This is a genomic window from Xanthomonas sp. NCPPB 2250, from assembly GCF_056725265.1.
On the sequence record NZ_CM161520.1, the window covers coordinates 347978 to 403221 of the forward strand.

52 protein-coding genes (1 of these 52 cut by a window edge) are annotated in these 55244 nt (G+C 68.9%); 31 read left to right on the top strand and 21 right to left on the bottom strand.

All coding sequences use genetic code 11. The features are described 5' to 3' along the window. The 3 genes from AC1PMG_RS01520 to pcaC form a co-directional block, all read left to right on the top strand. Positions 1 to 216, top strand: partial view of a 3-carboxy-cis,cis-muconate cycloisomerase gene (locus AC1PMG_RS01520; RefSeq protein ID WP_481110399.1) — the 3' end only. It extends 1137 nt beyond the left edge of the window; 216 of the gene's 1353 nt are visible here — the last part of the coding sequence; its start codon lies beyond the left edge, outside the window; the stop codon is at positions 214 to 216. A 113-nt stretch (positions 217 to 329) separates the two neighbouring features. Further along, the gene (gene pcaD / locus AC1PMG_RS01525) at positions 330 to 1109 is read left to right on the top strand and encodes a 3-oxoadipate enol-lactonase (protein ID WP_481110400.1); all 780 of its coding nucleotides are present in this window, start codon (positions 330 to 332) and stop codon (positions 1107 to 1109) included. A gap of 38 nt (positions 1110 to 1147) precedes the next feature. Further along, a complete protein-coding gene (gene pcaC, locus AC1PMG_RS01530) occupies positions 1148 to 1540 on the top strand; it encodes a 4-carboxymuconolactone decarboxylase (RefSeq protein WP_048490650.1) in 393 nt (130 codons plus the stop codon). A 17-nt stretch (positions 1541 to 1557) separates the two neighbouring features. Here pcaC and AC1PMG_RS01535 read toward each other — a convergent pair whose 3' ends face one another. Then, entirely contained in the window at positions 1558 to 2004 is a 447-nt protein-coding gene (locus AC1PMG_RS01535) for a winged helix-turn-helix transcriptional regulator (protein WP_481110401.1), read from the bottom strand. A gap of 105 nt (positions 2005 to 2109) precedes the next feature. Here AC1PMG_RS01535 and AC1PMG_RS01540 point away from each other — a divergent pair, with 105 nt between their 5' ends. Further along, positions 2110 to 3414, top strand: a complete 1305-nt coding sequence (locus AC1PMG_RS01540; protein WP_481110402.1) for an MFS transporter — start codon at positions 2110 to 2112, stop codon at positions 3412 to 3414. Here AC1PMG_RS01540 and AC1PMG_RS01545 read toward each other — a convergent pair. The 3 genes from AC1PMG_RS01545 to AC1PMG_RS01555 all read right to left on the bottom strand — a co-directional run bounded on the left by AC1PMG_RS01545 (position 3308) and on the right by AC1PMG_RS01555 (position 6731). Continuing rightward, the gene (locus AC1PMG_RS01545; protein WP_017908152.1) at positions 3308 to 4177 is read right to left on the bottom strand and encodes an IclR family transcriptional regulator domain-containing protein; all 870 of its coding nucleotides are present in this window, start codon (positions 4175 to 4177) and stop codon (positions 3308 to 3310) included. The genes AC1PMG_RS01540 and AC1PMG_RS01545 overlap by 107 nt on opposite strands. A 560-nt stretch (positions 4178 to 4737) precedes the next feature. After that, complete coding sequence (locus AC1PMG_RS01550; protein ID WP_481110403.1) at positions 4738 to 5775, bottom strand: NADP-dependent oxidoreductase; 1038 nt, start codon at positions 5773 to 5775, stop codon at positions 4738 to 4740. Next, entirely contained in the window at positions 5772 to 6731 is a 960-nt protein-coding gene (locus AC1PMG_RS01555) for an aldo/keto reductase (RefSeq protein WP_481110404.1), read from the bottom strand. The genes AC1PMG_RS01550 and AC1PMG_RS01555 overlap by 4 nt, the downstream gene beginning before the upstream one ends. A gap of 175 nt (positions 6732 to 6906) precedes the next feature. On the opposite strand from AC1PMG_RS01555, the gene AC1PMG_RS01560 reads away from it, so the two are divergent. Beyond that, positions 6907 to 7764: a class I SAM-dependent methyltransferase gene (locus tag AC1PMG_RS01560; protein ID WP_481110405.1), complete on the top strand. Its 858-nt coding sequence runs from the start codon at positions 6907 to 6909 to the stop codon at positions 7762 to 7764. A gap of 85 nt (positions 7765 to 7849) precedes the next feature. Continuing rightward, a complete protein-coding gene (locus AC1PMG_RS01565) occupies positions 7850 to 8386 on the top strand; it encodes a pseudouridine synthase (protein WP_481110406.1) in 537 nt (178 codons plus the stop codon). Positions 8387 to 8676: 290 nt separating this feature from the next. Here AC1PMG_RS01565 and AC1PMG_RS01570 read toward each other — a convergent pair whose 3' ends face one another. The 3 genes from AC1PMG_RS01570 to hrpB form a co-directional block, all read right to left on the bottom strand. After that, positions 8677 to 9087 carry a hypothetical protein gene (locus AC1PMG_RS01570; RefSeq protein WP_017908157.1) on the bottom strand — a complete coding sequence of 137 codons (411 nt, stop codon included), beginning with the start codon at positions 9085 to 9087 and terminating at the stop codon, positions 8677 to 8679. 118 nt (positions 9088 to 9205) lie between these two features. Continuing rightward, entirely contained in the window at positions 9206 to 10105 is a 900-nt protein-coding gene (locus AC1PMG_RS01575) for a hypothetical protein (protein WP_481110407.1), read from the bottom strand. Positions 10106 to 10330: 225 nt separating this feature from the next. Further along, positions 10331 to 12940, bottom strand: a complete 2610-nt coding sequence (hrpB, locus tag AC1PMG_RS01580) for an ATP-dependent helicase HrpB (RefSeq protein ID WP_481110408.1) — start codon at positions 12938 to 12940, stop codon at positions 10331 to 10333. A gap of 97 nt (positions 12941 to 13037) precedes the next feature. Here hrpB and AC1PMG_RS01585 point away from each other — a divergent pair, with 97 nt between their 5' ends. Both AC1PMG_RS01585 and AC1PMG_RS01590 read left to right on the top strand, forming a co-directional pair. Then, positions 13038 to 13835, top strand: coding sequence for a TatD family hydrolase (locus AC1PMG_RS01585; RefSeq protein ID WP_481110409.1), 798 nt, complete (start codon positions 13038 to 13040; stop codon positions 13833 to 13835). Positions 13836 to 14379: 544 nt separating this feature from the next. Further along, positions 14380 to 15351 (top strand): IS110 family RNA-guided transposase, encoded by a 972-nt coding sequence (locus AC1PMG_RS01590; protein WP_481109034.1) that lies wholly within the window; start codon positions 14380 to 14382, stop codon positions 15349 to 15351. Between the two features lie 62 nt (positions 15352 to 15413). Here AC1PMG_RS01590 and AC1PMG_RS01595 read toward each other — a convergent pair whose 3' ends face one another. The 7 genes from AC1PMG_RS01595 to AC1PMG_RS01625 form a co-directional block, all read right to left on the bottom strand. Further along, the gene (locus AC1PMG_RS01595; RefSeq protein ID WP_481110410.1) at positions 15414 to 15917 is read right to left on the bottom strand and encodes a hypothetical protein; all 504 of its coding nucleotides are present in this window, start codon (positions 15915 to 15917) and stop codon (positions 15414 to 15416) included. Positions 15918 to 16100: 183 nt separating this feature from the next. After that, positions 16101 to 17045, bottom strand: a complete 945-nt coding sequence (gene panE / locus AC1PMG_RS01600; RefSeq protein WP_481110411.1) for a 2-dehydropantoate 2-reductase — start codon at positions 17043 to 17045, stop codon at positions 16101 to 16103. A 169-nt stretch (positions 17046 to 17214) separates the two neighbouring features. Beyond that, entirely contained in the window at positions 17215 to 18246 is a 1032-nt protein-coding gene (locus tag AC1PMG_RS01605; RefSeq protein WP_481110412.1) for an OmpA family protein, read from the bottom strand. Between the two features lie 705 nt (positions 18247 to 18951). Further along, positions 18952 to 19950 (bottom strand): hypothetical protein, encoded by a 999-nt coding sequence (locus AC1PMG_RS01610; protein ID WP_481110413.1) that lies wholly within the window; start codon positions 19948 to 19950, stop codon positions 18952 to 18954. A gap of 11 nt (positions 19951 to 19961) precedes the next feature. Further along, entirely contained in the window at positions 19962 to 20555 is a 594-nt protein-coding gene (locus AC1PMG_RS01615; protein ID WP_481110414.1) for a hypothetical protein, read from the bottom strand. 735 nt (positions 20556 to 21290) lie between these two features. Further along, positions 21291 to 22106: an ABC transporter permease gene (locus AC1PMG_RS01620; protein ID WP_017907701.1), complete on the bottom strand. Its 816-nt coding sequence runs from the start codon at positions 22104 to 22106 to the stop codon at positions 21291 to 21293. Between the two features lie 19 nt (positions 22107 to 22125). Next, entirely contained in the window at positions 22126 to 23124 is a 999-nt protein-coding gene (locus AC1PMG_RS01625) for an ABC transporter ATP-binding protein (protein ID WP_481110415.1), read from the bottom strand. A gap of 137 nt (positions 23125 to 23261) precedes the next feature. On the opposite strand from AC1PMG_RS01625, the gene AC1PMG_RS01630 reads away from it, so the two are divergent. The 7 genes from AC1PMG_RS01630 to AC1PMG_RS01660 all read left to right on the top strand — a co-directional run bounded on the left by AC1PMG_RS01630 (position 23262) and on the right by AC1PMG_RS01660 (position 29721). Beyond that, entirely contained in the window at positions 23262 to 23972 is a 711-nt protein-coding gene (locus AC1PMG_RS01630; RefSeq protein WP_342074597.1) for an FAD-binding oxidoreductase, read from the top strand. Positions 23973 to 24302: 330 nt separating this feature from the next. Further along, entirely contained in the window at positions 24303 to 24881 is a 579-nt protein-coding gene (locus tag AC1PMG_RS01635; RefSeq protein WP_342074572.1) for a hypothetical protein, read from the top strand. Further along, entirely contained in the window at positions 24878 to 25078 is a 201-nt protein-coding gene (locus tag AC1PMG_RS01640) for a helix-turn-helix transcriptional regulator (RefSeq protein ID WP_017908434.1), read from the top strand. Before AC1PMG_RS01635 ends, AC1PMG_RS01640 begins: the two co-directional genes overlap by 4 nt. A gap of 90 nt (positions 25079 to 25168) precedes the next feature. After that, positions 25169 to 26683 carry an alpha/beta hydrolase gene (locus AC1PMG_RS01645; RefSeq protein WP_481110416.1) on the top strand — a complete coding sequence of 505 codons (1515 nt, stop codon included), beginning with the start codon at positions 25169 to 25171 and terminating at the stop codon, positions 26681 to 26683. Between the two features lie 31 nt (positions 26684 to 26714). After that, positions 26715 to 27461 carry an ABC transporter ATP-binding protein gene (locus tag AC1PMG_RS01650; protein ID WP_017912098.1) on the top strand — a complete coding sequence of 249 codons (747 nt, stop codon included), beginning with the start codon at positions 26715 to 26717 and terminating at the stop codon, positions 27459 to 27461. Then, on the top strand, positions 27458 to 28639 hold the full coding sequence (locus tag AC1PMG_RS01655; protein ID WP_481110417.1) for an ABC transporter permease: 1182 nt from the start codon (positions 27458 to 27460) through the stop codon (positions 28637 to 28639). The genes AC1PMG_RS01650 and AC1PMG_RS01655 overlap by 4 nt, the downstream gene beginning before the upstream one ends. A gap of 173 nt (positions 28640 to 28812) precedes the next feature. Continuing rightward, a complete protein-coding gene (locus AC1PMG_RS01660) occupies positions 28813 to 29721 on the top strand; it encodes a CPBP family intramembrane glutamic endopeptidase (protein WP_481110418.1) in 909 nt (302 codons plus the stop codon). Between the two features lie 96 nt (positions 29722 to 29817). Here AC1PMG_RS01660 and AC1PMG_RS01665 read toward each other — a convergent pair whose 3' ends face one another. Together AC1PMG_RS01665 and AC1PMG_RS01670 are read right to left on the bottom strand one after the other, a co-directional pair. Next, entirely contained in the window at positions 29818 to 30828 is a 1011-nt protein-coding gene (locus tag AC1PMG_RS01665) for an energy transducer TonB (RefSeq protein WP_481110419.1), read from the bottom strand. Positions 30829 to 30999: 171 nt separating this feature from the next. Then, positions 31000 to 31608 (bottom strand): TIGR00645 family protein, encoded by a 609-nt coding sequence (locus AC1PMG_RS01670; RefSeq protein WP_017908501.1) that lies wholly within the window; start codon positions 31606 to 31608, stop codon positions 31000 to 31002. A gap of 112 nt (positions 31609 to 31720) precedes the next feature. On the opposite strand from AC1PMG_RS01670, the gene AC1PMG_RS01675 reads away from it, so the two are divergent. The 4 genes from AC1PMG_RS01675 to AC1PMG_RS01690 all read left to right on the top strand — a co-directional run bounded on the left by AC1PMG_RS01675 (position 31721) and on the right by AC1PMG_RS01690 (position 37403). Continuing rightward, a complete protein-coding gene (locus AC1PMG_RS01675) occupies positions 31721 to 32410 on the top strand; it encodes a glutathione binding-like protein (protein WP_017908502.1) in 690 nt (229 codons plus the stop codon). Between the two features lie 70 nt (positions 32411 to 32480). Beyond that, positions 32481 to 34712 (top strand): S9 family peptidase, encoded by a 2232-nt coding sequence (locus tag AC1PMG_RS01680; protein ID WP_481110420.1) that lies wholly within the window; start codon positions 32481 to 32483, stop codon positions 34710 to 34712. A gap of 52 nt (positions 34713 to 34764) precedes the next feature. Next, positions 34765 to 35349, top strand: coding sequence for a cytochrome c oxidase assembly factor Coa1 family protein (locus AC1PMG_RS01685; protein ID WP_481110421.1), 585 nt, complete (start codon positions 34765 to 34767; stop codon positions 35347 to 35349). A 248-nt stretch (positions 35350 to 35597) separates the two neighbouring features. Continuing rightward, positions 35598 to 37403, top strand: a complete 1806-nt coding sequence (locus AC1PMG_RS01690; RefSeq protein WP_481110422.1) for a DUF885 domain-containing protein — start codon at positions 35598 to 35600, stop codon at positions 37401 to 37403. A gap of 41 nt (positions 37404 to 37444) precedes the next feature. Here the strand turns inward: AC1PMG_RS01690 and AC1PMG_RS01695 are convergent, their stop codons facing one another. Together AC1PMG_RS01695 and AC1PMG_RS01700 are read right to left on the bottom strand one after the other, a co-directional pair. Then, positions 37445 to 37810 carry a hypothetical protein gene (locus AC1PMG_RS01695; protein WP_342074563.1) on the bottom strand — a complete coding sequence of 122 codons (366 nt, stop codon included), beginning with the start codon at positions 37808 to 37810 and terminating at the stop codon, positions 37445 to 37447. A gap of 225 nt (positions 37811 to 38035) precedes the next feature. Further along, on the bottom strand, positions 38036 to 38479 hold the full coding sequence (locus AC1PMG_RS01700; RefSeq protein WP_152181558.1) for a hypothetical protein: 444 nt from the start codon (positions 38477 to 38479) through the stop codon (positions 38036 to 38038). 172 nt (positions 38480 to 38651) lie between these two features. On the opposite strand from AC1PMG_RS01700, the gene AC1PMG_RS01705 reads away from it, so the two are divergent. Beyond that, entirely contained in the window at positions 38652 to 38900 is a 249-nt protein-coding gene (locus AC1PMG_RS01705) for a hypothetical protein (protein WP_481110423.1), read from the top strand. A 206-nt stretch (positions 38901 to 39106) separates the two neighbouring features. Next, a complete protein-coding gene (gene hemB / locus AC1PMG_RS01710; protein ID WP_481110424.1) occupies positions 39107 to 40099 on the top strand; it encodes a porphobilinogen synthase in 993 nt (330 codons plus the stop codon). Between the two features lie 351 nt (positions 40100 to 40450). Here hemB and AC1PMG_RS01715 read toward each other — a convergent pair whose 3' ends face one another. Beyond that, complete coding sequence (locus tag AC1PMG_RS01715; protein ID WP_481110425.1) at positions 40451 to 41440, bottom strand: NAD-dependent epimerase/dehydratase family protein; 990 nt, start codon at positions 41438 to 41440, stop codon at positions 40451 to 40453. 91 nt (positions 41441 to 41531) lie between these two features. On the opposite strand from AC1PMG_RS01715, the gene AC1PMG_RS01720 reads away from it, so the two are divergent. After that, positions 41532 to 42419 carry a LysR family transcriptional regulator gene (locus AC1PMG_RS01720; protein WP_481110426.1) on the top strand — a complete coding sequence of 296 codons (888 nt, stop codon included), beginning with the start codon at positions 41532 to 41534 and terminating at the stop codon, positions 42417 to 42419. A gap of 117 nt (positions 42420 to 42536) precedes the next feature. Here AC1PMG_RS01720 and AC1PMG_RS01725 read toward each other — a convergent pair whose 3' ends face one another. Continuing rightward, positions 42537 to 43292, bottom strand: coding sequence for a DNA/RNA non-specific endonuclease (locus tag AC1PMG_RS01725; RefSeq protein ID WP_481110427.1), 756 nt, complete (start codon positions 43290 to 43292; stop codon positions 42537 to 42539). Positions 43293 to 43492: 200 nt separating this feature from the next. On the opposite strand from AC1PMG_RS01725, the gene AC1PMG_RS01730 reads away from it, so the two are divergent. Then, positions 43493 to 46000: a PepSY domain-containing protein gene (locus AC1PMG_RS01730; RefSeq protein WP_481111589.1), complete on the top strand. Its 2508-nt coding sequence runs from the start codon at positions 43493 to 43495 to the stop codon at positions 45998 to 46000. Between the two features lie 523 nt (positions 46001 to 46523). Here AC1PMG_RS01730 and AC1PMG_RS01735 read toward each other — a convergent pair. Beyond that, on the bottom strand, positions 46524 to 47414 hold the full coding sequence (locus tag AC1PMG_RS01735; protein ID WP_481110428.1) for a TolB family protein: 891 nt from the start codon (positions 47412 to 47414) through the stop codon (positions 46524 to 46526). Between the two features lie 52 nt (positions 47415 to 47466). Between AC1PMG_RS01735 and aroE the strand changes: the two genes are divergently transcribed. The 8 genes from aroE to AC1PMG_RS01775 all read left to right on the top strand — a co-directional run bounded on the left by aroE (position 47467) and on the right by AC1PMG_RS01775 (position 55102). Further along, a complete protein-coding gene (aroE, locus tag AC1PMG_RS01740) occupies positions 47467 to 48315 on the top strand; it encodes a shikimate dehydrogenase (protein WP_481110429.1) in 849 nt (282 codons plus the stop codon). Between the two features lie 37 nt (positions 48316 to 48352). Next, complete coding sequence (locus AC1PMG_RS01745; RefSeq protein ID WP_342074558.1) at positions 48353 to 48697, top strand: hypothetical protein; 345 nt, start codon at positions 48353 to 48355, stop codon at positions 48695 to 48697. Positions 48698 to 48827: 130 nt separating this feature from the next. Further along, positions 48828 to 49172 carry a hypothetical protein gene (locus tag AC1PMG_RS01750; RefSeq protein WP_342074557.1) on the top strand — a complete coding sequence of 115 codons (345 nt, stop codon included), beginning with the start codon at positions 48828 to 48830 and terminating at the stop codon, positions 49170 to 49172. Positions 49173 to 49215: 43 nt separating this feature from the next. After that, entirely contained in the window at positions 49216 to 49572 is a 357-nt protein-coding gene (locus tag AC1PMG_RS01755; RefSeq protein ID WP_481110430.1) for a hypothetical protein, read from the top strand. Between the two features lie 67 nt (positions 49573 to 49639). Next, on the top strand, positions 49640 to 51769 hold the full coding sequence (dinG, locus tag AC1PMG_RS01760) for an ATP-dependent DNA helicase DinG (RefSeq protein ID WP_481110431.1): 2130 nt from the start codon (positions 49640 to 49642) through the stop codon (positions 51767 to 51769). Positions 51770 to 51912: 143 nt separating this feature from the next. Next, positions 51913 to 52410, top strand: a complete 498-nt coding sequence (locus tag AC1PMG_RS01765; RefSeq protein ID WP_481110432.1) for a hypothetical protein — start codon at positions 51913 to 51915, stop codon at positions 52408 to 52410. A 544-nt stretch (positions 52411 to 52954) separates the two neighbouring features. Continuing rightward, a complete protein-coding gene (katB, locus tag AC1PMG_RS01770; RefSeq protein WP_481110433.1) occupies positions 52955 to 54478 on the top strand; it encodes a catalase KatB in 1524 nt (507 codons plus the stop codon). Positions 54479 to 54544: 66 nt separating this feature from the next. Continuing rightward, positions 54545 to 55102 (top strand): ankyrin repeat domain-containing protein, encoded by a 558-nt coding sequence (locus AC1PMG_RS01775; protein WP_481110434.1) that lies wholly within the window; start codon positions 54545 to 54547, stop codon positions 55100 to 55102. Positions 55103 to 55244 lie beyond the last annotated feature (142 nt).

Here is a 55244-nt window from a genome sequence, read left to right on the forward strand (position 1 = left end):
CACCTGGGCAAGGCCGCCGCGCACGCGCTGGTGGAAACCGCGGTGCGCCGCGCGCTGGCCACGCAGCAGCACCTGCGCGCGGTGCTGGCCGAGGAGCCGCAGGTGAGCGCGGTGCTGGCGCCGGCGGATCTGGAGGCGCTGTTCGCCAGCGACAGCTGGCGCGGCATGGCCACGGTGTGGATCGAGCGCGTGCTCGCCGCGCAGGCGCGCGCGTGAGCCGTCGCGCCGTGCCTGTCTGCCGCAGCGTCGGCGCCACGTTCTAGACTTGCGGTGCCGCGCGGTTGCGTGCCGCGACGGCCCCTTCCATCTTTTCCCAGCGAGCGCCGCCCATGCCGATCCTCGACCTGCCCACGCATCGTCTGCATTACCGCATCGACGGCAGCGAAGGCCGTCCGTGGCTGACCCTGTGTAATTCGCTCGGCACCGATCTGCACATGTGGGACGCGCAGATCGCCGCGCTGGCGCCGCATTTCCGCGTGCTGCGCTACGACCGCCGCGGCCATGGCGCCTCCACCGCCGCGCCCACACCGTACGCCATGGCCCACCTCGGCGGCGACGTGCTGGCGCTCTGGGATGCGTTGTCGATCGAGCGCAGTCATTTCTGCGGCCTGTCGATCGGCGGGTTGACCGGGCAGTGGCTGGGCCTGCACGCGGGCGAGCGCCTGCTCAGCCTCACCCTGTGCGCCACCGCGGCCAAAATCGGCAGCGCCGAGAGCTGGCAGACGCGCATCGAGCAAGTGCGCGCCGAGGGCCTGGCGCCGCTGTGCGAGGGCACCCGCACCCGCTGGTTCACCCCGGCCTTCGCCGAGGCGCAGCCGGCCACGGTCGAGGCGATCCTGGACAGCTTCCGCGCCACCGATGCGCAGGCCTACATCGGCTGCTGCCAGGCGCTGGCCGAGGCCGACTTCCGTGAGCGCCTGGGCGAGATCGGCGTGCCGGTGCTGGCTGTGGCCGGGCACGACGATCCGGTGTGTCCGCCGGCCGAGTTGCAGGCCATCGCCGCGCAGGTGGCGAAGGGTGGCTATGCCGAGGTGCACGGCCGTCACCTGTGCAACGTCGAGTCGCCGCACGCCTTCAACGACGCGCTGCTGCGCTTCCTGCTGCAGTAACGCGCCTGCCTTTTCCCCACGTTTCAGGAGTCGACCCGATGGACGAGAACGAACGCTACGCCGCCGGCCTGCAGGTGCGCCGCGCGGTGCTCGGCGATGCCCACGTCGACCGCTCGCTGGCCGCGCGCACGCCGTTCACCGAGGAATTCCAGGACTTCATCACCCGCACCGCCTGGGGCACGGTGTGGACCCGCGAGGGCCTGCCGCGGCACACGCGCTCGCTGCTGACCCTGGCGATGATGGTCGCGCGCGGCCACGACGAGGAGTTCAAGCTGCACGTGCGCGCCGCGCGCAACAACGGCGTCAGCGCCGACGAGATCAAGGAAGTGCTGCTGCAGGCGGCGATCTATTGCGGCGTTCCCGCGGCCAACCACGCCTTCGCCCTGGCCGCGCCGATCCTGGCCGAGCAGGCCGCCGAGGGCGCCGCCTAGCGCGCTTGGCGCTCCGCTCAGCGCACCTTGCGCACTTCGGTGACCGCCGGGCTCAGCCGCGTGCCATCGGCGGCGCGCGGCAGCATGCGTGCGACTGGCTTGCCGTTGCGCGTGTCGATCAGTACCGAATGGCGCTCGCCGTGGTCGAACAGATGCCGTTCGCCCCATTGCCGCAGCGCCAGTACCACCGCGAACAGGTCCTCGCCCTTGGCGCTCAGCGCGTACTCGCGGTAGGCGCTGCCGTCGGACGCCTCGCGCGTCTCCAGGATGCCGGCCTCGACCAGCTTGCGCAGCCGGTCGGCCAGGATGTTGCGGGCCATGCCCAGGCTGCGCTGGAAGTCGCCGAAGCGGCGCACGCCATCGAACGCGTCACGCACGATCAGCAGCGACCAGCGGTCGCCGATCAGGTCGGCGCTGCGCGCCACCGGGCAGGGCGAAGGGGGCAGGGCAGGGCGGGGCGGCATCGGCGTTCCTGGCAGGCGCTCGGCGGCAGTGGTTGCATTTTAAAACCTATCGGCCTAGCCTGAAACAAGTTTCGTTTTGAAACCAGAATAGGCGAGCCGTCGATCATGCAACCCGTCACCGCTGCGCCCGCCATGCCGCGTCGCCTGGTCTGGCTGTTCGCCATCGCCAGCGGCCTGAGCGTGGCCAACGTCTATTACGCGCAGCCGCTGCTGGATGCGCTGGCAGCGGATTTCGGCATCCGCCCGGCGGCGGTGGGCGGCGTAGTCAGCGCCGCCCAGATCGGTTGCGCGCTGGCCCTGCTGTTGCTGGTGCCGCTGGGCGACCTGGTGGAGCGTCGTCGCCTGATGGCGGTGCAGGCGCTGGGGCTGGTCGCGGCGCTGGTCGTGGTGAGCGTGGCGCGGTCGGCGCCGGTGTTGCTGGCCGGCATGCTCGCTGTCGGCATGCTGGGCACGGCGATGACCCAGGGCCTGATCGCCTATGCCGCCAGCGCCGCGGCGCCGCAGGAGCAGGGGCGGGTGGTCGGTGCGGCGCAGGGCGGGGTGTTCATCGGCCTGTTGCTGGCGCGGGTGTTCGCCGGCGGGGTCAGCGAGCTGGCCGGCTGGCGCGGGGTCTATGCGGGCGCCGCGGTGCTGATGCTGGCGCTCGCGTTGCCGCTGTGGCGCTGGTTGCCGGCGCTGCCGGTGCCTCCGCAGCCGCTGCCCTATCCGCGTCTGATCATGTCCATGCTGACGCTGCTGCGGCAGGAGCGCGTGCTGCAGGTCCGCGGCGTACTGGCGCTGCTGATGTTCGCGGCGTTCAACATCTTCTGGAGCGCGCTGGTATTGCCGCTGCGGGCGCCGCCCCATGCGTTCTCGCACCTTGCCATCGGCGCGTTTGGCCTGGTCGGCGCGGTCGGTGCGCTGGCGGCCGCACGCGCCGGGCACTGGGCCGACCGCGGCCATGCCCAGCGCACCAGCGCTGCGGCGCTGGTGGTGTTGGTGCTGGCGTGGTGGCCGTTGTCGTGGCTGCCACAGTCGCTCGCCGCGCTGGTGCTGGGAATCGTCCTGCTCGACCTGGCCGGGCAGGCGCTGCACGTCACCAGCCAGAGCATGATCCTGCGTCGCCGGCCGCAGGCGCACGGCCGGCTGATCGGTCTGTACATGCTGTTCTACGCGGCGGGCAGCGGACTGGGCGCGATCGCGACGACCGCGACCTACGCGCAGGCCGGATGGGCCGGCGTGTGTCGCCTGGGGGCGGCGGTCAGCCTGCTGGCGTTGCTGTTCTGGTGGGCAACGCGGCGGGTCGGTGCCGCGTCGGTGGCGCTCAGTCCAGCACCCGACTCAACTGCTGCGCCGCATGCCGCAGCGCCGGCAGCACCGTGCTCTGCAGGCTGCCCAGGGTCATCCGCGCCACCGAGCTGCCGACGTTGAGCGCGGCGACCACGCGGTCCTGGCGGTTGCGCACCGGCACCGCCACCGAACGCAGGCCGATCTCCAGTTCCTGGTCCACCACCGCGTAGCCGTCGCGCTGCACGCGCTCGAGCAGTGCCTGGAACTGCGCGCGGTCGGTAACGGTGCGCTCGGTGCGCGGGCGCAGCGGATTGCGCTCCAGATAACTGTTCAAGGTGTCGCCCGGCTGCGCCGCCAGCAACACCCGGCCCATCGAGGTGCAGTACGCCGGCAGGCGGCTGCCGGCGCGCAGGCCGATCGACATGATCCGCACGGTTTCCGCACGCGCCACGTACAGCAGGTCGTCGCCGTCGAGCACGCCCAGCGAGCAGGACTCGTGCAGGGTGTCGCGCAGTGCGTCCAGCACCGGTTGCGCCGCCACCGACAGCGCGGCGGTGGACAGGTAGCCGCTGCCGATGCCCAGCGCGCGCGGCAGCAGCACGTAGCCGCGGCCGTGGGTGCCGGCGTAGCCGAGCTTCTCCAGCGTGTACAGCACGCGCCGCACCGCCGCGCGCGGGATGCCGGTATCGGCGCTGAGCTGGGCCATGCTGACGTCGCGGCTGTGCTGGCCGAAGGCGCTGAGCACGGCCAGGCCGCGCGCCAGCGAGGTCATGAAGTTCGGGTCGCCTTCGCATTCGCCGATGCGCCGCATCAGTTCCGCGGCCAGGCCGCGCTCGGGCGGGGTGGGGGCGGTGGCGGCACGCGCGGTGCGGCGTGCGCGAGGGGGACGCGGGGACTCGGACATGGAAGCGGCGGCGGCGGCGATGCGTCCGATGGTAGTGGCTGTACTCGCGGGCGTCGATGCTGGGGTGTGGTCGAGGGCGCCAGGCGCCAGGCGATCGTCCCGCGTCATGAAGCAGATGGGCGCTGCGACAGCCGCTCCTACGGTTCTTTTTCGTCCGACACGCAAATCTCAAGCGAAAGCAAAGGCTTTCGCCCTTATGGGCGAGTTACTTTTCTTTGCTCGCGCAAAGAAAAGTAACCAAAAGAAAGCGCGCCCTGCCTCGCGCCCTCCGCGCTGCGCGCTCCGGGTCCGCGTCCATCACGGGGATCCGCGGAAGGGGCATCCTGCCCCTGCCGCGGACGGCGTACATCCATGTACGCCGCCCTTCGGGTGTTTCCCCGCGATGGCCGCCGCTTCGGAAGGGAACCCAGTAAGTCAAAAACAAGGGCAACAGCAACATCCAAAGCCAAGCGATCGTGACTGCTACAGCGACTCGCGGTGATCAGTGTCCGGGCACGATGTGGGAAGGACTCTCGTGCATTTTTGTGGGATCAGTCCCGACAGCCTCGGACCTTCTCGCCTCAGTCGCCCAGCCGCACCACCAGCTTGCCGAAGTTGCCGCCGCTCAGCATGTCGATGAAGGCCTGCGGCGCGTTCTCCAGGCCGTCCACCACGTGTTCGCGGTAGCGCACGCGGCCGTCGGCCAGCCAGGCGCCCATCTCGCGCAGGAACTCCGGGTACAGCTTGACGAAGTCGCCGACGATGAAGCCGCGCAGGGTCAGGCGCTGGCGCAGCACCTGGCCCATCAGCGCCGGCAGCCGGTCCGGCCCCGGCGGCAGCGCGCCGTTGGCGTTGTAGGTGGCGATGGTGCCGCACACCGGCACGCGGGCGAAATCGTTGAGCAGCGGCAGCACCGCGTCGAACACGTGGCCGCCGACGTTCTCGAAGTACACATCGATGCCGTCGGTCGCGGCGCCGCGCAACTGCTCGGCGAAGTCCTTGGCGCGGTGGTCCAGGGCCACGTCCACACCCAACTCCTCGCGCAGGTAGCGGCATTTTTCCGCGCCGCCGGCGATGGCGATCACGTTCGCCCCGCGCAGCCTGGCGATCTGCGCCACCGTGGCGCCGACCGGGCCGGTGGCTGCGGCCACCGCCACGGTCTCGCCCGGCTGCGGCTTGCCGATCTCGTGCAGGCCGGCGTAGGCGGTGAAGCCGGGCATGCCGTACACGCCGAGCGCGGTGCTCGGCGGCAGCGGCGAGTTGGGATCGAGCTTGCGCCGCAGGCTGGCGCCGTCGACGACCAGATGGGTCTGCCAGCCGCCGTTCTGCACCAGCACCAGATCGCCCGGCGCATGGTCGGGGGAATTGGATTGCAGCACCTCGGCCACGGTGCTGCCGACCATGGTCTCGCCCAGTTGCACCGGCGGCGCGTAGGACGGCGCATCGCTCATGCGTCCGCGCATGTACGGGTCCAGCGACAGCCAGCGGTTGCGCAGCAGCACCTGGCCCGGGCCGGGCGGCGCCAGCGGCGCCTGTTCGGTGCGGAAGTTGTCGGTGCCGGGTGCGCCCTGCGGACGCGATGCGAGCACGATGCGGGTGGTCTGGGTGGGGGTGGTCATGCGGTTTCCTCACTTGCGGTATTCAATTGCGCGATGTCCTCGGCCGACAGCTGCAGGCGCGCGGCGGCGAGCAAGTCCTGCAGTTGCTCCAGGCTGGTCGCGCTGGCGATCGGCGCGACGATGCCGGGCCGCGCCATCAACCAGGCCAGCGCCACCTGCGTGGGCGTGGCCGCGTGCTTGCCGGCGATGTCGTCGAGCGCGGCGAGGATGCGCAGGCCGCGCGCGTTGAGATAGCGCGCGACCACGCTGACGCCGCGCGCCTGGCTCTTGCCCGCGTCTTCGGCGCGGCGGTACTTGCCGCTGAGGAAGCCGCTGGCCAGCGCGTAGTAGCACAGCACGCCCAGGCCCTGTTCGCGCACCAGCGGCTCCAGTTCGGCCTCGTAGCCGGCGCGGTCGTACAGGTTGTACTCCGGCTGCAGCGTTTCGTAGCGGGGCAGGCCGTATTGCGCGGAGACGTTCAGCGCCTCGCGCAGGCGCGCGGCGCTGTAGTTGGAGGCGCCGATGGCGCGCACCTTGCCCTGTTCGATCAGCCGCCCGAACGCGGCCAGCGTGGCTTCCAGCGGCACCGAATCGTCGTCCGCGTGCGCCTGATACAGATCGATGACGTCGGTCTGCAGGCGCTGCAGCGAGTCCTCCGCGGCGGCGGCGATGGTGTCGGCCGACAGGCCCGGGCGTTCGGCCCACTTGCCGACCTTGGTCGCGATCAGCACCTTGTCGCGCTTGCCGCTGCGCTTGAGCCACTGTCCGATCAGCGTTTCCGATTCGCCGCCGTGGTTGCCCGGAACCCAGGCCGAGTAGACATCGGCGGTGTCGATAAGATTGCAGCCGGCCTCGACGAAGGCATCGAGCAGGGCGAAGGAGGTCCTGGCGTCGGCGCTCCAGCCGAACACGTTGCCGCCGAACGCCAGCGGTGCCGCATGCAGGCCGGAGCGGCCGAGTTCGCGCGTGTGCAGCATGGAAAACGCTCCACTGTGGGGAAAGGCGACAGGATAGTCGCCGGGGGTCGAAGGATCGGCCAATGCTCGCGAAAACAGCGTTCCGCCGGCGTGATTCGCGCTAACGGGAGCGCAACATTCGGGCTTGTCGGGCCGCATGCTAGGCTCGCCCCACCTCCTCTTGCGGATGCCTGCCATGACGCTTCGAACCTCGCTCGCCTGCGCCTGTACGCTGGCCGTCGCCACCGCCTTGCTCGCCCCCGCAGCGCAGGCGATCAAGCCTGCCGACACCGCGACGCTGCCGGCGCCGGACGCGTCGCTGCAGGCTGCGATCAACGGCAGCTGGCGCGACCGCGCCAACGTCGCCCGCGACGCTTACCGCCATCCCGGCCAGACCCTGGCGTTCTTCGGCATCAAGCCGACCCAGACGGTGATCGAGGTCACCCCGGGCGGCGGCTGGTATGCGGAGATCCTGGCGCCGTACCTGCGCGAGCGCGGCCAGTACATCGCTGCGGTGGTGGAGCCGGCCGCCGTGCCGGAAGGGCGCGGCCGCGACTACCAGCAGAAGGCGCGCGCCGGCCTGGAGCAGAAGTTCGCCGCGGCGCCGGCGCAGTACGACCGCGCGCGCATCGTGGCGTATGCGCCGAACGCGCCGGTGTTCGGCCCGCCCGGCTCGGCCGACCTGGTGCTGACCTTCCGCAACGTGCACAACTGGCGCATGGCCGGGCAGGCCGAGGGCATGTTCAAGGGCTTCTACCAGGTGCTCAAGCCCGGCGGCGTGCTCGGCGTGGTCGAACACCGCGCCAAGGCCGACGTGCCGGCCGACGACAAGAGCGGCTATGTCGGCCAGGCGCAGGTGATCGCCATGGCCGAGGCCGCCGGTTTCAAGCTGGCCGGCAAGAGCGAGCTCAACGCCAATCCGCGCGACACCAAGGATTATCCGGGTGGCGTATGGACGTTGCCGCCGAGCAACCAGCACGAGGCCGCCGACGACGCCAAGTACCAGGCGATCGGCGAGAGCGACCGGATGACCCTGAAATTCGTCAAGCGTTGAGCCGGCGCGCGGGCGGCACGCCGCGCGCGCATGGGACAATGCCTGCGCCGCGTCGTGCGGCGCAGGTTCGCTGCCGTTCCCGCCGATGCTGATCGCCTTCAACAAGCCCTTCAACGTGCTGTGCCAGTTCACCGACCGCAGCACGCCGCCGCGGCGCACCCTGGCCGAGTTCGGCCTGCCCGCCGATGTGTACGCGGCCGGGCGCCTGGACTACGACAGCGAAGGCCTGCTGCTGCTGACCGACGATGGCGCGCTGGCGCATCGTCTTACCGATCCGCGGCACAAGCAGCCCAAGACCTACTGGGTGCAGGTGGAGGGTGCACCGCAACCGGAGCAGCTGCAGCGCCTGCGCGACGGTGTGCTGTTGAACGACGGCCCGACCGCGCGGGCCGAGGTGACGCTGCTGGACACAGCGCCATCGCTGTGGTCGCGCGATCCGCCGGTGCGCTTCCGCAAAAGCGTGCCCGATGCCTGGTTGCAGATCGTGCTGCGCGAAGGCCGCAACCGCCAGGTGCGGCGGATGACGGCCGCGGTCGGCCTGCCGACCCTGCGCCTGGTGCGTGTGGCGATGGGCGCGCACCGCCTGGACGGGTTGGCGCCGGGGGCCTGGCGCGCGCTGTAGTGCGTGTTGTGCCGAGTGACGCGTAGGAGCGTTTCAGCCGCGACCGAGACGTTACCGATGCGCTCCGGTCGCGGCTGAAGCCGCTCCTACATGGGAGGCATCGCGGGTGGGGAAATCGCCGTTGCGACTCTCCAATCCCGATTCCCCAATCCCGGCTCACCGCGTCGCGGCTGACGCCGCTCCTACGTTGGAAAAGCAGGGCCGCAGTGAATCCATAAAAAAAGCGACCGGGATGTTTCCCGGTCGCTGCGTTTCATGCTGCGGCTGCCGTCAGCGGCAGTGCGCGGACCTCACTCTTCGGTGGCGTCCTGCGCTGCGGCATTGCGGCGCGTGCCGCGGGTGCTGGCAGCGCTGCGGCGCGCACCGACGTTGCCGCGCTTGTTGGCGGCTTCGATGCGCTGCGCATTGCCTTCGATCGGCGCGCCCTTGTCGCGCTGGCGCTTGCGGTAGATGGCGTAGCCGAGCAGACCCACACCCACCGCGGCAGCGGCGATCGCGATGGCCGGGTTGCGGCGCACGGCGGTGCGCGCGACCTTGGAGCCGGTCTTCACCGCACCCATCGCGGCGCCCGCCTTGAGCGCGCCCATCGCCTTGCCCGACTGCAACCACTTGTTCGCCTGCGGGCCGAAGTGCTTGAGGCTGTCGCCGGCGTGGCTGGCGAGATCCAGGGCGCGATCGGTGATGATGGTCAGCTTGCTCATGGGCGTCCCCTACTGGCAGGAATGAAGGGTTGCAGTGTCGCCCGCCTACCGTATACGGGGCGTTAGCGCGGCGCCGTGGATTCGTCTGCCGGCTGAATGGGGCGTGGTGGCGAGGCGTTTACCCTGAGGCTCCTGCATCGACGAGCAGGCTGACCGGGAAGAAAGTCAATTCCTTCCGTGAGGCGGCCGCCGCCGATAGCGCGATCTCCAGATCTTCCTGGAAATGCTCCAGTGCTTCGAGCACGCTGGAGGACTTCATCGCTTTCAGCGACGCCTGGAGTTGGATGCGGCCCAGCTCCACGAAGGCCTCCGTTCCGATGTCCAGGAGATGCGTGTGCCGAATCGTGTTCTGGTGTAGCCCGAATTCGCCGAGCGTCTCGTTGCCGGCGAATTGCCAGAGCCTCTCCACTCCCGGCTGATGCCGGGCCACGAAGGAGCGATCCCCGGCACTGGCAACGAATCCACCCTGCAGCCTGGCGTTTTTCAGATCGTCCAGACGGGGCAGGGGACCTTGGTAATCGAAGAAGACGATCGAGTAACGGGAGATCTCGCCTCCGACGTACCCGACTCCCACGCAGAGAAAGGCGCCTAACAGTCCCCCGCCGAGCGCGAAGGCGTAGGCTTGGTCTTCCCGAAAGATGCCTTCAATTGGTTTCGGTTCGGCGACGGCGTGCGGCTTGCCGAGTTTCTTGAAAAGTGCCTGGAGCTGCGTCTTGCGCTTCTTCCCTTCACTGGCGCCGAAAAGACTTGTCCAGTTCTTTTCGTTAAAAAGGCTCCAGACTTTCGCTTCCAGGTCCGCTACGTCGGACGCGGACAGCAGGCCCGACTCCCAATAGGCGAGCGCGGTGCTGGTGAGATAGATTTCGTTGTCGAGGTCGTCGAATGTCTTGCGAGGCAACAGCGGGATGGCCTTCCTGATGGCAGTGGCCGGTTGCCCGGCTTGAACGGCCGCGAGCACGGCCGCATAGGCATCGTGCGCCAAGTCGCCATCGAGGATTTTCACGCCGTCCAGAGCCATGCGCACGTCGCCTTGTGTGAGGTGCCGGCGTTGTCGTGAAACCGGCGATTTCCCGGACAGGAACAACCAACACGATGCTGCCGGAGCCAACGGACTGGGCTGTCGCAGCGTGATGCCAGAACGCCGCGGCGCCTTTGACATCTCTGCCAGCGCAACATACGCAACGCGGGTGGAAGGCACAATGCGCCGCGCCGCGAGAGGGGGCGCCCGGGCCTCGATGCGCGCTCAGGTGCCGCGTGGCTTGGCGCGATGGCTGGCGGTGGCGGTCCAGGGGTCGTCCGGCCACGGGTGGCGCGGATAGCGGCCTTTCATTTCCTTCTTCACTTCCGGATAGGTGTTGGACCAGAAGTTGCGCAGGTCCTGGGTGACCTGCAGCGGCCGCCCGCCGGGCGAGAGCAGGTGCAGCAGCAGCGGCACGCGGCCGTCGGCGATGCGCGGGGTGTCGGCCAGGCCGAACAGCTCCTGCAGCTTGACCGCCAGCACTGGCGGCTGCGGCTGCCCGGCGTGGTCCAGGCTGTAGTCGATGCGCCGTTCCATCCCCGACGGCACCGCGATACGCACCGGCGCGTGGCGGTCGATGGCCTGGCGGCGGTCCCACGGCAGCCGCGCCTTCAGCGCCTCGCCCAGTTCGTCCTCGCTCAGCGCATCGAGCCGGGTCTTGCCGGCGAAGGCCGGGCGCAGCCAGTCGTCGAGGCTGGCCAGCAGCGCGGCATCGCCCAGGTCCGGCAGGTCCAGTTCCGGCATCCACTGGCGCAGTCCCGCCACCCGTGCGCGCCATTGCGACAGGTTCTCGCTCCAGGGCAGCGCCTGCAGCCCAAGTTCGCGCACCGCCTCGGTCAGCGCCGCGGCTGCCTGCGCCGGTTCGACCCGGCCGGCGGGGCGGCTGTCGAGCACGATGCGGTCGAAACGGGTCTCGCGCAGCGCCGTGAGCGCGCGTCGTTCCGGGTCCCAGCGCACCACGTCTTCCTGTGCGAAGCGCTGCGGAAACTGCGCGCGCAGGTAGCGCTCGTCCACCGGTGCGGCGCGCAGCAGCAACGCGTCCTTGGCCTCGTGGCGCAGTTCGGTGGCGACCAGCCAGGGCTCGCCGCGCAGGTCGCTGTGCTCGAACAGGCGCACGCTGCGGCCGTTGGCCAGCTGGTAGCGCAGCGGATCGCTGGGGTGACGCGTGCCGATGCGGTCGGGAAAGGCGTGCGCCAGCAGATCGCCGAGTTCGTGCGCCTCCACGCTGTCCGGCGCTGCGGCGTCGCTGCGCAGGCGCCGTCGCCACTGCTTGGCGGCCGCATCGATCGCAGCCAGTGCGCCGCGGTTGGCGTCGTGCGGTACGCGGCCGCGGCGGAACGCGGCCAGGGCGCGCCAGCGTGCGGCCAGCGCGTCGCCGCCCTGGCGCAGCGGATCGCGCGCTTCGATCAGGGCGGCCAGGTCGCAGGCCAGCGCCTGCGCACGCGCATCGCCGGCCGCCAGCAGCATCGCCGCCAGCCGCGGATGCGTGCCCAGCGCGAGCATGCGCCGGCCGCTGGCGGTGATGGCGCCACTCTCGGCGAGTGCGCCGAGCCGCTGCAGCAGCTCGCGGGCGGCGGCGAGCGCGCCGGCCGGCGGCGGATCGACGAAGCGCAGGCCATCGCTGCCCCAGGCGGCCAGTTCCAGCGCCAGCCCGGCCAGCTCCACCTGCAGGATCTCGGCGCGGCGTTGCGCCTCCAGGCGTTGCGACTGCGGCCACAGCCGGTAGGTCCAGCCGCTGGCGACACGGCCGGCGCGGCCCGCGCGCTGGTCGGCCGAGGCCTGGGCGATGGCAGTCACGTCCAGCCGCGAGAAGCCGCTGTTGGGATCATAGTGCGGCTCGCGCGCCAGCCCGGCGTCGATCACCACGCGCACCCCGGGCAGCGTCACCGAGGACTCGGCCACATTGGTCGCCAGCACCACGCGCCGCCGCCCCTGCGGATCCGGCTGCAGCACCTTGCTCTGCTGTTCCACCGGCAATTCGCCATGCAGCGGCAACACCTCCACTCCGCTCCCTTCTCCCGCCGGGAGAAGGTGGCGCGCAGCGCCGGATGAGGGTACGCCAGAGGCGGTGCCGGCTGGAGTAAGACCCTCAGCACCACCCGCCACCGCACCACCCCCAACACCCGCCGTTTCCAGCGCCGCCTGCACCCGCCCGATCTCGCGCTGTCCGGGCAGGAACACCAGCACATCGCCCGGATGCTGCTGCAGCGCATGTTCGACCGCGCGCCGGGTCTGCGCCTCCAGCGATTCCTCGCGCCGCGCCGGGAAATGCGCGATCTCCACCGGGAAGCTGCGGCCGGCACTGGACAGCCGCGGCGCGTCGAGGAACTGCGCCAGGCGCTCGCCGTCCAGCGTGGCCGACATCACCACGATGCGCAGGTCTTCGCGCACCTGCGCCTGCACGTCCAGCGCCAGCGCCAGGCCCAGGTCCGCGGCCAGGTGGCGTTCGTGGAACTCGTCGAACAGCAGGGCGCCGACCCCGTCGAGCATTGGGTCGTCCTGCAGCATGCGGGTCAGGATGCCCTCGGTCACGACCTCGATGCGGGTGCGCGCGGACACCTTGTTCTCGAAGCGGATGCGATAGCCCACGGTCTCGCCCGGCGCCTCGCCGCGCTGCCGGGCCATGAAGGTGGCGGCGCTGCGCGCGGCGACCCGGCGCGGTTCCAGCATCACGATGCGCCGGCCCTGCAGCCAGGGCGCGTCGAGCAGCGCCGGCGGCACCTGGGTGGTCTTGCCGGCGCCGGGCGGGGCTTCCAGCACCAGGCGCGGATGGGCGGCGAGGCTGTCGCGCAGTTGCGGCAGCAGCGGATCGATCGGAAACACGGCGGACGTCATCGGCAAAGGATACGTGGCCGCCGCGCCGCCGTGGAGCGGCGGTGGGCGCATGGCCCGTACAATTGGCCGCTTTCCCGGCTGATTCCCGCGCAACCGCATGACCCTGATCGACATCGGCGCCAACCTCACCCACGAGTCCTTTGATCGCGACCGCGACGCGGTGCTGCAGCGCGCCCGCGATGCCGGCGTCGCGCAGCTGGTGGTCACCGGCGCCAGCCGCGAGCACTCGCCGCTGGCGCTGCAGTTGGCGCAGCGGCATCCGGGCGTGCTGTACGCCACCGCCGGGGTGCATCCGCACCATGCGGTGGAGTACACCGCCGAATGCGACGCCGAACTGCGCGCGCTGCATGCGCATGCCGAAGTGGTGGCGGTGGGCGAGTGCGGTTTGGACTACTTCCGCGATTTCTCGCCGCGCCCGGCGCAGCACCGCGCGTTCGAGCGGCAGCTGCAGCTGGCGGTGGACAACGGCAAGCCGCTGTTCCTGCACCAGCGCGACGCCCATGCCGACTTCATGGCGCTGATGCGCCAGTTCGACGGCAAGCTCGGTCCGGCGGTGGTGCATTGCTTCACCGGCAGCCGCGAGGAACTGTTCGACTACCTGGACCGCGACTGGTACATCGGCATCACCGGCTGGCTGTGCGACGAGCGCCGCGGCGCGCATCTGCGCGAGCTGGTGAAGCACATTCCCGCCGAGCGGTTGATGATCGAGACAGACGCGCCCTACCTGCTGCCACGCACGCTCAAGCCGACGCCGAAGGACCGCCGCAACGAGCCGGCGTTCCTCGCGCACATCGTCGACGAACTGGCGCGCGACCGTGGTGAGGACGTGGCCACGGTCGCCGCGGCCAGCACTGCTGCCGCGCGGACATTCTTCCGTTTGCCGATGCCGGGCTGAGTACGTCGACGCGGCGGGTTTCGTGTTTGGGGATTCGTGATTGGGGATTGGGGATTCGTAAAAGCGCGCTTGGCTGTACGCGTCTCTTGTAGGAGCGGCTTCAGCCGCGACCTGTCACCCGGTCGCGGCCGATGGTCCGGTGCCCATGCCGATCCTCTACGCGAACGTGCTGGCCGATGCGCCGCTGGAGAGCCTGGACGTAGTGGGCTGGCATTTTCTTGTGGGACGGACTTCAGTCCCGACGCCTGACGGTGTCAGTCGGCGTTGGGCTTCATCCGTCACGGCTGAAGCCGCTCCTTGTATCTGGACATGTCGCCCCTAAACAGGCGTCATGTCTTCCGACTGATCATCGGAGGAGGTGTGGGAGGTCCAGTCGCTCCTAAAGCTTCGAGCTTGCATCGTAGATCGGCTCCGCCCTCCACATGCTGGCCCTTGGGTGTCCGAACGGTATCCAGAGTCCGCCCCCCCGGGCGTGAACTCGCATCGACAAGGCAGGACCGGGCCCAGCGCCGATCATGACCCTGACACGATGGAGGAATCGCGCATGTCTCCCGTCATCGGCATCGACGTCGCCAAACGCAGTTTCGATGTGGCCATCGAGCTGACCAATGGCAAGCACCGTACCAAGGCCAAGTTGTCCAACGATGCCAAGGGCTTCCAGGCCCTGCAGGCATGGCTGCAGACGCATGCCCAGTCCGATAGCTGGATCGCCATGGAGGCCACCGGCACCTACCACCAGGCGCTGGCCGAGTTCCTCCACGCACGAGGCTATCGGGTGTGCGTGCTCAACCCGGCACAGACGGCCGCGTACGCACGCAGCCAACTCAGCCGGGTCAAGACCGATCGCAGCGATGCCAAGCTGATCGCCAGCTATGCCCTGCGTCACCGCGAGCAGTTACGCCGTTGGTCCCCTGATCCGCCGGCGCTCAAGCAGCTTAAAGCGCTGGTGCGCCGGCGCCAGGATCTGCAACAGATGCTGCAGATGGAGCGCAACCGGCTGGACGTCGCTCCGGCCCAGGTGAAGGACTCGATCCAGGTCCATCTGGCCGATCTGCAACACCACATCGCCCAGATCGAGCAGGCCATCGATGACCATATCGACCAGGATCCGACCTTGCGTGGGCAGCGCGAGCTGCTGGTGAGCATCCAGGGCATTGCCGACACCAGCGCGGCCTTGATGCTGGCCGAGCTTGGCGATGTGAGGCGCTTCGCCGATGCCTCGGCGGTGACCGCCTTCGCGGGCCTGAATCCGTGCCTGCAGGAGTCGGGCGAGCGCAAAGGCCACGTCTGCATCTCGCGTACCGGCTCGTCCCGCCTGCGCGCGGGCCTGTTCATGCCGGCCCTGGTGGCCATGACCCACAACCCGATCATCCGGGCGCTGAAACAGCGGCTGAGCGAACGCGGCAAAGCCGGCAAGCAGATCGTGTGCGCCGCCATGCGCAAGCTCCTGCACCTGGCCTACGGCGTTCTCAAATCGGGCACGGCGTTCGATCCGAAAAGGGGCCTTGCCTGCTAGGGGGTAAGACGGTATCTACGTGGGTAACGTGAGTCGGCCTGCCCGGGTGGCGCCCACTCGCCTCAATCGACCTGCGCGTCCTCGCGCTTGGCTTCCGCCATGGCTTCCGGCTCCAGTTCCTCGGCGCTGCGGTTGAGCTTGACGAACACGCCCCATGCGATCAGCAGCAGCGCCGCGCACAGGCCGACCGCCGAGGCGTAGGGCAGCTTGGACGGATCGTCGTGCATCAGTTCGAAGATCGACACCAGGGTCTCGATCGCCAGGGCGATGACGATGACCACGAAGAACCGCGACAGATAGCGACGCACCCGGGTCGGTCCGCTGACCTTGACGTCGCGCTGCACCTCTTCCTCGTAGATGGTCTGGCCCAGTTCCAGGGTCACCAGCGCCACGGTGAGCAGTCCGATCGCTTCCAGCACCACGTTGAAGCGGTCGCGCACCACCAGTTCGCCGCCCGGGGTCAGGCCGTGCCACAGCTCGAGCACGGCCATGCAGATCAGCCCGGCCGCGCACAGCAGGAACAGCAGGATGATGAGGAAATGCCCGCCGCGGAACAGTTTTGCCATGTGCGTGCCCGCTCGCTGGCCCCCTGTGTGGTGGGCGAGCATAGGCGCCAGGCGCGTCAGCGGCGCGCGAAGACGCAGGGCCGCCCTCGGGACGGCGTGGGTACGACGTTGCCCGGAGCACCGTGGCGGGCGTGCGCAGGGCAGGGGCGCGCTGCGCGCGGCACTGGCTTCCCGCGGTGAACCTCAGCGCGCGGGCAGACCGGCCTGGTACGCCTGCAGGTGGCAGTACGCCGCCATCAGCAGCGGTGCGTCCTGTCCGGCGGTACGGGCGCGGACCAGCATGTCGCCGACGATCTGCTGCGCTTCCACCTGTTGTCCGGCTTCCAGGTCGCGCAGCATCGAGGCCTTCATCGGCGAGCCTGGCTGGGTCAGCAATTGCAGCGCGTTGGCCTGCGCCGCCTCGGGCACCGGTTCGCCGGCGGCCGCGGCCACCGCCGTGCATTCGGCATACAGGCCGCGCACCAGCGTCACCCCATCGTCGCTGGCGACGATACGCCCGATCGGCGCACGCATCAGGCAGGTGGCCGCGGCCAGCGCGGTGAGGAAGGTGTACTTGATCCATTGCTCCTGCGCGATCCGCGGCGCAGCCAGATGATCCACGTCGGCCTGCGCGCATGCCGCTGCCAGGGCACGCACGCGCGGGCTGTGGGCGCCGCGGCCGTCGCGCTCGCCGAAGGTCAGCGAGGCCGGCTTGGCCAGGTGCTGGATCGCGCCGTCGGCGTCGAGCACCGCGCTGATGAAGCACAGCCCACCGATCACCCGCTCCGCACCGAAGCGCGCATCCAGCGCCCGGTAGTGGCGCAGGCCGTTGAGGATCGGCAACACACTGGTGCCGTCGTGCACCGCCGGCGCCACCGCGTTCAGTGAACTTTCCAGGTCGTAGGCCTTGCAACTCAGCAGCACCAGATCGAACGGCCGCGCCTGTGCCGCGCCGGGCAGCGTCTCGGCGGTGAGCGTGATCACCGCGATCGCCGCATCGCCACGCGGACTGCGGATGCGCAGGCCGTCGCGCTGCAGGCGTGCGGCCCGCGGCGGCCGCACCAGGAAGCTGACATCGACGCCGGCCTGGGCCAGGCGTCCGCCGAAGTAACCGCCGGTCGCGCCGGCACCGAGAATCAGGATACGCATGAGACGTGGATCGCCATGGAGTGGAAGGCGTCCGACTGCGGGAACGCATGCCGGCAAGCGGGCGCGCGTGCGGTCCTGTCGACGATGCGGCGCAATTGGCCATGCCGTTGCGCCGCACCGCGACCCGCACGCATCAGGGGTGACCGCATGCAGCGGTACCCGGTGCGGCTCAGCTCTTCTTTACCAGTTCGACGCGGCGGTTCTGCGACTTGCCTTGCTCGGTCGCATTGTCTGCCACCGGGTCGGCATCGCCGAAGCCGGCTGCGGTCAGACGCGACGCGTCGATACCCTGCGCGACGAGCGCGGCGACCACCGCCTTGGCGCGTCCTTCCGACAGCGACTTATTGTGCGCGGCATCGCCGGTGCCGTCGGTATAGCCGTTGACGGCCAGCTTCAACTCGGCGTCCTGCTTGAGCAACTGCACCACCTGCGCGATCTGCGGCTGCGAATCGGGCAGGATGTCGGTCTTGTCGGTGGCGAAATTGACGTGCAAGGCCACTTTGCCGGTCTTGTCGATCTGCGTCTTCAGTTCGCTGGCCGGCAGCAGGCTGGCGGTGACCTGCAGCGGCTTGGTCTCGGCGATAAGCAGGCCGCCGCCGAACTGGTAGCTGCACAGCTGGATCCAGATGTCGCGATCGGCGCGATGCACCACGAACACCTGTACGGGGTTGTTCCAGACATCGCCCAGGCCGCTGTTGTACTTGGTGGCGACATCGCGCGGCCACTCCTTGATCTTCTGCGTGGCCGCTTCGGGGATCCGGCCGTCGAAGATCTTCTTGCCGCCGAGTGCGGTGACCACCGCCTCGATGTTGCGCGACAGCTCCAGGTCGGAGAAGGTCTTGCCCTGCGCCGCATCGATGTGCGCCGACCAGACCTTGCCCTCGACCGGCTGCAGGCGATCGCCGGTCCAGAACGGCACTTGGTCGAAGTCCGCGACGTCCGGCGTGCTGCCGGTGACATAGCCGGTGGGCAGCGCGATGTAGGGGAAATCTCCCAGTGGGACGTCGGACACCGGCAGGCTGGCAGGATCGAATGCCGTACTGGCGGGGGACTGGGCCGCGGGAGTTTCCTGCGCGCCGCTGGCGGTCGCCGCGGGGGCCGTCGCCTGATCGTCGGGATGTGCGGCTTGCTCGTGCTTCTTGCAGGCGCTCAGACTTGCGATGACGGCCAGGGCCAACGTCGCCGCTACTGCTCTTTTCACAGAGATACTCCTTGTCTGGGGACGAACCAAATTAGTGTAACTGTGTGATCGGCCGATCTTGCCGCAGCACCATGAATCGGCGTCGCTCCACGATGGGTGGCATATGTCCCGCTTCGGTCGCAGCGGACGCGGACTCGGTGTGGGAGGTTGGCCGGCTGGAACAACGTGTGCGGCTGCAGGCCTTGGTCGACCGTTGCTGTTCAGCCCGGCCTTGCCGCGATAGGCGAGCACCAGACCGGTCTGTCGATCAAGCCACAGCGTGCCTTGCCGGTCCCACCGGGACCGGCCGAGTCGACCAGCCGGTAACGCATTGCACGGCGGTGCGCCCCGCGTGCAGGCCTCGGTCGCCACGCGGGCTTGCCTGTCGGCACAGGGCTGCTCGGGGCCCAAGCGCCGTGGCCAGCGGCATGCCTCAGTCCTGCCGGGCGACGATCCAGCAGGGGGCCTTCTTCGCCAAGATCAGCCCATAAGGCGGACCAGGCGACACCCTGGATCTGGCGCTGCTCCGGGATCCTGGTGGTGCATCCACCAGGATCCGGAACGACGCCAGGATTTGCAGGCATGCATTGATTCGGCGTGTCGAACTGATCCTGGCCGACGGCATCAAGCGCTGATTGGCACTACGCGTAAACAGCTTTGGGCACTCACGCCTGGGGCATCTGGTGCTTTTTTATAGGGGGCGCCTCTACTTAAAAAATCAATCAATTATTTTGCGATCAGACGCTTCAATGTCTCTGTCGCCAGTGGGGGAAATGCGGACGATAGATCGGTCGGCTGGTCTTCCTTGACGAAAGATCCTGAGATGACGACCAGTGCATTCTTGTGGACTACAGCCAAATCGTACCTTCCTTCGATTTTCCCTGCGCATAACAGTTTGCCGGCGTCGTTCGTCACTTTTTCGCAGCCAAATGCGTCTTGATATTTCTCGAACTCCGCGAAGGCGCTAGATTCGCTGGGTTCAATGTAAACGGTTGTTTCTACAAGCGAGCTCCAGATGGCGTAATAAGGCGTCTCGTGGACAGTGTATTTGAACTTGCCTCCATAATAGCTACAGGAGGCTTTGTCACCTTCGAAATCGGACTTGTGAAAATCTTCGCCATCAGGATCGCCTTGTCTGAATTTGGCTTGATAGGACGCCTGATCACAAAAGTCCGCCTTGCCGTAGTAGAGAGGAGTGGCTGGTGGCGGGGATCGATAGGGAGGGAGTGTCAACGTGCCTGTGCACCCGTCCTTCTTCAATTGCGTTGAAACAATCTTGCGGTTGTTCGCGTCCTCCAGTTCCGCTGTCGTGACCGGGGTGCCACCCAATGCCGTGAGCGTTTCCCTCCACATATTCGGCAGGATCTCGCCGAGCCTGGGGCTTATCGCTCCGACGATATTGGAATATATTCCGAGGCTTCCTTCCAGGTTGTCGCCTTCTATTATTTTCTTGAAGTTCGGAAGGTTGTTGATGATCTCGGTAGGAACAGGGCTTCCCAGCTTGTGTTGCGCATACTCCGTCACCACGGTCTGCGCGGTGGCGTAGACGCCTTCCAGCACCGCCTTGTCCGCGTCCGACAAGTCGTCCAGTGCTGGAATGTCCTGTTCCTTGACGGTCTCATAGAGGGGAAGGATCGGATGGGCGTCGCAGGTCTGCGCCAGCGCGGAGTCGGTGGCCCAGAAAAATAGCGCCGCAACGAGCGAAACTAGTGTCGATGGCTTCATGGCTCTCTCCTTTATTGGCAAAAAGATGGAACTTTTTTGCAAATCTGAGTCTGCGGCGCATTGTGCGGCGGGAGAGAGTAGTCTTTGCTCAAATCGACGGAGCATCCCTTGCTCTTCAAGTGATCCCTGACCAGCTTTCGGTATTTTTGGTCGTTTATTTCCGACAAGGAGAAGGCGCGAGGCCCTGGGGTGGATGCGAGCTTTAGTGTCTCGATCTCCTGAAGTGCCTTGTTCAGTAGATTGGCGTTCTCATAGGTGAGGACGTAATTGGAAAAACTTCCAAGCACTCCGCGGATCGATTCGGATTCGTCGTTCGCATTTATGATGGTTGCGATGTTGGCGACGTTGAATAACGACGGACTGTAGTCGGTTTCGGAATCATCCTCGGCTATGATCTGGTCCTGAATTGCGGACGCGGCATTGGAGTAAAACTCATGGAGGCGGTTGAGCTGGTCGTCGTTCAGGCCGTCCAAATAGCTGAACTCGTTCTCTCTGGCCTGTTTGTATGCTGCAACATATTCGTCGTTGCTACAGATCGACTGCGCCGCCGCGGCTTCGACTCCGGAAAAAGAAAAAGCTAGAAATAATAATGCTGTCGACTTCACGTGCTCTCCTTGTCGCTGTTGTAAATCCTATTTGATCTGGCTGGCCGGTTTTCCTGCCCTTGTCGCGCAGATGTGCGTGAATGGCATCAACCAATGCATGTGCCGTAGGCCAGCAAGCTGATGTTGTACGCTGAATGTGACGGCTACGTACTCGCGCATAAGACACCAAGGGCGCCGTAGCGTCAAATGCGATTCCTTTTTTTGATTGTGCTGCTCGTCACGTATTTCCTGCGCTTGTTTTCGTGCATCAAGCGCCGGGGGTGCACGCATTGCATGGCTGCGTGCCTCAATTGAGCGGTGTCGCTCCGCCAAGACGCAGCGCGTCCGATTTCATGCTACGAGGTCTGCATGATCTCGTTTTTTGGGTCTGATCGTGGCCGGACAGCTTTCGGCAAAACGGCGTCATTACGACGCGTACGGCGCTCGGCTTGCACTCTCCGCATGCCGGTCGTTCTGCCTGTAGGAGCCTTGCACACGACGGAGAACGTTGGTGCCGCGCATGTAGCAGGTTGTTCGCAATCAAAAAACGTATTGGCAGGACGGAGACTACAGCACGCGCAATCGCACGTGCCCGCCAAAGCGCCGAGTGAAGCGACGGCACCAGCGCAAGCCAGGGTCCATGCGGCGCATTGCATTCGGCGCTTGCGTCATCTCACCGACGATTGCCTGTGAAGACCCGGCGATTCTGGAAGGTCCGCGAGCGCCTCGAGCAGCGCCGCCCCGATCGCAGGGTTTTTAGCTGCGCAAGCCCACCCCGCGCCGCAGCAGCCACAGCGCCAGCGCCGCCAGCACCGCGACGAAGCCCAGCATCAGGCTGTAGGCCACCCACACCGGCACGTCGCTGCTGCCGAGCAGGCCGTAGCGGAAGGCGTTGACCATGTAGAAGATCGGGTTGGCGTGGGTGGCGGCCTCGGCCCAGCCGGGCAGCAGCTTGACCGAGTAGAACACGCCGCCCAGGTAGGTCAGCGGGGTCAGGATGAAGGTCGGCACGATCGCCACGTCGTCGAACTTCTTCGCGTAGACCGCGTTGATGAAGCCGGCCAGGGAGAAGATGGTCGCGCCCAGCAACACGGTGGTCAGGGTCACCAGCGGGTGCGGGATGCGCACCGGGGTGAAGAACATGGCGATGATCAGCACGATCACGCCGACCATCAGCCCGCGCAGCACCGCGCCGGCGACGTAGCCCCACAGGATCACCCAGTTGGGCATGGGGCTGACCAGCAGTTCCTCGACGTGGCGGCCGAACTTGGCGCCGAAGAAGCTGGAGCTGATGTTGCCGTAGCTGTTCTGGATCACGCTCATCATCACCAGGCCGGGGACGATGAACTGCATGTAGCTGTAGCCGCCCATGTCGCCCACGCGCGAGCCGATCAGGCCGCCGAAGATCAGGAAGTACAAGGTCATGGTGATCGCCGGCGGCACCAGGGTCTGGCCCCAGATGCGCAGGATGCGCTTGACCTCGCGGCGCACGATGGTGCCCAGCGCGACCCAGTTGCGCTGGGCGGGGGTGGCGTCGGAAACGGGAAGGGTGGAATCGGTCTGGGTGGTCATGGTCGTCGCCGTGAGGGCATCAGGGAGTGGCGGACGGCGTCGCGCCGGCGGTGGCCGTGGCAGCGTCGCGGTGCTCGCCGGTGAGGCGCACGAACAGTTCTTCCAGGCGATTGCTCTTGGTGCGCATGGAGCGCACGCGGATGCCGGCGTCGCCCAGTGCGGCGAACACGCGGTTGAGGTCCATCGCCCGCGGCATGTCCAGGTCCAGGGTGTGCGCGTCCTGTGCCAGCAGGGTGGTGCCCTCGATCGCCGGCAACTGCGCCGGCAACTCGCCGTCGATGTCCAGCAGGAAGCCTTCCACGTCCAGCTTGGCCAGCAGGGCGCGCATCGGCCCCTGTTCGACGATGCGGCCGCGGTCGATGATCGCCAGGTTGCGGCACAGGCTCTCCGCTTCCTCCAGGTAGTGCGTGGTGAGGATGATGGTGGTGCCGGCGCCGTTGATCTCGCGCAGCACGCGCCACATGTCGCGGCGGATCTCGATGTCCACGCCGGCGGTGGGTTCGTCCAGGATCAGCAGGCGCGGCCGGGTCATCATCGCGCGGGCGATCATCAGCCGCCGTTTCATGCCGCCGGACAGGGTGCGGCTCATCACATGGGCCTTCTCCCACAGGTGCGCGCGCTTGAGCTCCACTTCGGCCAGGCGCTCGGCCTCGGCGCGCGGCATGCCGTAAAAGCCGGCGTAGTTGACCAGGATGTCGAAGGGCTGCTCGAACAGGTTGAAGTTGATTTCCTGCGGCACCAGGCCGATCAGGCGCATCGCCGCGCTGCGCTGGCTGCTCAGGTCGGTGCCGAACACCTCGACCTGGCCGGCGCTGAGGTTGACCAGCGAGCTGATGATGCCGATCAGGGTGGACTTGCCGGCGCCGTTGGGGCCGAGCAGGGCGAAGAAGTCGCCGGGCAGCACGTCCAGCGACACGCCGTGCAGGGCCTGCACGCCGTTGTCGTAGGTCTTGCGCAGGTCGCGCACGCGCAGGGCGGGCGCCGGCGTCTGGGGAGAAAGAGCAGGTGCGGGAGTCAAGGCGGGCCTTCGCGCCGCATCGACGGCGCAGGAGAAGTGCAGCCGTTATTATAGAAGACCTCGTGGGGTCGCCCCCGGCCACAGACTGTTGCATCTCCGTGCCTGCCCAATTCCCGCTGAAACTGGTCGACCGCCACATGTTGGCCCCGGCCGTCGGCCACTATCGCTTCGTCCGCGATGATGGCCAACCCCTGCCGTTCGTGCCCGGCCAGTTCGTGCAGGTGCACTTCCATTATGCCGATGGCACCGCGACCAAGCGCAGCTACTCGCTGGCCACGCGTCACGATCCGGCGCAGCCGGCCGATGCCACCGTGGAGATCGCGGTCAGCTTTGTCGCCGGCGGCGCGGCCACCGCGCTGTTCGAAGGCCTGGAGATCGGCGGGCAGGTCTGCGCCAGCGGCCCGTACGGACGTTTCTGCCTGCAGCCGGGCGACAGCAACCGTCGCTATCTGCTGATCGCCACCGGCACCGGCGTCACGCCGTACCGCTCGATGCTGCCGCTGCTGGAAGCGGCGATGGCCGAGCGCGGCGTGGAAGTGGTGCTGCTGCTGGGGGCGCGGACCCCGGCCGAGCTGCTGTACGGCGACGAATTCCGCGCCTTCGCCGATGCGCATCCCGGTTTCCGCTTCGTGCCGTGTTTCTCGCGCGAGTTGCCGGAAGCGCCGCATCCGGACGTGCGGCATGGCTACGTGCAGCAGTTCCTCGGCGAATTCGCGCCGCAGGCCGAAGGCGACATCGCCTACCTGTGCGGCAATCCGAACATGGTCGATGCCTGCTTCGATGCGCTGAAGGACGCCGGCCTGCCGGTGCAGCACATCCGCCGCGAGAAGTACGTCAGCAGCAAGTAACGGCCGCTGTCGGCGCCGGACATCTCGCGTAGGAGCGGCTTCAGCCGCGATTGCTACATCTGCGGTCCGTCCAGGGCGAAGCTGCATGTTTCCGAAGCGTCGAGCGCGCTTCGCGCCCTTACCCTCACCCCAACCCCTCTCCCGGTGGGAGAGGGGCTAGTTGCGCCGGCTTGCCGGTGATTTCGTTTTGTCTGTAAAGGACGCTTGACAGCCGACATTGGCGCGCGCATTCTCCTGTCAAGCGTGCTTGACAGGGGGAAGGTCGGCACGGCATACGCGGCAGCCGCGAGGGTGCCGGATCGGGGATCGGCTGAGTATCGGGGACAGGTGATGGGCAACTGCAGGCGCAACGCGATCGTGGTGCTGTGCGTGAGTCTGGCGCTGCTGGCGGCGGGGACCTGGCTGCCGCTCGGCGGCAGCGACTACCTGCGCGGGGTGTGCATGGGCGTCGGCATCGGCGGCCTGTTCATGGCGCTGCTGCTGTGGTGGTCGCGGGGCAGCCTGGCCGACAGCGCGCCGCGGGCGCTGGCGCGGCGCTACTACCGCGAGTTCTTTCCGCCGATGGGCGCCTACGTGGTGGTGATGCTGTTCTGGAAGCGCCTGCTCGACAGCGTGGACGTGCTGTGGCTGCGCGTGGTGGTCGCGCTGTTGCCGGCGCTGATGTTGGCCCTGGTGATCCGTGCGGTGGCGCGCTTCGTGCGCGACTCCGACGAACTGCAGCGGCGCATCGAGTTGGAGTCCATCGCCATCGCCGCCGGATTGACTTGTGGCGTCTACATGGCCGCCGGGTTCCTGCAGGCGGCGCAGGTCATCGCGCTGTCGGCCTCGAGCGCGATGCTGTGGGTGTTTCCCGCGCTGTGCATGACCTATGGGGTGGTCAAGGTCGCGAACGCGCGCCGCTACCAATGAATAGCCGCATCCGAGAACTGCGCGAGGCGCACGGCTGGTCGCAGGGCGAACTTGGCGAGCGGCTGGGCGTGTCGCGTCAAACCATCAATGCGCTGGAGACGGGCAAGTACGATCCGAGCCTGCCGCTGGCGTTCCGCATCGCGCGGCTGTTCGCGCACAGCATCGAGCAGGTGTTCCTGTTCGATGAGGGCGAGTAACCGCGCACTCCGTTCCATGCCCCGCCGGGCACCGACGACGCCATGTTTCGGCATGGCATTCTGCAAGCCATGAACTCAAGGATGCGAACCATGCGACACCCCTCCCGGCCGTTCGCCATCGCGGCGGCCACCCTGTTGCTCGCCGCCTGCCAGGCGGCCCAGGCACCGACGCCGCAGACGTCCGAACGCAGCTACGGCGCGCTGCGCTTCCATCCGTGCACGCTGACCAATCCGGTGGCGTCCAATAACGTCGCGGCGCAGTGCACGCGCATGGCGGTGGCGGAGAATCCGGCGGCGCCGAACGGCCGCAAGATCGAACTCAACATCGCCTGGTTGCCGGTCACCGGCGAGGGCGGCAGCGACCCGGATCCGGTGTTCTTCCTGGCCGGCGGTCCCGGCCAGGCCGCCACCCAGGTCGCCAGCATCGTCGACATGGCGCTGCGCGAGACCCGCAAGCGCCGCGACGTGTTCCTGATCGACCAGCGCGGCACCGGCCAGTCCAATCCGCTGAGCTGCCTGGGGCCGGACGGCAAGGACATGCCGCTGGCCGATCCGGCGCGCGCGCCCACCGCCGCCGAGCTGGTCGACTACGCCCGCCGCTGCGCGCAGTCGCTGCAGGGCCGTGCCGATCCGCGCTACTACACCACCACCCAGGCGATCGGCGACCTGGATGCGGTGCGCGCCGCGCTGGGCGTGGACAAGATCAACCTGATCGGCGGGTCCTACGGCACCCGCGTCGCCCAGCAGTACGCGCGTCGCTACGCGCCGCACGTGCGCAGCGTGGTCACCGATGGCGTGGCGCCGAACGACCTGGTGGTCGGCGGCGAATTCGCCACGACCTTCGAGGACGCGATCGCGCTGCAGGCCGAGCAGTGCAAGGCCGACCCGGCCTGCGCCAAGCGCTTCCCCACCGATACCCGCGCGCAGTTGCGGGCGGTGGTGGAGCGGCTGCGGCAGGCGCCGGTGGAGGTGGACTACCGCGATCCGGCCAGCGGTGAAAGTCGCCACGACCGCGTCACCGCCGACACCGTCACCAGCCTGGCGTTCTCGTTCTCCTACGCGCCGCAGACCGCGTCGCTGCTGCCCCTGGTGCTGGACGAAGCGGCCAACGGCCGCTACGGGCCGCTGATGTCGCTGGCAAAGATGATGGGCGGGCAACTGGACGGGCAGATGAATCGCGGCATGCAGTGGTCGGTGATCTGCGCCGAGGACGCCGACCGCTATCACGCCCCGCAGACGCACGACACGCTGCTCGGCCCGGAGGTGGCGCAGATGTTCTTCGCCGCCTGCCCGGCCTGGCCGACCGGCACCCGTCCGGCCGACTTCACCGCGCCGTTCACCTCCACCTTGCCGGTGCTGCTGACCTCCGGCCAGCTGGATCCGGTGACGCCGCCACGCTATGCCGAGCGCGTGCTCAAGGGCCTGCCCAACGGCCGCCACCTGGTGGTGCGCGGCCAGGGCCACGGCACCATGACCCTGGGTTGCATGCCCAAGCTGCTCGGCCAGTTCTTCGAGACCGCCGATGCCAAGCACCTCGATGCCACCTGCCTGGACGCGATGAGCGGCGTGCCGGCCTTCACTTCATTCAACGGATGGGAACCATGAGCTGCGCAGCGTTCGACAGGGAGGGGCAGGCATGATCGTCGCCGACAATCTGCACAAGGCGTTCAAGACCCGCGCCGGCACCGTGCAGGCGGTGCAAGGGGTCAGCTTCCAGGCCGCCGACGGCCAGATCACCGGCCTGCTCGGTCCCAATGGCGCCGGCAAGACCACCACCTTGCGCATGCTGTACACGCTGATGGCGCCGGACCAGGGCCAGGTGCGCGTGGACGGCGTCGACGTGGGCCAGGATCCGATGGCGGTGCGGCGCGCGCTGGGCGTGCTGCCGGATGCGCGCGGGGTGTACAAGCGGCTGACCGCGCGCGAGAACATCGCCTACTTCGGCGAGCTGCACGGGCTGTCGGCGGCACGCATCGCCGAGCGCACCCGGTTGCTGTCGAAGGCGCTGGACATGGACGACATCCTCGACCGCCAGACCGAAGGCTTCAGCCAGGGCCAGCGCACCAAGACCGCGATCGCCCGCGCGCTGGTCCACGACCCGCGCAACGTGATCCTGGACGAACCCACCAACGGCCTGGACGTGATGACCACGCGCGCATTGCGCGGCTTCCTGCGCGAGCTGCGCGAGGAAGGGCGTTGCGTGATCTTCTCCAGCCACATCATGCAGGAGGTGGCGGCGCTGTGCGATCGCATCGTCATCATCGCCAAGGGCACGGTGGTGGCCGCCGGTACCGCCGATGAACTGCGCGCCCTCACCGGCGAACCCAATCTGGAAGACGCCTTCGTCAAGGCGATCGGCAGCGACGAGGGACTGCACGCATGAGCCTGCTCCGTACCGTATTCACCGTGATGCGCAAGGAATTGCGCGACCTCTCGCGCGATCGCCGCACCCTGGCGCTGGCGCTGCTGCTGGGCCCGCTGCTGTACCCGGCGCTGATCCTGGGCATGGGCGCGCTGGCCGAGAGCCGGGTGCGCACCCAGATCGACAAGCCGCTGGACATTCCGGTGATCGGCCGCGAACGCGCGCCGAACCTGGTGGCCTTCCTCGCCGCGCAGGGCTTGAACGCAGTCGCCCCGCCGAAGGACCTGACCGGGGCGATCCGCAGCCAGGACGTGGATCTTGCGCTGAAGATCGACGAGGACTACGCCAACGCCTGGCACGAAGGGCGCCCGGCGCTGGTGGAGATCATCAAGGACAGCACCCGCCGCGATGCCGACATCCCGACCCAGCGGGTGCAGGCCGCGCTGGGCATGTACGGCCAGCAGGTCGGTGCCTTGCGCCTGCTGGCGCGCGGCATCGATTCGCAGGTATCGCGGCCGCTGGATGTGGCACTGCAGGACCTGGCCACACCCGAGGCCAAGCGTGGCGCGTTGCTGGCGATGCTGCTGCCGGTGCTGCTGACCATCACCTCGTTCATCGGCGGCGCGTACCTGATCCTCGACGCCACCGCCGGCGAACGCGAGCGGCAATCGCTGGAGCCGCTGCTGGCCACGCCGGCCTCGCGCAGCGCCATCGTCAGCGGCAAGATCACCGCCGCCTGCGTGGTCGGCCTGGTCTCGCTGCTGCTGACGCTGCTCGCGTTCAAGCTCAGCGCGCAGGTGGCCAGCGGCATCGGCCGCCAGCTCAACGTCAGCTTCGTGGCGATGCTGCAGATGCTGTTCGTGCTGCTGCCGATGCTGTTCATCGGCACCTCGTTGCTGACCTATCTGGCGGCCGCGGCCAAGAGCATGAAGGAAGCGCAGAGCCACATGACCTGGCTGATGCTGCTGCCGATGCTGCCGGGCTATGCGTTGATGGTGTATCCGCTGAAGACCACGCTGTGGCAGTTCGCGGTGCCGTTCCTGGCGCAGAACCAGATGCTGATGAAGATCATCCGCCGCGAGACGATCGATCCGCAGATCTGGGCGGTGTACCTGCTCACCGGTTTCGGCCTGGCCGCGGTGCTGTGGCTGGCGGCGGTGCGCCGCTACCGGCAGGAACAGCTGGCGATCTCCGGCTGAGCAGGAGGCAGCGCGCGGGCCGGGTCCGCGCGCTGCACGCCCGTCGTCGCGGGGCCGCGCAGGAAACGCGATCGTGATGCACACTCGCTGCGCGCAGCGGAGTCGTCCGTCCTGCCGATGCTTCCTCCGCAGCGAGCCTTTGCATGTCTCCAGATCCACACGATGTCCCAGCAATGATGGCCTCCGGCGCCAGGCGCCTGCTGGTGCTGGGCGAGGCGCGCATCCTGCAGCCGGGGAGGGTGCGCTGGCTGCGGGCGCTGCTCTGGGCGATCGCATTGCTGGCGCTGATGATCGTCGTGGCGACGGCGGTGCCGCTGCTGTGCGCCAGGCTGCTTCCGCCGGGCGCGGATCGGCTCGCGCCGTATGCGACGGCGCTGACGGCCGCCGTGCTCTACGCAATCGCGGTGCGCCTGGGCGAGCGGCGCTGGCCGGCGGAACTCGCCTGGCGCGCCGCGCCCCTGCAGTTGGGCGTGGGGCTGCTGTTGGGGGCGGTCATGTTCGCGGCGGTGATGGCGATCATGGCGGCGTTCGGCGTCTACGCGATCCGCTGGACCGGGCCGGCGCCGGTGTGGGCGCCGCTCGGCAGGGCGCTGCAGGCCGGCGTGGTGGAAGAACTGATGCTGCGCGCGATCCTGTTGCGGTTGCTGTGGCGTGCGTTCGGGCCATGGCTGGCGTTCGCACTCTCGGCGCTGCTGTTCGGCCTGGCCCACCTCGGCAATCCGAACGCGAGCGTGTTCGCCGCGCTCTGCATCGCGGTGGAGGCGGGCGTCATGCTGGGCGCGTTCTACGTGCTCAGCGGCCGGCTCTGGGTCTCCATCGGCGTGCATGCGGCCTGGAACTTCACCCAGGGCTATCTGTTCGGCGCGGCGGTATCGGGGACCGACATGGGGCCGGCAATCGCGCGCAGCACGGCGCAGGCCGGGGTGCCGGAATGGTTGAGCGGTGGCGCGTTCGGCCCGGAGGCCTCGCTGCCCGGCCTGCTGGTGTGCACGGTGGTGGGCGCGATCGCGACCTGGATGGCCTGGCGCAAGGGGCGCTTCGGCGTCTCCGCGCGCAGTGCGGGCATGACACCGACGCCCTGATCGCGCTGGTCGAAGTGGTTCGGTCGGCGCGGTGTTGCGCCTGCGCTTTCGCTGCGCGCCCGGCAGCCGCCGGGCACGCACGTGTCATCGTTGGACTCAGCCGCCGGGATTGAACGCCAGCGTGCGGCGGGTGGTCACCGGCGCGCTGACGGGTTCGAAGCGCCAGCGCTTGGTGGCGTTCAAGGCCTCGCGGTCGAACACCCGCGGCGGCGTGGAGCGCAGCACGCGGGCATTGGTGACCGCGCCGTCGGTGCCGACGGTGATCTCCACCAGCACTTCGCCCGCGGTGCCCGAGCGCAGTGCTTCGGGCGGATAGCGCGGCGCCGGGGTGCTGATCGGACGCAGCGTCTGTGCGGTGGCGGCAGCGGCCGGCGTGGCCGCGGGGGTTGCTGCCGGTGCCGGCGTCGGTTGCGTGGTGGCGGCGGGCGTGGCGGGGCGCGCAGCGGCCTGGCGTTCGGCCTCCTGGCGTGCGCTCTCGCGGCGCGCGGCCTCCTGCTGTGCGGCGATCTGCTGCGCCGCCTGCGCCTCGCTGGCCTGTTGCTGCGCCTGCTTCTGCTGCTCGGCCGCCAGCTTGGCCTTCTGCTCGGCGTCCTTCTTGGCCTTGTCGGTCTCGTCCTGGCTGCGCTGGGCCACGGCCTCCATGCCCTTGCTCACGCCCTGCTTGAGCCGCGGCAGCGCCGGCGCCTGCGGATCCATCTTCTCGATCAGCCCGATCAGGCGCTGGGCTTCCGGGAAGTCCTCGCGGTTGATGCTCTGTTCGGCGGCGATCAGCGTATACGGCATCAGGTCGGTCAGCGCGCTCTTGACCCCGGCGTCGTCCGGCTGCTTGTCGCGCAACGCCAGGTAGTACTCGACCGCGTTGTTGCCGGCCGGTGCGTACATGCGGTTCTCGCGCAGCGCCTGGCTGGCCGAGTCGTGCAACTGTTCGGTGCCCATCGACTGCACCTTGGCCGAGACCGCCGGCGGCGCCGGTGCGTTGGCCGCGGCGGTGGCCGGTGCAGCGCTGGGTGGTGCGGCCTCTTCCTGCTTGGAGCAGGCCGCCAGCGCGGCCAGCAACAGGATCGGCGCGACCCGGCGCGCCTTGGCGAGTGTGGTGAGTTGCGACATGCGTCCCCCTGAATCCCCGGTGTTGGCAATCAACGATGCGACGGCGGTGCGTTCGCGGTGCTGCGGCCCCCATGCCGCCAGCGCACCCCATCGGTCAATCTAGCATCCGCGGCCGCCGCGTGCGTGGCAGCCGCTGCCATGCGGCAAAAAGCGTGACGCGGCGCGCGCCGGTCAATGCGCCGGCCGCGCCGGCGCGGACGCGGACATGATCCGGTCGGTCCAGGCGATGCCGATCGCCGACAGGATGAAGATGCCATGGATGATGGTCTGCCACAGCACGCCGGTGGCGGTCAGCGTCGCGCAGCTCTTCAGGTCCACCGTCCCCACGGCGCTGGCCAGCTGTTCCGGCGAGCACATCGGCATGCCGCCGAGCGCGCCGACCGCGATGAAGGTCTTGAGCAGGTGGATCGAGGAGATGCCGATGATCGACAGCGCCAGCTTGACCTTGAGCACGCTGGCGTTGACGTGGCTCAGCCACTCCGGCTGGTCCGGATGGCCTTCCAGGCCCAGCCGCGACACGAAGGTCTCGTAGCCGCCGACGATCACCATCACCAGCAGGTTGGAGATCATCACCACGTCGATTAGGCCGAGCACGATCAGCATGATCTGCTGCTCGCCCAGGCTCGGCGCCTCGTGGATCAGGTGCCACAGCTCCTTGCCGAACAGGAACACGTAGACGCCCTGGGCCACGATCAGTCCCAGGTACAGCGGCAACTGCAGCCAGCGCGAGGCGAAGATCAGGTTGGACAGGGGATGCAGGCGGGGCCGCTCTGGAGTCATGGCGTGGTCTGGAATGCTGCGTTGCGGGAGCGGCCAGGGTACCCGGCCGGCGATGACGCTGCCAAGCCGGGGGGCGCCGCTACACTCGGGCTCCCCTTCCAGGAGCGCCGTCATGATCGATCTGTACTACTGGCCCACCCCCAATGGGCACAAGGTCACGCTGTTCCTCGAGGAAGCCGGGCTGGACTACACGCTCAAGCCGGTCAACATCGGTGCCGGCGAGCAGTTCGCCCCCGACTTCCTGGCGATCTCGCCGAACAACAAGATGCCGGCCATCGTCGACCATGCCCCGGCCGACGGCGGCGCGCCGCAGAGCGTGTTCGAGTCCGGCGCGATCCTGTTGTACCTGGCCGAGAAGACCGGCCGCTTCCTCCCGGCCGATCCGCGCGGGCGCGTGCTCGCGCTGGAATGGCTGTTCTGGCAGATGGCCGGACTCGGCCCGATGACCGGGCAGATGGGCCATTTCAACGTCTACGCGCCGGAGAAGATCGGCTATGCGATCGAACGCTACGGCAACGAGGTGCGGCGCCTGCACGGCGTGCTGGACAAGCGCCTGGCCCACAGCGCCTACCTGGCCGGCGACGACTACGGCATCGCCGACATGGCCAGCTACCCGTGGATCGAGGTGTACAACGGGCTGACCCCCGACTACGCCGCCTTCCCGCACCTCAAGCGCTGGCACGAGGCCATCGCCGCACGTCCGGCCACCCAGCGCGCCTACGCGTTGAAGGAACAGGTGAACCCGAACGCGGGCAAGCCGCTCAGCGACGCCGAGCGCAAGCACCTGTTCGGGCAGCGCTGAGCCGGCGCGCTTCTCAAATCCCGGGCGCACGCGCATCATCCGTGCGCTCGGTGCTCCATCAGGAACCTTCATGCGCTCTCTGTTCGCCGCTCTCGCCCTCATGCTCGCCACCCCCATCGTTCCCGCCCACGCCGAGAAACTGACCCTGGAGGCCATCACCGGCAGCAAGCCGCTGTCCGGGCCGACCCTGATGAAGCCCAAGGTGGCGCCGGACGGCTCGCGGGTGACCTTCCTGCGCGGCAAGGACAGCGACCGCAACCAGCTGGACCTGTGGGAATACGACATCGCCAGCGGCCAGACCCGCATGCTGGTGGATTCCAAGCTGGTGCTGCCGGGCACCGAGACCCTGAGCGACGAGGAGAAGGCGCGCCGCGAGCGCCAGCGCATCGCCGCCTACACCGGCATCGTCGAGTACCAGTGGGCGCCGGACACGCATGCGCTGCTGTTCCCGCTCGGCGGCGAGCTGTACCTGTACGACCTGCGCAAGACCGGCAGCGCCGCGGTGCGCAAGCTCACCCACGGCGAAGGCTTCGTCACCGATCCGAAGATCTCGCCCAAGGGCGGCTACGTCAGCTTCGTGCGCGGGCGCAACCTGTGGGTGATCGATCTGGCCAGCGGCCAGCAGCACCAGCTCACCCGCGACGGCAGCGAGACCATCGGCAACGGCGTGGCCGAGTTCGTCGCCGACGAGGAAATGGATCGCCACACCGGCTACTGGTGGGCGCCGGACGACTCGGCGATCGCCTTCGCGCGCATCGACGAAACCGAGGTGCCGGTGCAGAAGCGCCCGGAGGTCTACGCCGACCATACCGAGGTGGTGGAGCAGCGCTACCCGCAGGCCGGCCAGCCCAACGTGAAGGTGCAACTCGGCACAATCGCGCCGCGCGCCGGCGCGCAGCCGCAGTGGATCGACCTGGGCAAGAACCCGGACATCTACTTGGCGCGGGTGGACTGGCGCGATCCGCAACGGCTGACCTTCCAGCGCCAGTCGCGCGACCAGAAGCGCCTGGAGCTGATCGAGGCGACCCTGGCCACCGGCAAGCAGCGCGTGCTGATCACCGAGACCAGCCCGACCTGGGTGCCGCTCACCTACGACCTGCACTTCCTCAAGGACGGACGCTTCGTCTGGGGTTCGGAGCGCAGCGGCTACGAACACCTGTACCTGGCCTCGGAAGACGGCCGCACGCTGCGCCCGCTGACCCAGGGCGAGTGGGTGGTGGACGAGCTGCTGGCGGTGGACGAGGCGGCCGGCAAGGTCTATTTCTCCGCGACCAAGGCGTCGCCGACGCAGACGCAGATCTACACGGTGCCGCTGGCCGGCGGTGCCATCGAGCAGCTGTCCAAGCCCAATGGCACACATGCCGCCAGCTTCGCCAAGAACGCCAGCGTGTATGTCGACAGCTGGTCCAACACGACCACGCCGCCGCAGATCGAGCTGTTCCGCGCCACTGGCGAAAAGATCGCCACCCTGCTGGTCAACGACCTGGCCGATCCGCAACACCCGTATGCGGCCTACCGCGCCGCGCAGCGTCCGGTCGAGTTCGGCACCATGAACGCCGCCGACGGCAAGACCCAGCTGCACTACCGGCTGATGAAGCCGGACGGGTTCGACCCCGGCAAGCGCTACCCCGTGGTGGTCTACGTGTACGGCGGCCCGGCCGCGCAGACCGTGGTCGACGGCTGGCCCGGCCGCGGCGATGCGCTGTTCGACCAGTACCTGGCGCAGCACGGCTATGTGGTGTTCTCGCTGGACAACCGCGGCACGCCGCGCCGCGGCCGCGATTTTGGCGGCGCGCTGTACCAGCACCAGGGCACCGTGGAAGTGGACGACCAGTTGCGCGGCGTGGCCTGGCTGAAGGCGCAGCCGTGGGTGGATGCGGCGCGTATCGGCGTGTACGGCTGGTCCAACGGCGGCTACATGACCCTGATGCTGCTGGCCAAGCACAGCGAGGCCTATGCCTGTGGCGCCGCCGGCGCGCCGGTGACCGACTGGGGTCTGTACGACAGCCACTACACCGAGCGCTACATGAACCTGCCCAAGGCCAATCTCGACGGCTACCGCGACAGCCGCGTGGCCGCGCACCTGGACGGGCTGACCTCGCAGTTGCTGCTGCTGCACGGCATGGCCGACGACAACGTGCTGTTCACCAATTCCACCTCGCTGATGAGCGAACTGCAGAAGCGCGGCAAGCTGTTCGAGCTGATGACCTATCCGGGCGCCAAGCACGGCCTGTCCGGCAGCAACGCGCTGCACCGCTACCGCACCACCGAAGCCTTCCTGGCGCGCTGCCTCAAGCCCTGAGTGCGCCGTTCCGCTTCCACCTTTCCTCTTCCGCACGACAAGGAGTGACGTCATGTCGAGTCCGCCGCCGCTGCCCGGCACGCCCGGTCCCACCTCCACCACGGCGCTGCCGCCGGCCAGGCGCGGCTGGTGGGCGCGGCACTGGAAGTGGGCGGTGCCGCTGATCGTGCTGGTGCTCGGCGCCCTGCTGCTCGCGTCGATCGCGGTGTTCGTGCTCGGCATCGCGCGCGTCACCAAGTCGTCCGAGCCGTACCGGGTCGGCGTGATGGCCGCGCAACACGACCCGCGCGTGGCGGCCGCGCTGGGCGCGCCGATCAAGGACGGCATCATGCCCAGCGGCAGCTTCAACAGCAGCGGCGGCGGCAGTGGCAATGCCGAGCTGAGCGTGTCGCTGCACGGCAGCCGCGCCAACGGCACCCTGTACATCGAAGCCGAGCGCCATGCGGGCGAGTGGCACTACACCACCTTGCAGGTATTGCCGGATGCGGGTGAAGCGATCCCGCTGCTCGATGCGCTCGGGCAGGACGCCGAGGACGAGGACGAAGAGGCGGACGGGATGGCGGTCGAGGCGCCGCCGGTGCCCGCCACGGACGTCGACGACAGTGCCACGCCGGCCGAGGCCGACGCGACGAAGTAAGTAGCGGCGAACGATCTGCCGCCCCCCGCGCCGCGTGGTGCGTGGGGGGCGCCATGTGGGGGCGCGATCGCACCGCCCATGTCCTGCAATCATGCGCTCTGCTGCCGGCACAGCATGTGCGCGACCGCGGCGGCATAGTCTTCACCCACATGCTGCACCACGGCGTGGCGGCGGCCATGACCTCCGGCAGATGGCCGAGCCGGCACGCGCCGCGTACGGTCCTGGCATCATTCTGTCGGAGCTGCGCCATGAAGCCACGTGTCCTCGCCATCGCCCTGACCCTGGCACTGGCGGCGCCTTCGCCATTTCCCGCGCTGGCTGCGGCGGCCGCGCCGGCTGCCGCAGCCGCCACGCGCGCGCCGGCCTGGGTGGAGCGCAGCAATGGGTTCGCGCAGATCCTGCTGCAGGCGCAGGCGCCGTTCCAGGCCGAGGAAGTGAGCTTCTTCGGCGTGCCGGGATTCGACGACCAGGTCTCCGATTTCGGTCCCGACAACGCGCGGCGTTTCCGCGAGGCCACCGCTGCCGCGCGCCGCACGCTGCAGGAAAAACTGCAGGTGGAGCGCGATCCGAACGTGCGCCAGGATCTGGCGATCCTGATCCACGCCGCCGACCAGGCGATCGAGGGCAGCACGCTCAACGAGCGTTTTTTGCTGCCATGGACCGACGCGCCGCAGCATGTGTTCGGCGGACTCAACAACCTGTTGTCCGAGCAGGTACCGGCGGCGCGCCGCGCCAAGGCGCTGCTGCGGCTGCAGCGCTACGTCGGTTTGGCGCCGGGCAGCACCTCGATCCTGCTGCTGGCGCGGCAACGCTACGAAGAAAAGCGCGCCGACGGAAAGCTCCTGCAGCCGACCAGGCGCGAGGTCGAGCAGGCCTTGAGCAACGTCGATACCTACGCCAAGGGCATTCGCGCGCTGTTCGCCGAGTACAAGATCACCGGCGCGGATGCGGCGCTGGCGGCGCTGGACAAGCAATTCCAGGACTACGCCACGTGGACCCGCACGGTCGTGCTGCCGCAGGCGCGCGAGGATGCGCGCCTGCCGCCCGAGCTGTATGCGTTCCAGCTCAAGCAGGTCGGCATCGACATCGCGCCGCAGGTGCTGATGCAGCGCGCGCAGCTGGAATTCATGGAAACCCGCGCGGCGATGCAGCAGCTGGCGCCGCAGGTGGCCGCGGCCAAGGGCCTGCGCGGCGACGACGCCCGCGATTACCGCGCGGTGCTGCGCGCGCTCAAGCGCGACACCATTCCCGACGACAAGCTCGAAGCCCACTACCGCAGCGTCATCGATCGCATCGATCCGATCATCCGCCAGCAGCGCATCGTCGACGTGCCGCAGCGGCCGATGCAGATGCGCCTGGGCTCGCCGGCCGAGAGCGCCGCGCAACCGGCGCCGCATTTCCGCCCGGCGCCGCTGGTCGGCAACACCGGCGAGCAGGGCACCTTCGTGCTGCCGCTGGGCAATCCGGACAGCGCCGGCAAGGGCGAGCACTACGACGATTTCAACTTCGGCGCGGCGGCGTGGACGCTGAGCGCCCACGAGGGCCGGCCGGGCCACGAACTGCAGTTCACCGCCATGGTCGAGCGCGGCGTGTCGCTGGCGCGCAGCCTGTTCGCGTTCAATTCGGTCAACGTCGAAGGCTGGGCGCTGTACGCCGAGGCCGAGATGGTGCCGTACGAGCCGTTGGACGGGCAGTTGATCGCCCTGCAGTTCCGCCTGCTGCGCGCGGCGCGCGCCATGCTCGACCCGATGCTCAATCTCGGCCTGATCGACCGCGAGCGGGCGCGGCTGGTGCTGGAGCACGACGTCGGCCTGTCGCCGGCGATGGCCCGGCAGGAGCTGGACCGCTACATGGTGCGCGCGCCCGGTCAGGCCGGCAGCTACTTCTACGGCTACAGCCGCATCCTGGAACTGCGCATGCGCACCGAACTGGCGCTGGGCGCCAGGTTCGACCGGCTGAAGTTCAACAACTTCCTGCTGGACCAGGGGCTGTTGCCCCCGGACCAGCTGGCCGCGGCGGTGGACGAGGAGTTCGTGCCGTCACAGCACAAGTGAGGGCCATCGTGCCGCTGCGCGAAAGCGCAGCGGCACGGCCTTCAGTGCTCGTAAGGCACGCTTTCCGGGCGCCGGCTAGGATCCGTCCAGTTGCCTTGTTTGGCGGCTGCCGGACAGATGTCCTCGTATTGGTCCACCGCAGCGATCGCGATGGGCGTCCATGCACCGCAGTGCGAGCCATGCTTGCAGCAGCGGACCGGACTGGGCTTCAAACAATAGCCTGGGTCCGCTTGCCATGTGCCACTGATCGGATCGACCGGGCTCCAGTTCTTGTCGATGCCCTTGCAACCTTGGGTGCAGAACACGAAAGGATCATTGTCGCGGCACACGAGCGTCTTGTAGACCGGTGCGGCGGTGGCGTGAAACGACAGCAAACATGTAGCGAAAATCCATATCCAACGCTTCATGGGCTCTCCTCCTGGATGAAGACGACAAGGGTTCTCTGCTGCATGAAGACGATCCAGTTCATGCATTCCCTACCCACGTGAGCGGATGCATGCGGTTCGCAGCCAAGCGGGACTGTCCGCCTTTCAGGCGGGTGAACCATAACGTAATGATGTTGCAGTGCCTGGATGCAGGCAGGCCGACGCGCAGCGGACGTCGCCGCTGTACGACTGCCCGGTGGCTCGGTTTCAGCGTCCCGCTGGTGCCGCTGGCGCCTGCGCCCCCGGCGGCACCCAGATCGCCATGCCGGCGGCACGTTTCTGCGTGGTGGGGATGCCGATGCCCAGGCCGCCGCCGACGTGGCCGCCGTAGCTGCCCGCGCCGACCGACAGGCCGCCGCCGGAGCGCTGCGACCCTACGCCCATCAGCACCACGCCATTGGCGCCGAGCTTGGCCGCGTCGCGCTTGAGCCGGTCCACCGCCGCGTCGGTCTGGCCCTGGGTACCGAAGCCGGCCGCGCTGGAGGCTTCGAGCTGGGCAATATCCACCGCCCCCGGTGGCGGCGCGGAGTAGATCTGCACCAGTGCCGGGTCGATCGGCGGGCGCGCCGCGCCGACCATGACTTTGGACGAACTGGCGCAGCCGGCCAGGGCCAGCAGCAGCGCCAACGGCAACAGCGGTCGGATGTTCATGGCCTTACCCCCGTATTCGAATCTCACGCGATCATAGGCGGGCCGGGTGAATCGTGCCGAACCCGCCGCTGTCGCACCCTCGCAGGGCCGCCGTGATCCCCATGCCAAGAGTTGGGTTGCCTGGCGTTCGCCGCGCGCTATGGTGCAGGCTCACATTCGCACGGAGGCCGGCATGGGCCTGATCAGTCTGCTGTGGGGCATCGTGGCGTTGCTGTGGATGATCCTGGCCTTCATCCCGCTGCTCGGCTGGGGCAACTGGTTCCTGATCCCGTTCGCCGCGGTCGGCGCGCTGATCGCCGCGATCGGGCTGCTGTTCACCGCGGCGCCCAACCGCGGCCGCGCCAAGACTGGCCTGATGCTCAATGCGCTGGTGATCGTGGTCGGGGTGATCCGGCTCAGCCTGGGCGGCGGGATGATCTGACCCGCGTGCCGCGCGACCGGCATGCTGTGTTGCAGCATTCCGCGCTGCGCGCCGTGCCGGCGGGAGTAACATGCCCAGCCGACGGCGCCCGCGCGCGGGCCGCCTCGCGTTCACGCCGGTGCCGGCGGCGCGGCCTGCGGTGCCTGGCGGCATCGGCCGTGCGACTGGCGCGGCCTCCCAGAATCCGCCCACCCAGGAGCCTGCACGTGGCCCATCCCCACTATCGCCCCCGGCGCATGCGCCGCGATGCCTTTTCGCGCCGCCTGATGCGCGAACACACCCTCACCGTCGACGACCTGATCTGGCCGGTGTTCGTGCACGATGTGCCCGGGCGCACCCCGATCGCCTCCATGCCGGGCGTGGAGCGGCTGTCGATCGAAGAACTGCTGAAAGAGGCCGAGGCCGCGATGGAACTGGGCATCCCGGTGATCGACCTGTTCCCGGTGATCGACCCGGCAGGCAAGTCGCTGGACGCGGCCGAGGCCTGGAACCCGGACGGTCTGGCGCAACGCGCGGTGCGCGCGCTGAAGACGCGCTTCCCGGAGCTGGGCGTGATGACCGACGTGGCGCTGGATCCGTACACCAGCCACGGCCAGGACGGCATCATCGACGACCGCGGCTACGTGCTCAACGACATCACCGTCGAGGCGCTGGTGCGGCAATCGCTGTCGCATGCGCAGGCCGGCGTGGACATCGTCTCGCCGTCGGACATGATGGACGGGCGCATCGGCGCGATCCGCCGCGCGCTGGATGCCGACGAGCACCTGCACGTGCGCATCATGGCCTACTCGGCCAAGTACGCCTCGGCGTTCTATGGCCCGTTCCGCGAGGCGGTGGGCAGCGCCGGCAACCTCGGCAAGGCCGACAAAACCACCTACCAGATGGATCCGGCCAACGGCGACGAGGCCTTGCGCGAGATCGCGCTGGACCTGGAAGAAGGTGCGGACATGGTGATGGTCAAGCCCGGCATGCCCTACCTGGACGTGGTGCGGCGGGTGAAGGACGAATTCCGCGTGCCGACCTTCGCCTACCAGGTCAGCGGCGAGTACGCGATGCTCAAGGCGGCGATTGGCAACGGCTGGCTGGACGAGCGCGCCTGCGTGCTGGAGTCGCTGATGGCGTTCAAGCGCGCGGGCGCCGACGGCGTGCTGACCTACTTCGCGCCGCAGGTGGCGCGCTGGCTGCGCGAGGCGCGCTGAGCCGGCGCTGCTTGTTGCAGGCGCCTCCGTCGCGACGCGTTTCTCGGGAAGGCGCTGCAGCGACTGAAGGGCACCTCCAGCAACGACCAAGGCCATTGGGAGGAGCGGCTCAAGCCGCGACGGGCGTTACCGGGAATGCGCGTCGCGGCTGAAGCCGCTCCTACGATCGAGACAGGACATCGTGCCGAGCCGCGCAATGACGCGTTATTCGTGGTGCCCTGAAGTCACTCCTGTACAGGCAGTGATCTCGCGATCCATTTGCGTTGATCCTCGTAGGAGCGGCTTCAGCCGCGACAGACATCACCGATTGCGTTGGTCGCGGCTAAAGCCGCTCCTACGCACACATCGGCGCTAGGCCGTTGGCGTCGCCGCCGGCAGACAGCCCAGCCCCTGCAGCGTCGCCTCCACTGCCACGTCCAGCGGCGTATGCGTTTCTTCGCCGAGCAGTTCCAGCAGCCGCGCATTGCGCATGCGCAGCGGGTGCCGCCACAGCGGGCGCATCTCGTGCAGTTCGCGCGCCAGCGGCCAGAACGGCTGGGCCAGGGTCAGCAGCGGCCACGGGAAGCGGCGCGTGCGCGGCGGCGCCAGGCCATGGCGCTGCGCCACCCGCGCGATCGCCGCGGCCATCTGCGTGCCGTCGGCGTCCCAGTGCCCGTCCATGTGCAGGCGGGCGAAAGCCGGCAGGCGCGTACGCTGTTGCAGCAGCGCCAGCATGGTCCGCGCCACGTCCGGCACGTAGGCCCATTGGTGGCCCACGCCCGGATCGCCCGGCAGGGTCACCGTCGTGACCGGCCGTCCCGGCCGCACCAGCCCCTGCGCGAACCAGCTGTTGCCCACGCGCGGGCCGAAGAAGTCGCCGGCGCGCACCACGATCGCGCGTGCGCCTCGTGCGGTCGCGGCCTGCAGGCGCCGCTCCAGTTCCACCCGGATCGCGCCCTTGCGCGTGACCGGGGCCTGCGGCGCGTCTTCGTCCGGCGCCGGGTAGGCGTCCGGACCGTAGTTGTAGACCGTGCCTGGGAGGACCACGGTGGCGCGCTCGGCGATGGCCGCGGCGACGGTGTTGTCGATCATCGGCAGTACCAGCTCCGACCAGCGCCGGTAGCCAGGCGGATTGACCGCATGCACGATCACCGCACAGCCCTTGGCCGCCTGCAGCACGTCAGCCCGTTGCAGCGCATCGCCGCGGTGCCAGTGGATGCCGTCGCGCTCCTCGCTGGGGTGGGCGAGGCCGCGCTGCAGGGCGCGCACCTGCCAGCCGGCGTCGCGCATCTGCCGCGCCAGTTCGCCGCCGATGCCGCCGCTGGCGCCCAGCACCAGGGCCGTGGAAGAAGAAGGGAACATGGCAGCACTCCGTTGGGGTCGGCGCTCAGTCTCGGTGCCGGCGCCGCAGAAGAAAATTGGCGAAGAGCGCCGACCAGCTATACATTTCTGTATGGACAATACGATCGGCTGGGAACTCTACCGGTCCTTCCTGGCGGTGCTGGAGGAGGGCTCGTTGTCGGCGGCGGCGCGCGCGCTGGGGCTGACCCAGCCCACGGTCGGCCGGCACGTGGCGGCGCTGGAACAGGCGCTGGCGGTGCCGCTGTTCGTGCGCTCGCAGACCGGCCTGCTGCCCACCGATGCCGCCCTGGCCTTGCGCGGGCATGCGCAGGCGATGGGCAGCCTGGCCGCGTCGCTGCAGCGCGCGGCGGGCCGCCACGGCGATGCGGTACGCGGCACGGTGCGCATCGCCGCCAGCGAGGTGATCGGCGCGGAAGTGCTGCCGCCGGTGCTGGCGGCCTTGCGCCGCGCGCATCCGCACCTGCGGCTGGAACTGGTGTTGAGCAACCGGGTGCAGGACTTGCTGCACCGCGAGGCCGATGTGGCGGTACGCATGACCCGGCCCACCCAGGACGTGCTGGTCGCGCGCCGCGTCGGCGAGGTGGCGGTGGCGCTGTTCGCGCACCAGGACTACGTGGACCGGCATGGCCTGCCGCAGGCGCTGGAGGAACTGCCGCAGCACGCGCTGATCGGCTTCGATACGGAAACGCCGTTCCTGCGCGCCGCCCGCAGTGCGCTGCCGCCGTGGCGGCGCGAGGCGTTCGCGTTGCGCGCCGACAGCGACCTGGCGCAACTGGCCTTGCTGCGCGCCGGCTGCGGCATCGGCTTCTGCCAGGTCGCCCTGGCGCGGCGCACGCCGGCGCTGGTGCCGGTGTTGCCGCGGCAGGTGCGCGTCGGCCTGGAGAGCTGGATCGTAATGCACCAGGACGTGCGCGGCAGCGCCGCCTGCAGTGCCGTGTTCTCAGCCTTGGTCGAGGCGATGACCGCGCACACCGCCTGAGGTGCGCGCGCGTGCGATGGCGGCCGGCTGGCGCAACGCGCCTCCGGCCGCCCCCAACCCGGGCAGGGAATCAGGACGCTTTTACCAATCCCGACTCCCCACTCCCGAATCCCTGCCTTACGGCAACGTCAGCGCGATCAGATTGGCCTTCATGCTGGCGCTGATCGCCGGGAACGGATCCACGCCGGACATGGTGATGACGTCGTTGATCGACACCACGTCGCAGTTGATGGTGCTGTCGTTGACGCACATGTAGGCGGCCGCGCCGTTGCCCGGTTCGTACACCGCCTTCCACACGTAGTCCGGGATCTGCACGTGGTCGGCGCCGATGCTGCTGCGCGTGCCGCTGTCGAAGGCCGGGCCGGTGACCACGTAGACCTCGCCGCGCTGCTTGGCCAGCTGACGCACCTGCTCTTCGATCCGCGCCCACTCGCCGGTGTTGAGCTTGTGGTCCTGCGGGACCACGTTGGCCATCGAGAAGGTTTCCTTCTCCGAGTTGGTGGTCGAGGCATCGCCGGCCGGGGTCATGTGGCCGCGGTCGAAGCCGGAGTTGGTGTAGTCCGAGGTGTGCGAGCGGTCGGCGGCCGGGATGCCGGTCTCGTCGTGGAAGGAGCCGACTCGGCCGATCGATTCGGCGCCGGCGACCTGCTGGTCGGTGATGTGCTCGGCCGAGTACAGCGGGCCCTTGGTCACGCCGGAGGCCATCAGCACGTATTCGGTATGGCAGACCTCGGTGGTGCGGCTGGTGATCGACGCGTCGAGCGTCGGCGCCTTGCCGCCGGCGTAGAGCGTGGGACAGCTGGTGGCGGCACTTGCCGCCTGGGCGGCGAACAGCGCAAGCAGGGCAAGACAACCGCGCAGGGAGACGGACATTGCAGGAACCTCGGCTGGTCAGGGGAGGTGAAGAAACTGGCGAGATTCGATGTCCGTCGGGTGACCGCTGGATGTGCCGCAAATGGCAACTGCGCCGTGGATCACGCTTGGCGGTAGACGCCGCGCTGCGACGGATCAATCGCATCCGATAAGCGTTCTCATTTACAATGCGCGACCGCCCTGTCCCGCACCGCGCCGACGTGATCAAGTCCTTGTTGTTCCAGCTGCACTGGCTGCTCGGCATCAGCGCCGGGCTGGTGCTGTCGGTGATGGGCCTGAGCGGGGCCACGCTCGCCTTCGAGGACGAGATCGTGCGCCTGGCCAATCCGCCGCTGGCGGCCATCGCCGCGCGCCATGCCGCCGGCGAGCAGCCCTTGCCGCTGGCCGAACTGGCGCGGCGCCTGGACCTGCAAGGGGCGCACCGCAGCAACCGCCTGTTGATCGATCCGACCGGCACGCGGCCGTCCGCGGTGCGCCTGCCCGGCCGCGACGGCGGCCGCCTGTACTTCGACCCCTACACCGGCGCGGTGCTGCCGGCGCCGCGCCTGGACGGGTTCTTCTCCTTCGTCGAAGACCTGCACCGGCGCCTGGCCGCAGGCGAGCGCGGCAAGGCGGTCACCGGCGTTTGCGCCTTCGTGCTGATCTTCTTCTGCCTGTCCGGGTTGTACCTGCGCTGGCCGCGGCGCTGGTGGAGCTGGCGCGCCTGGTGGGCGGTGGAGTGGAACCGGCAGGGGCGCAGTTTCCTGTGGAGCCTGCACTCGGTGATCGGCACCTGGTGCCTGCTGGTGTACCTGCTGATCGCCGCGACCGGGCTGTACTGGTCCTACGACTGGTACCGGCAGGGGCTGGTGGCGATGCTCGGCGGCGATGCCGCACCCAAGGAGAAGGAAGGCGGCCGCGGCGGGAAGCCACCCGCAGTGGACTACGCGCGGCTGCAGGCGGCCCTCGCCACCGTGCCGGCCGCGCAGCGCGCCTACCTGGACCTGCGCCTGCCCGGCCGCAGCGGCCAGCCGATCGTGGCCCGCTACCTGCCGCCCGATCCGGCGCACGACCGCGCCTACGACAGCGTGGAGGTCGATCCGGCTAGCGGCCGCATCGTGCGCCACTTGCAGTATCGGCAGCAGCCGCTGGGCCGGCGCCTGCTGACCAGCATGTTCGCGCTGCACAGCGGCAGCTTCTTCGGCCTGCCCGGGCGCGTGGCGATGCTGCTGGCGAGCCTGTGCATGTCGCTGTTCTTCGTCACCGGCTGGATGCTGTACCTGGACCGCCGACGCAAGAAGCGCGCATTGCGCGCCGCGCGCCGCGCCCTGCCGGGACTGGTCGGCGATGCCGCCGGCGCCTGGCTGGTGGGCTTCGCCAGCCAGAGCGGCCTGGCCGAGCGCCTGGCCTGGCAGACCGCCGCGCAATTGCAGGCCGCCGGCCTGGCGGTGGAGGTGCGTTCGCTGGCGCAGCTGGACCTGGCCCAGCTGCGCGGCAGCCAGCGCGCGCTGTTCGTGGTCAGCACCTTCGGCGACGGTGAACCGCCGGACGCGGCGCGCGGCTTCGTCCGCCGCGTGCTGCGCCAGGCGCAGGCCTTGCCGGAGCTGCGCTACGCCATGCTCGGCCTGGGCGATCGCCAGTACCCGCAGTTCTGCGGCTTCTCGCGGGAGGTGCAGCACTGGCTGGACGCGCAGGGCGCACAGGCGCTGTTCCCGCCGCTGGAAGTGGACAACGCCGATCCGCAGGCACTGGCGCAATGGCAATGGCAACTGTCCGCGCTCACCGGCGTGGCGGCGTCGGCGCCGGTGCTGCAGGCCCCGGAACCGCTGGACTGGCGCCTGGCCGGCCGCGTCCTGCTCAATCCCGGCAGCGCCGGCGCGCCGGTGTGGCGCATCGACCTCGTGCCGCCGCCGCAGGCGCACTGGCATGCCGGCGACATCCTGGAAGTGCAGCCCTGCCACGCCGCCGAGACGGTCCGCGCCTGGCTCGCCGCACAAGCGCTGGACGCCGAACAGCCGGTACAGGCCGATGGCCTGCGGCAGCCGCTGTGGCAGGCGCTGGCGTCACGCGCGCTGACGCCGCCAACGCCGGGCGACGACCTGCAGGCCTGGGTGGACGCGCTGCCGACCCTGCCGCTGCGCGAATACTCGATCGCTTCGGTGCCGGCCGACGGGCTGCTGCAATTGGTGGTGCGCCTGACCCTGCGCGACGACGGCCGCCCCGGCGTGGGCGCCGGTTGGCTGTGCCAGCATGCGCCGGTGGGTGCGGTGCTGCGCGCGCAGGTGCGGGCCAACCCCGGGTTCCGCCGGCATGGCGATGCGCCCATGCTGCTGATCGGCAACGGCACCGGCATCGCCGGCCTGCGCAGCCTGCTGCGCGAGGCCGCGCAGGCCGGTGTGCAGGGGCACTGGCTGCTGTTCGGCGAACGCAACGCCGCGCACGATGCGTTGTTCGGCGACGAACTGAAGGCCTGGCGCGACGCCGGCCATCTGCAGCGCCTGGATCTGCTGTTCTCCCGCGACCAGGCGCACAAGCGCTACGTGCAGGACGGGTTGCGCGAGTCCGCCGACGCGGTCCGCGACTGGGCGGCGCGTGGCGCCACGGTGTATGTCTGCGGCAGCCTCGCCGGCATGGCGCGCGGCGTGGATACGGCGTTGCGCGAGATCCTGGGCGAGGACACGCTGGATGCGCTCAGTGCCGAGGGGCGCTACCGGCGCGACGTGTATTGAGGCGATGCGCCGATAACCGCGCGATCAGGGCCGCTGCGTGTTTGCGTCGATCGTCCTTGCATATCATGTGCCGGCCGCAGAGCAGATACGTGTGTGGCGCGAGGTCAGGGCGTTTCCTGTCGTCTGCGCCGGCCATGCATCAACCTGATGCGCTGTGCCTTGTAGGAGCGGCTTCAGCCGCGACCGGTGCCCGGCAAGGCACATTGCGGCTGCTCCTGCAAAAGGGCGAGACGCGCTCCTGCACGACGACGAGTCTCACTGAACGGCTGTAGAGCAGGCTATTGGAAGGCGACCTTGGGTCGCGACAGGGGAACAGGCGGTGCGTCCAGGTGCCATGCGTCGGGACTGAAGTCCCTCCCACAACGGCCTTCCGAGGTCCGTTTGCCGGGCGTGTCGGCATGCCAGCAGCCGGTATCCCGAAAACGCCCGGTCGTGGCTGCAGGATGCGTGCCTGCCCATGCAACCGCATCCCTCGGCAACCCTGCGCGACTGCCACCGTGCCTCGCGTCGCCGTCGAACCCGCTTACAGGCAGTCGCCACTGCCGGTCGCCGTCGGCGCCTTGATCCGGTGCAGGTCGCGCTTGCCGGCCTTCGGCGCGCGGGCGCTGCCGGACAGCAGCAGTTCGCTGGGCTTGGACGCATCCAGCACGGCGCCGGCGGTGTGGCCGTCGCTGCCGTTGAACGACAGCGCCAGTGGCTGCGGATCCGCATAGCGGCCGCCCGCGCATTGCGCCAGCAGCACCTGGCTGCTCGTGCGGCCATGGGCACGCGCGACCAGCAGCGCACGGCCGTCGCCCAGCCACGCCGCATCGGTCTCGTCGTCGGCGCTGTTGACCCCGGCCAGTGCCTGCGGTGCCGCGAACGCAAGGCCCTCCTGGCGCGCCACGAACAGGTCCAGGCCGCCGGCGCCGCCGTGGCCGTCGCTGGCGAACAGCAGCCGCGTGCCGTCCAGCGACAGGGTCGGCGCACGCTCGTTGCCCGGTGAATTCACCGCCGCGCCCAGATTCTGCGGCGCGCCGTAGCCGCCGTCGGCCAGCACCGGCGCGCGGTACAGGTCGGTGCCGCCGTGGCCGCCGGGGCGGTCCGAGGCGAAGTACAGCCAGCGCCCATCGGCGCTGAAGAACGGGTCGCTGTCCAGGCTCGGCGAGTTCACGGGCGCCGGCAGCGGTTGCGGGTCGCGCCAGCGGCCGTCGCGCAGCACGGCCTGCCACAGGTCGCCGCCGCCGGGCCCGCCGGCGCGGTCGGGACTGGCCCAGACGATGCGCTGGCCGTCGGGCGCGACGCTGGCGCGGGTCTCGTCGGCGGCGGTCGACACCACGCCCATGCCCTCGATGCCGAATTCGGAAAGCGCGAACGCACACGGCGCGCAGAGTAAACTCGCGGCCAGCGCGAGCGGCAGGACAGGGGTCCGCATGTGGGAGTCCATGGAATGTCGCCGCCAGTCTAAAACAACCAACGAGCGCTCCATGTCCAACTCCCGTTTTGCCGTGTTCGGCCATCCCGTCGCCCATTCGCTGTCGCCGCACATCCATGCCGCCTTCGCCAAGCAGACCGGCATCGCCCTGCAGTACGAGGCGATCGACGTCCAGGCCGACGGGTTCGCCGCGGCGCTGGCCGCCTTCGCCGCCGCCGGCGGTGTCGGCGCCAACGTGACCCTGCCGCTGAAGGAAGCCGCGTTCGCCCTCAGCGTGGTGCACAGCGCACGCGCGCAGTCGGCCGGTGCGGTCAACACCCTCAGCTTCCGCGACGGCCAGTGGCACGGCGACAACACCGACGGCGCCGGCCTGGTGCGCGATCTGACCGGCCGCAACGGCCTGGACCTGCGCGGCCGCCGCGCGCTGCTGCTGGGCGCCGGCGGTGCCGCGCGCGGCGTGGCGCCGGCACTGCTGGAGGCCGGCGTGCAGCAACTGGTGGTGGTCAACCGCGCGCCGGAACGCGCCGACGCGCTGGTCGATGCGCTGGGCGAGCCGGCGCGCGCGATCTCGCGCTACTGGGAGGACCTGCGCGAGCTGGGCGATTTCGAGCTGATCGTCAATGCCACCACCATCGGCCGCGACCCGGCCGCCAGCTTCACCCTGCCGCTGTCGCTGATCAACAGCATGACCCTGGCGGTGGACCTGAACTACGGCGAGGTGGCGATCGCGTTCCTGGCCTGGGCGCGCGCGGCGCACTGCCGCGACACCGTGGACGGCCTGGGCATGCTGGTGGAACAGGCCGCCGAGAGCTTCGAGGCCTGGCACGGCGTGCGCCCGGACACCGACCCGGTGTACGCCGCGCTGCGCGAGCGCGATGCAGTGCTGGTCAGCGCCGACTGAAACACTTCGCCTCCACCATCTATCCGGGAATAAACGCATGGACGAATCATTGATGCTGCAAGTGCTGACGCGACTGCTCACGCAGTTGCCGATTGCGCTGGTCTATGTGGTCGGACTGGCGCTGCTGTTCACGCGCCGTCCTGGCCGTGCGCGCACCTTGGGAATCTGCGGGCTGGCGATCCTGCTGCTGGCCTTGGGCCTGGGGCTGGCGTTGTCGTTCGTGCCGATGTGGTTGATATCCCAAGGCCATAGTTACTCGTCGATCTCGAGCTTGTTGGGCATCGTCAACGGCGCGGTCGCCTTGATCTTCGCGGTGGGCATGCTGCTGGTGGTGCTGGCGTTGCGCTTCGCCATGCCGCCGCGCGTCGCAAACCCGCACTGATGGCGTCACGGCGACCCGCGTCCAGGGAGATCGTGCCGCGAGCACTGCAGGCACGCCCGGGCCGCGCCTATGGCGTGGTCCCGATCGGTGCCGATCGCCCCGTTCGCTGCCCATCAAGAGGAGGTCCTGCGTGGACCCTGTCGCCGTGAACTATCTCTTGCTCACCGCGCTGTTCCAGTTGCCGATCCTGGCGATGTCTGCGGTCGGGCTGGGGTTGCTGGCCACGCGCGGCCCTGGCCGGCCGCGTACCCTCGGCTTGTGGGGGTTGGGAGTGCTGGTGCTGGCCGTGGTACTGACGACGGGCATGTCGTTGTTGCCGGCGTGGCTGATGTCGCGCGCGGCGAGCGCGAGCGAATCCAACCTGTGGATGGTCATGTCGGAGGCGATCGTCGCCCTGCTGACGGCAGTGAGCGCGCTGTTGCTGGTGCTGGCGTTGTGGTTTGCCCTGCCGGCGCGGCGCGCGCCGCTGCACTGAGGAACAAAGACGTGCGTCGTCCAGGGAGGCGAGGATGTTGGCGATGAGCGTGCACCCGATGCTGGACATGAGCGTGCTGACCGGCGCGCTCGGCCTGCTGGCGCGGCTGTTGCTGCCGCTGATCGCATTGCTGCTGCTCCCGCGGCTGGCGCCGGGCCGCGCGCGCACGCTGGCGCGGCTCGGACTGACGGTGTTGCTGATGGGTGCGATCCTGCCGCAGCTATTGAAAGCGGTGCTGGGTTGGGTGGCGCTGATGACGCCCCAGTTCCGCAGCACCCATCCGGATGCCTATGCGTTGGTGCATCTGCTGGACGATGCGCTGTACGTGGTCGGGCTGGGCCTGCTGCTGCGCGCGCTGTGGCTGGCGCTGCCGCGCAAGGCCGCGCCGCCGCAGCCGTAACGCGGCGCGCAGCGCCGTTCAGTTCCCGCGTTTCAGTCCTTGCGACGGGACGTGAGAAAATGCCGGGATGACCGATTCCGCTTCGCCGTCGACGCCGCCCGCGTCCGGCCCGTCCCCGCGTCAGCTCACCGAACCGGTCAAGCTGGCCATCCGCGACGCCTACGCCAAACTGCAGGCCAACACGCCGGGCTTTCGCGTGCGCCGCGCGCAGAGCCAGATGATCGGCGTGGTCTCGCGCGCGCTCGGCACGTCCGGCGGCGTGGGCGTGGCCGAAGCGCCCACCGGCGTCGGCAAGAGCCTGGGCTATCTGACCGCCGGCGTGCCGATCGCGTTGGCGAGCAAGAAGAAACTGGTGATCAGCACCGGCACGGTGGCGCTGCAGTCGCAGCTGGTCGAGCGCGACATCCCGGCCTTCCTCAAGGCCACCGGACTGGAGGCCACGGTGGCGCTGGCCAAGGGCCGCACCCGTTACCTGTGCACGCGCAACGTCGCCGAGCTGCATGGCGAGGCCGCGCAGGACAGCATGTTCGAGGACGAGGCGCCGCTGTACGACCGTCCGCTGAGCCCGGCCGAGGCCGAGCAGGCGCGGGCGCTGGCCAAGGCCTATGCCGACAGGACCTGGAACGGCGACTTGGACGCCGCGCCGGAGCCGGTGCCGCCGTCGCTGCGCGCACGCATCACCACCAATGCCGCCGGCTGCGCCGGGCGCCGCTGTTCGTTCGCGGTGCAGTGCCCGGTGCTGAAGGCGCGCAGCGAGGTGCGCGATGCGCAGATCGTGGTCACCAACCACGCCCTGCTGCTGTCGGCGCTGTCGCTGGGCGACAGCGACAACGGCCAGCCGCTGATCGCGCCGCCGTCGGACATGCTGCTGGTGCTCGACGAGGGCCACCACATCGCCGGCGTCGCCATCGACCAGGGTGCGGCGAACCTGCCGCTGGACGAGATGGCGCGGCGCACCGGCCGTCTGCAGGCGCTGGTCGGTGCCGCCTACCGGCTCGCCGACAAGGACCGCATCGGCAACCAGTTGCCCAACGAGGCGGTCGAACTGGCCGCGCAGGTGGCCAAGGGCCTGAAGGCGTTCCGCGCCGAGATCGAACGGGTGTGGGTGCCGGAGCCGGGCCAGGACGAACCGATGTGGCGCGCGCCCAACGGCCGCCTGCCCGAGGACTGGAAACCGCTGATCGATGCGCAGGCGCAGGACACCGGGGCGCTGCTGAACTGGGTGCAGGCCGCGCACCAGATGGCAGCCAAGTCCAAGCAGGAAGATGCGGCCAAGGAACGCCTGCAGCGCAACCTGGGCATGGCCCTGGAGATGGTCGAGCAGCAGTACGCGCTGTGGCTGGGCTGGCGCCGCGAGGACCAGGACGGGCAGCCGCCGATGGCGCGCTGGATCACCGCCTCGCGCGATGCCGACCTGATCTGCCATTGCTCGCCGGTGTCGGCCGCACAGGTGCTGCGCTCGCTGCTGTGGAGCGAGGTCGATGCGGCGGTGCTGACCTCGGCCACGCTCACCGGCGGTGGCGACTTCCAGGCGCTGGCGATCGACAACGGTCTGCCCGCGCATGCCGAGATGGTGTCGCTGTCCTCGCCGTTCGACCTGCCGAACCAGGCCGAGCTGATCGTGCCGGCGTTCCCGGTGGCGCCGGACGACCGCGAGGGCCATCCGCGCGAGGTGGCGCGCTATCTGGTGCGCGAACTGGATTGGGGCAAGGGCTCGATCGTGCTGTTCACCTCGCGCTGGAAGATGCTCAAGGTGGCCGACCTGCTGCCGATCGCGCAGCGCAACCGCGTGCTGGTGCAGGGCGACGGTTCCAAGTCGCAGATGATCGGCGAGCACATGCGCCGCATCGCCGCCGGCGAGGGCTCGGTGCTGTTCGGCCTCAACTCCTTCGGCGAGGGCCTGGACCTGCCGGGCGAGGCCTGTACCACGGTGGTCATCACCCAGGTGCCGTTCGCGGTGCCGACCGATCCGCAGACCGCCACCCTCGGCGAATGGTTCGAAAGCCGCGGCCTCAACGCCTTCAACCTGATCGCGGTGCCGCACGCGCTGCGCACCCTGACCCAGTTCGCCGGCCGCCTGATCCGCACCTCCGACGACCACGGCCGCGTGATCATTCTCGATTCGCGGCTGCTGACCAAGCGCTACGGCAAGCGCATCATCGATGCGTTGCCGCCGTTCAAGCGGGTGATCGGCTAGCGGACGTGACGCCCGTTGGGTTGTCGATGTGACGCCGTTTGCCGAGCTGGCATCGCATTGGGGGAAACGGCGTGCGTTCGCCGCCGCGGCGCGGACAGGGCGCGCGTGCTGGTCTAGTATCGCGGGCGACAGGGGGAATCATCATGCGAATCGCCAGACAGTGGGCGTTCGGAGCGGCGTTGTGCGTGCTGACCGGCATCGCCGCGGCGCAGCCGGCGGGCGCACCGACAGAAGACGCAGCAGCGGCAGCGCCGGCCAATCCGGCCTATCGCACGCAACTGCTGCAGTTGATCAGCGACGACGCGCAGGCCCGCGCCGATCTCAAGCGCGACTACTCGCCGCAGCGGCTGCAGCACGACACCGTCTCGTTGCGCGCGTATGCACGCGAGGTGCGAACGGCGCAGAAGGAAAGCCAGGAGCGCCTGACCGATCTGATCCGGCGCCAGGGCTTTCCCGATGCGCAGGCGGTCGGCGCCGACACGGCACATGCGGTGTTCCTGATCGCCCAGCGCATCACCGAGTCGGGGTTCCGCGCCGACTTCCAGCGCGGCATCGATGCGGCCGTGCAGCGCGCCGCCTACAGTCGCGCCGATCAGACGCTGTTCGCCGATCGCAGCCGCGCGCTGAGCGCCAAGCGCTAGCGTCCGCCATCGCGGCAGAGCCGGGGAGGGCGGGGCTGCCGCACTGGCCCTTTCGCTCACGACGCGCTTGTCCAGGAATGGCGCCTTCGCAGGTGCCGCGGCGTCGATCGTGTGCCGAAGCGTTGGGCGCACCCCAAGGCATGCGGCATGCGCGGTCGGCAACTTCCCTTGCCGCGGCGTTGCGGTGTGGCATCGCAATCGGTGGACGCATTGCGCCTGTAGAAGCTGCCACCCTGCCTCTTCGCTTTTTGGGTGCACCTCTTCCGATGTGCGCGCGTTCGGCTGCTGCCCGCGCATTCCACAACACGCACCACTCCTGCCGATAACCAGGCGCGTCTACATTTTGCGGCCGATCTGCGCCGATCCGACCGTCGATTGATGCTGCGCAGGCACGCCAGCTGCAACGCATTGCGCGCTCCAGCAATGTTCGCGGTCACAGTGCATGCGCCCGATTGGTGGCGTCGATGGCATCGATTGCAAGGAACGAATGTTCTGCGCGCCGTACTCCCGCCATGCTGCAGCTCCCTTCACACGAGCCGACGCCATGCGCCCTGGATCTGTCTTGTTGCTAGTCCTGTTGTCGCCTTTCCTGATCCTGTCGGCCAGCGCCGCGCAGTCCACGCTCACCCGCGACAATGGTGCGCCGGTGGGCGACAACCAGAACTCGCAGACCGCTGGGCCCAACGGTCCGACGCTGCTGCAGGACGTGCAACTGATCCAGAAGCTGCAGCGCTTCGACCGCGAGCGCATTCCCGAGCGCGTGGTGCATGCGCGCGGCACCGGCGTGCATGGCGAGTTCACCGCCACCGCCGACATCTCCGACCTGAGCAAGGCCAAGGTGTTCGCACCGGGCACGACGACGCCGGTGTTCGTGCGCTTCTCCTCGGTGGTGCACGGCAACCATTCGCCGGAGACGCTGCGCGATCCGCACGGTTTCGCCACCAAGTTCTACACCAGCGAAGGCAACTGGGACCTGGTCGGCAACAACTTCCCGACCTTCTTCATCCGCGACGCAATCAAGTTCCCGGACATGGTGCATGCGTTCAAGCCGGACCCGCGCACCAACCTCGACGACGATGCGCGCCGCTTCGACTTCTTCTCGCACGTGCCCGAGGCGACCCGCACCCTGACCCTGCTGTACTCCAACGAAGGCACGCCGGCCGGCTACCGCTTCATGGACGGCAACGGCGTGCATGCCTACAAGCTGGTCAACGCGCAGGGCCAGGTGCACTACGTCAAGTTCCACTGGAAGAGCCTGCAGGGCCTCAAGAACCTGGATCCGCAGCAGGTGGTGGCGGTGCAGGGCAAGGACTACAGCCACCTGACCAACGACCTGGTCGGCGCAATCAAGCGCGGCGACTATCCGAAGTGGGATCTGTACATCCAGGTGCTCGCGCCCGAGGACCTGGCCAAGTTCGACTTCGATCCGCTGGATGCCACCAAGATCTGGCCGGGTGTGCCCGAGCGCAAGATCGGGCAGATGGTGCTGAACAAGAACGTGGACAACTTCTTCCAGGAGACCGAGCAGGTGGCGATGGCGCCGGCCAACCTGGTGCCGGGCATCGAGCCGTCGGAAGACCGCCTGCTGCAGGGGCGCATCTTCTCCTACGCCGACACCCAACTGTATCGCGTCGGCACCAATGGCCTGAGCCTGCCGGTGAACCGGCCGCGCGTGGCGGTCAACAACGGCAACCAGGACGGCGCGATGAATGCCGGCAGCACCAGCAGCGGCGTGAACTACGAGCCGAGCCGGCTCAGCCCGCGGCCGCAGGATCCTAACGCGCGCTACAGCCAACTGCCGCTGTCCGGCACCACCCAGCAGGCCAGGATCACCCGCGAGCAGAACTTCAAGCAGGCCGGCGAACTGTTCCGCGGCTACAGCAAGAAGGAACAGCAGGACCTGATCCAGAGCTTCGGCGAATCGCTGGCCGGCACCGACGACGAGAGCAAGCACCTGATGCTCTCGTTCCTGTACAAGGCCGACACGGCCTACGGCAGCGGCGTGACGCGGGTGGCCAAGGGCGACCTGGCGCGGGTCAAGCAACTGGCCGCGCAGCTGCAGGATTGATCCGTTCCACGCGCGGCCCGGCGGCGGTGTCGCCGCGCCGCGCATCTTCCTTGCGGAGACCCATCCATGCGTCGTGTCGTTCTCTTTCTGCTCGGCCTGGCCGTGAGCGCCACGGCCGCCGCCGCGTCGCCCGCGCCGGCGGCGCCCGATCCGGCCGCGGTGCAGGCGCAATTGCGCAGCTACTTCTTCGATGCCGCGCGGCAGGGCCGCCAGGACATGCTGGCCGAGTTCATCCGCGCCCATTACGACCTCGATACGCGCGACGACAAAGGCTACACCGCGCTGATCCTGGCCGCCTACCACGGCCAGCAGGCGGCGGTGGAGCAGTTGCTGCGCGCCGGGGCCGACCCCTGCGCGCAGGACAAGCGCGGCAACACCGCGCTGATGGGCGCGATCTTCAAGGGCGAGCTGAGCATCGCCAAGCGGCTGATGCAGGCCGATTGCGCGCCGGACCAGCGCAACAACGCCGGTCAGACGGCGGCCATGTATGCGGCGCTGTTCCAGCGCACCGAGGTGCTGAAGGACCTCGCCACCAAGGGCGCCGACCTGCAGGCCCAGGATGCGCAAGGCAACGACGTGGCCAAGCTGCAGCGCGGCGAGTTCGCGACCGCACCGGCGCGCTGAGCGGTCCCGCCTCGCCCCGCCTCCGGAGCGGTGACCGGGACCGGCAATCGCACGGCGCGTGGATCGCGGGCCCCGGATCGGCGAAAATGCCCAGGTGGCCGGTTCCTCCGGCCCGCCGCGGCCCGTGCCGTCGCTGTTCCCG

Excerpts from the sequence above, each read along its gene's own strand:
- AC1PMG_RS01720 (WP_481110426.1), top strand. The coding sequence starts at position 41,532 with ATGGACAATACGATCGGCTGGGAACTCTACCGGTCCTTCCTGGCGGTG.
- AC1PMG_RS01635 (WP_342074572.1), top strand. The coding sequence starts at position 24,303 with ATGGGCAACTGCAGGCGCAACGCGATCGTGGTGCTGTGCGTGAGTCTG.
- AC1PMG_RS01555 (WP_481110404.1), bottom strand. The coding sequence starts at position 6,731 with ATGCTGCACACGCGCGAACTCGGCCGCTCCGGCCTGCATGCGGCACCG.
- dinG (WP_481110431.1), top strand. The coding sequence starts at position 49,640 with ATGACCGATTCCGCTTCGCCGTCGACGCCGCCCGCGTCCGGCCCGTCC.
- AC1PMG_RS01695 (WP_342074563.1), bottom strand. The coding sequence starts at position 37,810 with ATGAAGCGTTGGATATGGATTTTCGCTACATGTTTGCTGTCGTTTCAC.
- AC1PMG_RS01700 (WP_152181558.1), bottom strand. The coding sequence starts at position 38,479 with ATGAACATCCGACCGCTGTTGCCGTTGGCGCTGCTGCTGGCCCTGGCC.
- panE (WP_481110411.1), bottom strand. The coding sequence starts at position 17,045 with ATGCGTATCCTGATTCTCGGTGCCGGCGCGACCGGCGGTTACTTCGGC.
- AC1PMG_RS01570 (WP_017908157.1), bottom strand. The coding sequence starts at position 9,087 with ATGAGCAAGCTGACCATCATCACCGATCGCGCCCTGGATCTCGCCAGC.
- AC1PMG_RS01655 (WP_481110417.1), top strand. The coding sequence starts at position 27,458 with ATGAGCCTGCTCCGTACCGTATTCACCGTGATGCGCAAGGAATTGCGC.
- AC1PMG_RS01565 (WP_481110406.1), top strand. The coding sequence starts at position 7,850 with ATGCTGATCGCCTTCAACAAGCCCTTCAACGTGCTGTGCCAGTTCACC.
- AC1PMG_RS01585 (WP_481110409.1), top strand. The coding sequence starts at position 13,038 with ATGACCCTGATCGACATCGGCGCCAACCTCACCCACGAGTCCTTTGAT.
- AC1PMG_RS01680 (WP_481110420.1), top strand. The coding sequence starts at position 32,481 with ATGCGCTCTCTGTTCGCCGCTCTCGCCCTCATGCTCGCCACCCCCATC.
- AC1PMG_RS01725 (WP_481110427.1), bottom strand. The coding sequence starts at position 43,292 with ATGTCCGTCTCCCTGCGCGGTTGTCTTGCCCTGCTTGCGCTGTTCGCC.
- AC1PMG_RS01650 (WP_017912098.1), top strand. The coding sequence starts at position 26,715 with ATGATCGTCGCCGACAATCTGCACAAGGCGTTCAAGACCCGCGCCGGC.
- AC1PMG_RS01670 (WP_017908501.1), bottom strand. The coding sequence starts at position 31,608 with ATGACTCCAGAGCGGCCCCGCCTGCATCCCCTGTCCAACCTGATCTTC.
- AC1PMG_RS01630 (WP_342074597.1), top strand. The coding sequence starts at position 23,262 with ATGTTGGCCCCGGCCGTCGGCCACTATCGCTTCGTCCGCGATGATGGC.
- AC1PMG_RS01590 (WP_481109034.1), top strand. The coding sequence starts at position 14,380 with ATGTCTCCCGTCATCGGCATCGACGTCGCCAAACGCAGTTTCGATGTG.
- AC1PMG_RS01685 (WP_481110421.1), top strand. The coding sequence starts at position 34,765 with ATGTCGAGTCCGCCGCCGCTGCCCGGCACGCCCGGTCCCACCTCCACC.
- AC1PMG_RS01560 (WP_481110405.1), top strand. The coding sequence starts at position 6,907 with ATGACGCTTCGAACCTCGCTCGCCTGCGCCTGTACGCTGGCCGTCGCC.
- AC1PMG_RS01545 (WP_017908152.1), bottom strand. The coding sequence starts at position 4,177 with ATGTCCGAGTCCCCGCGTCCCCCTCGCGCACGCCGCACCGCGCGTGCC.
- AC1PMG_RS01665 (WP_481110419.1), bottom strand. The coding sequence starts at position 30,828 with ATGTCGCAACTCACCACACTCGCCAAGGCGCGCCGGGTCGCGCCGATC.
- AC1PMG_RS01645 (WP_481110416.1), top strand. The coding sequence starts at position 25,169 with ATGCGACACCCCTCCCGGCCGTTCGCCATCGCGGCGGCCACCCTGTTG.
- AC1PMG_RS01535 (WP_481110401.1), bottom strand. The coding sequence starts at position 2,004 with ATGCCGCCCCGCCCTGCCCTGCCCCCTTCGCCCTGCCCGGTGGCGCGC.
- AC1PMG_RS01620 (WP_017907701.1), bottom strand. The coding sequence starts at position 22,106 with ATGACCACCCAGACCGATTCCACCCTTCCCGTTTCCGACGCCACCCCC.
- AC1PMG_RS01705 (WP_481110423.1), top strand. The coding sequence starts at position 38,652 with ATGGGCCTGATCAGTCTGCTGTGGGGCATCGTGGCGTTGCTGTGGATG.
- AC1PMG_RS01575 (WP_481110407.1), bottom strand. The coding sequence starts at position 10,105 with ATGGCTCTGGACGGCGTGAAAATCCTCGATGGCGACTTGGCGCACGAT.
- hrpB (WP_481110408.1), bottom strand. The coding sequence starts at position 12,940 with ATGACGTCCGCCGTGTTTCCGATCGATCCGCTGCTGCCGCAACTGCGC.
- katB (WP_481110433.1), top strand. The coding sequence starts at position 52,955 with ATGCGCCCTGGATCTGTCTTGTTGCTAGTCCTGTTGTCGCCTTTCCTG.
- AC1PMG_RS01775 (WP_481110434.1), top strand. The coding sequence starts at position 54,545 with ATGCGTCGTGTCGTTCTCTTTCTGCTCGGCCTGGCCGTGAGCGCCACG.
- AC1PMG_RS01690 (WP_481110422.1), top strand. The coding sequence starts at position 35,598 with ATGAAGCCACGTGTCCTCGCCATCGCCCTGACCCTGGCACTGGCGGCG.
- pcaD (WP_481110400.1), top strand. The coding sequence starts at position 330 with ATGCCGATCCTCGACCTGCCCACGCATCGTCTGCATTACCGCATCGAC.
- AC1PMG_RS01765 (WP_481110432.1), top strand. The coding sequence starts at position 51,913 with ATGCGAATCGCCAGACAGTGGGCGTTCGGAGCGGCGTTGTGCGTGCTG.
- pcaC (WP_048490650.1), top strand. The coding sequence starts at position 1,148 with ATGGACGAGAACGAACGCTACGCCGCCGGCCTGCAGGTGCGCCGCGCG.
- aroE (WP_481110429.1), top strand. The coding sequence starts at position 47,467 with ATGTCCAACTCCCGTTTTGCCGTGTTCGGCCATCCCGTCGCCCATTCG.
- AC1PMG_RS01610 (WP_481110413.1), bottom strand. The coding sequence starts at position 19,950 with ATGAAGCCATCGACACTAGTTTCGCTCGTTGCGGCGCTATTTTTCTGG.
- AC1PMG_RS01715 (WP_481110425.1), bottom strand. The coding sequence starts at position 41,440 with ATGTTCCCTTCTTCTTCCACGGCCCTGGTGCTGGGCGCCAGCGGCGGC.
- AC1PMG_RS01595 (WP_481110410.1), bottom strand. The coding sequence starts at position 15,917 with ATGGCAAAACTGTTCCGCGGCGGGCATTTCCTCATCATCCTGCTGTTC.
- AC1PMG_RS01540 (WP_481110402.1), top strand. The coding sequence starts at position 2,110 with ATGCAACCCGTCACCGCTGCGCCCGCCATGCCGCGTCGCCTGGTCTGG.
- AC1PMG_RS01675 (WP_017908502.1), top strand. The coding sequence starts at position 31,721 with ATGATCGATCTGTACTACTGGCCCACCCCCAATGGGCACAAGGTCACG.
- AC1PMG_RS01755 (WP_481110430.1), top strand. The coding sequence starts at position 49,216 with ATGAGCGTGCACCCGATGCTGGACATGAGCGTGCTGACCGGCGCGCTC.
- AC1PMG_RS01745 (WP_342074558.1), top strand. The coding sequence starts at position 48,353 with ATGGACGAATCATTGATGCTGCAAGTGCTGACGCGACTGCTCACGCAG.
- AC1PMG_RS01640 (WP_017908434.1), top strand. The coding sequence starts at position 24,878 with ATGAATAGCCGCATCCGAGAACTGCGCGAGGCGCACGGCTGGTCGCAG.
- AC1PMG_RS01550 (WP_481110403.1), bottom strand. The coding sequence starts at position 5,775 with ATGACCACCCCCACCCAGACCACCCGCATCGTGCTCGCATCGCGTCCG.
- AC1PMG_RS01660 (WP_481110418.1), top strand. The coding sequence starts at position 28,813 with ATGATGGCCTCCGGCGCCAGGCGCCTGCTGGTGCTGGGCGAGGCGCGC.
- AC1PMG_RS01735 (WP_481110428.1), bottom strand. The coding sequence starts at position 47,414 with ATGCGGACCCCTGTCCTGCCGCTCGCGCTGGCCGCGAGTTTACTCTGC.